The organism is Pseudomonas sp. ATCC 13867 (genome assembly GCF_000349845.1).
In the GTDB taxonomy this organism is placed as follows: Bacteria; Pseudomonadota; Gammaproteobacteria; order Pseudomonadales; family Pseudomonadaceae; genus Pseudomonas.
This window is the reverse complement of the sequence record NC_020829.1, coordinates 1,143,813-1,200,501: the sequence shown is the minus strand read 5'-3', so window position 1 is coordinate 1,200,501 and position 56,689 is coordinate 1,143,813. Positions and strand designations below refer to the sequence as shown.

The window sequence follows — 56,689 nt, the reverse complement described above, 5'->3', positions numbered from 1 at the left end:
CGGATGATGTGGATGCTCTCCGCTTCCAGCTGTTTCAGATGCGTCAATTTGTCGACCATGGCTACTCACGGAATTGCTTATGGACGGCCTTCGGGCCGTAGACGAGGGCGCACTCTAACACAGCGCAAGACTCTAACCGGCGATGCTTTTATACCGAAAAAATATACATATATAGCCGTCCGCGCTCACTCGTCGAGCCCCCGGACAACCGGCCGAGGCCGCATTCCTACGGAGGTATGACAGGCAACCGATGGCACCGATGCCGCATCGCGCCGAACCTCGGGTGAAAGAGTCGCCTCGCCCACGAGAGCAACCCGGCACGCCCCCTGCCGATCATCTGGAAAACGCGTTCTGCAACAGAATGAGCGCCAGTACTTCGCCTCTTGCGCTTGCCTGGGAAGCATGCTGCGCTAGCATAGCCAGCACGTTTCCTGCCCCAGAAGATTTCCCATGCGCCGCATCGCCCTCGCTCTGCCTTTGCTTGTCCTGATTTCAGCGTGCAGCAGCAAACCGACTCCCGCTCCGCAGCAGGCCCAGAAGCCGAAGGCACCGACCCTGATCACGCCCAGCGCGCACCCGGCGTTCGGTTCGGTGCAGCCCATCACCCCGTTGCGCGGCGATTACGCGAACAATGCCAACGCCAATCGTTTCATCGACAGGATGGTGAGCCAGCACGGCTTCAGGCGGCAGGACCTGCATGAGCTGTTTGCCCAGACACAAGAACTGGACTGGGTGATCCGCCTGATGGACCGCCAGGCGCCGAGCTACACGCCACCCAGCGGGCCGAACGGCGCCTGGCTGCGCTACCGGAAGAAGTTCATCACCCCGGACAACGTGCAGAACGGCGTGCAGTTCTGGAACCAGTACGAAGGCGACCTGATGCGCGCCTACCGTACCTATGGCGTCCCGCCGGAGATCATCGTCGGCATCATCGGTGTGGAGACCCGCTGGGGTCGCGTCATGGGCAAGACGCGGATCATCGACGCTCTGGCCACCCTGTCCTTCTCCTACCCGCGCCGTGCGGAGTTCTTCAGCGGCGAGCTGGAGCAGTTCCTGCTGCAGGCGCGCAAGGAAGGCGACGATCCGCTGGCCCTGCGTGGTTCCTATGCCGGTGCGATGGGCTATGGGCAGTTCATGCCCTCCTCCTTCACCCAGTACGCGGTGGACTTCAACGGCGACGGCCACATCGACCTATGGAACCCGCACGACGCCATCGGCAGCGTGGCCAACTACTTCAAGCAGCACGGCTGGATCAGCGGCGACATGGTGGCGGTGCCCGCCATCGGCCAGGCCCGCTCCCTGGAAGACGGCTTCAAGACCCTGTACCCGGTCGCCACCCTGTCCGCCGTCGGCCTGCGCCCGCAGAGCTCGCTGAACGGCCATCAGCAAGCCAGCCTGCTGCGCCTGGACATGGGCCGCAACTACCAGTACTGGTACGGCCTGCCGAACTTCTACGTGATCACCCGCTACAACCACAGCACGCATTACGCGATGGCGGTGTGGGAGCTGGGCAAGGCAGTGGGGCAGGCGCGCCAGCGCTACGCCACGACCCCCTAAGCCCTCCCGGTGGGGCCGGTCACTGCCGGCCTCAGGCGGGATTCGGGCAATCGATGAACAAATGTTCGATGGCGAAGCGCTTGGCCAGGTAGTCGCCCAGCGCCTGCACACCGTAGCGCTCGGTGGCGTGGTGGCCGGCAGCGATGAAGCTGATGCCGTTTTCCCGCGCGCTATGCACGGTCTGCTCGGAGACTTCCCCGGTCAGGTACGCGTCCACGCCGGCAGCGACCGCCTGATCGATATAGCCCTGGGCGCCACCGGTGCACCAGGCGATGCGCCGGATCGGCTGCTCGCCTTCCACCAGTAGCGGCTCGCGGCCCAGCACATCGCGCACATGGATCGCCAGATCGCTCGGCAGCATGGGTTCGGGCAGCGAGCCGACCAGCACGATGGAGCGCGGATTACCCGGCTCCAGCGGTCCTTCGATCTCGAAGCCGAGCTGGCGGCCGAGCTGCACGTTGTTGCCGACCTCGGGGTGCAGGTCCAGTGGCAAGTGATAGGCCAGCAGGCTGATGTCGCGGTTCAGCAGGGTCTTCAGGCGCCGCTGCTTCATACCGACCACGCAGGGATTCTCGCCCTTCCAGAAATAGCCGTGGTGGACCAGTACCACATCGGCGTCCGCCTCCACCGCGGCGTCCAGCAGCGCCTGGCTGGCGGTCACGCCGGAAACGATGCGGCGCACCTGCGGGCGGCCCTCGACCTGCAGGCCGTTTGGGCAGTAATCCTGGACCTTCGCGGCGTCCAGGTAGCGGTCGGCTTCCTCGACCAGAGTGCTCAGTGCGATAGCCATAGAAATTCCTCCAAACACGGCTCCGGGCGTCTATTTTCTTGGCGCGCCGCCCGTATAATGGCCGCCACCCTATCGGCCATCCCCCGGCCAAGCAACCCCAAGGATTTTCTTCGATGCTGAAGGCCCTGCGTTTCCTCGGCTGGCCCGTGCTGGTTGGCGTCCTGTTGGCGCTGTTGATCATCCAGCATAACCCCCAGTGGGTCGGTCTACCGCAACAGGAAGTGCATCTGCAGCAGGCCCCGTTGCTCAGCCGCATCCAGCAGGGCCCGGTCAGCTACGCCGACGCCGTGAGCAGCGCCGCTCCGGCCGTGGCCAACCTGTACACCACCAAGATGGTCAGCAAGCCGAACAACTCGATGCTCGACGACCCGCTGTTCCGTCGTTTCTTCGGCGATAACCTGCCACAGCAGAAGCGCATGGAGTCCAGCCTGGGTTCGGCGGTGATCATGAGCCCGGAAGGCTACCTGCTGACCAACAACCACGTGACCGCCGGCGCCGACCAGATCATCGTGGCGCTGCGCGACGGCCGCGAAACCATCGCCCGCCTGGTGGGCAGCGACCCCGAGACCGACCTCGCGGTGCTGAAGATCGACCTCAAGGACCTTCCCTCGATCCTGCTCGGCCGTTCCGACGGCATCCACACCGGCGACGTCTGCCTGGCCATCGGCAACCCCTTCGGCGTCGGCCAGACCGTCACCATGGGCATCATCAGCGCCACCGGCCGCAACCAGCTGGGCCTGAACACTTACGAAGACTTCATCCAGACCGACGCGGCGATCAACCCCGGCAACTCCGGCGGCGCACTGGTGGACGCCAACGGCAACCTGATCGGCATCAACACCGCGATCTTCTCCAAGTCCGGCGGCTCCCAGGGCATCGGCTTCGCCATCCCGACCAAGCTGGCCCTGGAGGTCATGCAGTCGATCATCGAGCACGGCCAGGTGATCCGTGGCTGGCTCGGCGTCGAAGTGCAGCCGCTGACCCCGGAACTGGCGGAGTCCTTCGACCTCAAGGGCAAGGCCGGCATCGTCGTCGCCGGCGTCTACCGCGATGGTCCCGCCGCCAAGTCCGGCCTGCTGCCGGGCGACATCATCCTGAGCATCGACGGCCAGGTCGCCGGCGACGGCCGCCGCTCGATGAACCAGGTGGCGCGCACCAAGCCGGGCGAGAAGATCAGCATCGAAGTACTGCGCAACGGCCAGCCGGTGACGCTCAATGCCGAGGTCGGCCTGCGTCCGCCGCCGGCGCCCAACGGCGGCTGAGCCCAGAGCCCAGCCCTGAAATGAATACGGCGCCCGAGGGCGCCGTTTTCATTTACCGCGACAGACTCACAGTTTCAGGCGCAGCGCATCCAGCAACGCCTGGTTCTGTTCCTCGGTGCCGATGGTGATGCGCAGGAACTGATCGATGCGCGCCTGCTTGAAGTGGCGCACGATCACCCCCTCTTCACGCAGGGCAGCGGCCAGCCCGGCGCCATCGCGCTGCGGATGACGGGCGAAGATGAAGTTCGCCGCCGAGGGCAGCACGTCGAAGCCCAGGGTCTTCAATTCGGCCACCAGCTTCTCGCGGCTGTGGATAACCGCATTGCGGGTCTGCTCGAAGTAGGCCTGGTCCTCGAAGGACGCCACCGCGCCGGCCAGGGCCAGGCGATCCAGCGGGTAGGAGTTGAAGCTGTTCTTCACTCGCTCCAGCGCCTCGATCAGGTCTTCGTGGCCGACCGCCAGGCCCACGCGCAAGCCGGCCAGGGAGCGCGACTTGGACAGCGTCTGCGCCACCAGCAGGTTCGGGTAGCGGTTCACCAGGGCGATCGCCGTCTCTCCACCGAAGTCGACGTAGGCCTCGTCCACCAGCACCACGGTGTCCGGATTGGCCGTGAGCAGGCGTTCGATGGCCTCCAGCGGCAACAGGCAACCGGTGGGCGCATTGGGGTTGGGGAAGATGATGCCGCCGTTGGCGCGCGCGTAGTCTTCCACACGAATCTGGAACTGCTCGTCCAGCGGCACCGCCTCGAAGTCGATGCCGTAGAGGCCGCAGTAGACCGGGTAGAAGCTGTAGCTGACATCGGGAAACAGCAGCGGCTTGCCGTGCTGGAACAGCCCGTGGAAGGCGTGCGCCAGGACTTCGTCCGAGCCGTTGCCGACGAACACCTGCGAGGACTTAACCCCGTAGTACTCGGCGATGCTCTGCTTCAGGCGGTCGGCGTTGGGGTCCGGATACAGGCGCAGACTGTCGTTCAGCTCGGCCTGGATCGCGGCGACCACCTTCGGCGACGGGCCATAGGGGTTCTCGTTGGTATTCAACTTGACCAGCTTGGCCAGCTTCGGCTGCTCGCCCGGTACGTAGGGCACCAGTTCCTTGACGAAGGGACTCCAGAACTTGCTCATTCTTTATTCACCCTTCTCCAGGATTCGGAACTCGGCGCTGCGCGCGTGAGCGGTGAGGGACTCGCCGCGGGCCAGGATAGACGCGGTCTTGCCCAGCTCGGAAGCGCCCGGCGCGGAGCAGAAGATGATCGAGGATCGCTTCTGGAAGTCATACACGCCCAGCGGCGATGAGAAGCGCGCGGTGCCGGAAGTCGGCAGCACGTGGTTCGGCCCGGCGCAGTAGTCGCCCAGGGCTTCGGCGGTGTAGCGGCCCATGAAGATGGCCCCGGCGTGGCGGATCTTCGGCAGCCAGCTTTCCGGGTCGGCCACCGACAGCTCCAGGTGTTCCGGGGCGATACGGTTGGCGACCTGGCAGGCCTGCTCCTGGTCGGCGACGTGGATCAGCGCGCCGCGGTTGCTCAGCGAGGTGAGGATGATCTCGGCGCGCTCCATCGTCGGCAGCAGTTTCTCGATGCTGGCGGCGACTTTATCCAGGAACGCCGCATCCGGGCTGACCAGGATCGACTGGGCGTCTTCGTCGTGCTCGGCCTGGGAGAACAGGTCCATGGCGATCCAGTCCGGATCGGTGCCGCCATCGCAGACCACCAGGATCTCCGAGGGACCGGCGATCATGTCGATGCCGACCTGGCCGAACACGTGGCGCTTGGCGGTGGCGACGTAGATGTTGCCCGGACCGACGATCTTGTCCACCTGCGGCACGCTCTCGGTGCCGTAGGCCAGCGCGGCCACGGCCTGGGCGCCACCGATGGTGAAGACGCGGTCGACACCGGCGATGCAGGCGGCGGCGAGGACGATTTCATTGATCTCGCCACGCGGAGTCGGCACCACCATCACCACTTCGGCGACGCCGGCAACCTTGGCCGGGATGGCATTCATCAGCACGGATGACGGGTAGGACGCCTTGCCGCCCGGCACGTACAGGCCGGCGCGGTCCAGCGGGGTGACCTGCTGGCCGAGCACGGTGCCGTCGGCTTCGCTGTAGCGCCAGGAGTCCTGCTTCTGCTTCTCGTGGTAGCTGCGCACACGATTGGCGGCCGTCTCCAGCGCCTCGCGCTGGGCCGGGGTGATGCGGGTCAGGGCCAGCTCCAGGCGCTCGCGCGGCAGGATCAGGTCGGACATGGCTTTCGCCTCGACGCCGTCGAAGCGCTGGGTGAACTCCACGACCGCCGCGTCACCACGACTGCGCACATCGGCGATGATATCCAGCACGCGCTGGTTCACGGCATCGTCGGACACGCTTTCCCAGGAGAGCAGATGGTCCAGATGACGCGCGAAGTCCGGATCGGCGGCGTTGAGTCGACGGATAGCGAAGGGTGCGGTCATAGCTGGCCTCTTTAATTGGCAGGTTCTCGGGCGCCGCAAGACTATCAAGCCTACCGTGCGGGCACCCGAGAAAATTTGGCTATGACACGGATAGGCGGCCGCGACCGAAGTCGCGGTATGAATTACGCCCGGTGTCGAGACTCCACCGCGTCGCGCAGGGTGTCGATCAGCGCCTGGATGCGAGCATGCTGCATCTTCATCGAGGCCTTGTTCACCACCAGGCGCGAGCTGATGTGCGCGATCAGTTCCTGGGGCTCCAGGCCGTTCGCACGCAGGGTATTGCCGGTGTCGACCACATCGATGATCTTGTCGGCGAGGCCGACCAGCGGTGCCAGCTCCATCGAGCCGTACAGCTTGATCACGTCGACCTGGCGGCCCTGTTCGGCGTAGTAGCGCTTGGCGACGTTGACGAACTTGGTGGCCACGCGCAGGCGGCCCTTGGGCTCCGGCGCGCCGACCGCACCGGCGGTCATCAGCTTGCAGTTGGCGATCTTCAGGTCCAGCGGCTCGTACAGGCCCTGGCCACCGTACTCCATGAGCACGTCCTTGCCCGCCACGCCGAGGTCGGCGGCGCCGTGCTCGACGTAGGTCGGCACGTCAGTGGCGCGCACGATCAGCAGGCGCACGTCATCGAGGGTGGTGGGGATGATCAGCTTGCGGCTCTTGTCCGGATTCTCGGTCGGCACGATGCCCGCCGCCGCGAGCAGCGGCAGGGTATCGTCGAGGATGCGGCCCTTGGACAGGGCAATCGTCAGCATGGTCTGGCTCAGCCCTAGCCCGGCACGCGGCGAATCTTCGCCCCGAGCAGTTGCAGTTTCTCTTCGATGCACTCGTAGCCACGGTCGATGTGGTAGATGCGGTCGATCAGGGTGTCGCCTTCGGCTACCAGGCCGGCGATGACCAGGCTGGCGGAGGCACGCAGGTCGGTCGCCATGACCGGTGCGCCCTTGAGCTGCGGAACGCCGGTGACGATGGCGGTGTTGCCTTCGACCAGGATCTGCGCGCCCATGCGGTTCATTTCGTAGACGTGCATGAAGCGGTTCTCGAACACGGTCTCGATGACCGCGCCGGTGCCTTCGGCCACTGCGTTCAGGGAGATGAACTGGGCCTGCATGTCGGTCGGGAATGCCGGGTACGGCGCGGTACGGATGTTCACCGCCTTCGGCCGGTTGCCCTTCATGTCCAGCTCGATCCAGTTGTTGCCGGTGTTGATGTGCGCGCCGGCTTCATCCAGCTTGGCCAGCACGGCCTCGAGGATGGTCGGATCGGTGTCTTTCAGCTTGACGCGGCCACCGGTGGCGGCTGCGGCGACCAGGTAGGTGCCGGTCTCGATGCGGTCGGGCATGACGCTGTACTTGGCGCCGCCCAGGCGCTTCACGCCGTTGATGACGATGGTGTCGGTGCCGGCGCCCTGGACGTCACCGCCCATCGCGTTGATGCAGTTGGCCAGGTCGACGACCTCGGGCTCGCGCGCGGCGTTTTCCAGCACGGAGCGACCATTGGCCAGTGCGGCGGCCATCATGATGTTCTCGGTGCCGGTCACGCTGACGGTATCGAAGAAGAAGTGCGCGCCACGCAGGCCGCCGGCCGGGGCCCTGGCCTTGATGTAGCCGCCTTCGACGGTGATCTGCGCGCCCATCGCCTCGAGGCCGCGGATGTGCAGGTCCACCGGACGCGAACCGATGGCGCAGCCGCCGGGCAGCGCGACTTCGGCTTCGCCGAAGCGGGCGACCATCGGGCCGAGCACCAGGATCGACGCGCGCATGGTCTTCACCAGCTCGTAGGGCGCCACCAGGGTCTTGATGGTGCTGGCGTCGACTTCGACGTTGAGCTTCTCGTCGATGATAGGCTGCACGCCCATGCGACCGAACAGCTCGATCATGGTGGTGATGTCGTGCAGGTGCGGCAGATTGCAGACGGTCACCGGGGTGTCCGCCAGCAGGGTCGCGGCAAGGATCGGCAGCGCGGAGTTCTTGGCGCCGGAGATGCGGATCTCGCCATCGAGACGAGTGCCGCCGGTAATGATCAGTTTGTCCATTGCAATGTTTCCCCGTGGGCTCAGGAACGCTCGGCCCAGGCGGCGCGGCTGAAGAATTTCATGGTTACGGCATGGATGGCGCCCGAGGCGATCCACTCGTTCAGGTGGGCATAGATCTGCTGCTGACGCTTTACCGGGCTCAGGCCGGCCAGCTCGTCACTGATCAGGTTCAACTGGAAGTTGCAGCCTTCACCTTCCACTTCAACCTGGGTACCTGGCAGTTTCGATTCCAGGAAGTTTTTGACTTCTACGGCCTGCATGCTCAACCTCGTTCGGCGCCCTACGCGCGCGGGTCGGCCATGATACAAAAAAGCCCTCCGCCTGCGAACCCCGCCAGGGGAAGTCGCGGACAGAGGGCCTTCTTCGCGATTCAGTGCTGCAGCGGCAGGATCTCCAGGAGACCGCCAACCTTGGCGATTTCCTGCATGTCCCGGGGCATTCCGACGATCTGCAGCGTCTTGCCAGACTTGTGTGCGTCACGGGTGAAGGACAACAGCAGCGACAAACCGACGCTGCTGGAGCGCTCCACCGCCGAGCAATCCAGGCGCAGGGCGCCGGCCTTGCTCGCGGCGATCAGCCGACCACCCTGCTCACGCAGCCCAGGCCCGGTGCTGTAGTCCAGCACGCCGGCCAGTGCCAGCTCGCCGGCAGCGCGCTCGGTGACGCTGCCCTGACTCATTGGGCGCCGCCTTCCGACGGCTGGCCCTTGGCTGCATCCTTGGCCTTGGCGACAACCTGCCCCCAACCGGCAATGGTTGCTTCCAGATCGTTGCGGTTCTTCTGCATGGAGTCGGCGAACTGGTCGCGGAACAGCTTGCCGATATTGATGCCGTTGATGATCACGTTACGCAGGCGCCAGGCGCCGCCCTGGTTGACCATGGTGTACTGCACCGGATACACGGCACCATTGGAGCCGACCACTTCCATGTTGACCGAGGTACGCTCCGGATCCTGCTTGCCGGCGGACGGCAGCACGCGGATGGTCTGGTTGTCGTACTCGAGCAGCGCATTGCCGTAGAACTGGAACAGGCTGTTCTTGAAGGTTTCCTCGAAGCGCTTGATCTGCTCCGGAGTGGCCTGGCGGGAGTACTTGACGGTCATCACGCCCCTGGCGATGCCCTCGGAATCCACTACCGGGCCGAGAATGCGGTTCAGGGTGTCGTAGAACGCCTGGGGATTGGTCTTGTAAGACGCCTTGTTGGTTTGCAGATCGCTCAACAGGCTGTCGACGGTCTGTTGCACCACCTGCTGAGCGGTCTGCTCGGCCTGGGCGAACAGCGGCAGCACGGCGAGCACGACCAGAAGGCCACGACGCAAGGTTTTCAGCATGGGATGAATCCTCATTTCTTCGAATCGTCTTTGTTGACCGAATTCAGCAGGAATTTGCCGATCAGGTCTTCGAGCACCAAGGCGGACTGGGTGTCCTTGATGGTATCGCCATCCTTGAGCAACTCCTCGTCGCCGCCAACGCTGATACCGATGTACTTCTCGCCCAGCAGGCCGGCGGTGAGGATGGAGGCGGTGGAGTCGTCCGGCAGGTTGTTCACCTGGCGATTGATCTCCATCGTCACGCGCCCGCGGTAGGTGTCGTGATCCAGATCGATCGCGGTGACCTTGCCGATGGTCACACCGGCCATCGTCACCTTGCCGCGCACGGTGACACCGGAAATATTGTCGAAATAGGCGTATAGCCTATACGTATCGCCCGAATCGCCAATGGTCAGACCGCTGACCCGCAGGGCCAGCAACAACAGGGCCAGCAGACCGGCCAGAATGAACAGGCCTACACCGATTTCCAGGGTGCGGGTTTGCATCAGAAGTCTCCAAACATCAAAGCGGTCAGGATGAAGTCCAACCCCAGCACGGCCAGGGAGGCATAGACTACGGTGCGCGTCGTTGCGCGGCTGATACCTTCCGAGGTGGGCTCGCAGTCATAGCCCTGGAAGACGGCGATCCATGTCACCACGAAGGCGAACACCACGCTCTTGATCACACCATTGAGGATGTCCTTGGTGAACTGCACGCTGTTCTGCATGTTCGACCAGTAGGAACCGTCGTACACACCCAGCCAGTCCACCGCGACCATCGCCCCGCCCCAGATGCCGACGACGCTGAAGATCGCCGCCAGCAGAGGCATGGAGATGAAACCGGCCCACAGGCGCGGCGCGATGATGTACTTGAGCGGATCGACGCCAATCATCTCCAGGCTCGACAGTTGTTCAGTGGACTTCATGTTGCCGATTTCGGCGGTCAGCGCCGAACCGGCGCGTCCTGCGAACAACAGACCCGTTACCACCGGTCCCAGTTCACGCAACAGGGTCAGCGCCACCATCTGCCCAACCGCCTGTTCCGAACCATAGCTCACCAGGATGTTGTAGCCCTGCAGGGCCAGCACCATGCCGATGAACAGCCCGGACACCACGATGATCGCCAGCGACAGCACGCCCACGGCGTACAGCTGCTTGATCAGCAACTGGAAGGCCCCGCTGTGAACCCCACGACCGAAGATCGCATGGACCAGGAACAGGGTCGAACGGCCGAGCGCCTCGAGGACATCGAGGCCCGCGCGCCCGAGCAGTCGGACTCGCTCGAGCTGTGAAGTCTTGCGCATCAGCGTTCTCCCAGCAGATCGGCGCGATAATCGCGGGCAGGATAATGGAATGGCACGGGACCGTCGGGGATGCCCTTCATGAATTGGCGCACGCGCGCATCGTCGAGCTGCTGCAGTTGGTCCGGCGTACCGTGCCCGAGCACGCGGCCGTCGCCGACGATATAGATGTAGTCAGCGATGCTGGCCGTCTCCGCCAGGTCGTGCGACACCACGATGCTGGTAATGCCCAGCGCATCGTTGAGCAGGCGGATCAGGCGCACCAGAACGCCCATGGCGATCGGGTCCTGACCCACGAAGGGCTCGTCGTACATGAGTATCTGCGGGTCCAGCGCGATCGCCCGCGCCAGCGCCACGCGGCGCTTCATGCCGCCGGACAGCTCATCCGGCATCAATTCCACCGCCCCGCGCAGGCCCACGGCCTGCAACTTCATCAGGACAATGTCACGAATCATTTCTTCAGGAAGCTGGGTATGCACCCGCAGCGGGAAGGCGACGTTCTCGAAGACATCCAGGTCGGTGAACAGCGCGCCGCTCTGGAACAGCACGCCGAACTGCTTGCGCATGTCGAACAGATCGCCACGACCGAGGGTGGGAAGGTTCTGCCCATTGACCCACACCTCGCCCTTGGCAGGGCGCAACTGGGCGGCGATCAGCCGCAGCAGGGTGGTCTTGCCGCAACCCGAAGGGCCCATGATCCCGGTGACCTTGCCGCGCGGAATGCGGATGTCCACGTTATCGAAAATCGCACGCTGGCCGCGCTTGAAGGTCAGCCCCTTCAATTCGACAGCGTATTGGTCGTTCGTGCTCATAGAACTCCTTGCATCACGGCACTGTCCCTGTAGCCCGCCCCCACAACGAGAGTACGGCGCGGCGCGACAGGCCGAACGGCCGCGAACTATAGCACTCCGGCAAGCGACGCCCCAAGGCCCGCACCGGGGTCGTTAAGGAAGGGTTCAGCAAAATACGCTCACATTGACAACGTGTTTGATGAGCCTTTGACGCTTTCCCGTTATAATCTCGCCCTTCATTTCGCCCCACGCCCTTCGAACATGAGCCAGAATCACGATTTCATCCACTCCGCGCAACGCACCATTAGTCTTGAGCGCGACGCCGTGGACTCACTGCTGGCGCGCATCGGCGCGAATTTCACCCAGGCCTGCAAACTGCTGCTGGCCTGTACCGGTCGCGTAGTGGTGGTTGGCATGGGCAAGTCCGGGCATGTCGGCAACAAGATTGCCGCCACCCTGGCCAGTACCGGTACGCCCGCGTTCTTCGTGCACCCGGCCGAAGCCAGCCACGGCGACATGGGCATGATCACCCGTGACGACGTAGTCATCGCCCTGTCCAACTCCGGTTCGACCGCTGAAATCGTCACGCTGCTGCCCCTGATCAAGCGCCTGGGCATCACTCTGATCAGCATGACCGGCAATCCCGAGTCGCCGCTGGCCAAGGCCGCGATCGTCAACCTGGACGCCAGCGTCGAACAGGAAGCCTGCCCGCTGAACCTCGCCCCCACCTCCTCGACCACCGTCTCGCTTGTGCTCGGCGACGCCCTGGCCATCGCCCTGCTGGAAGCCCGCGGCTTCACCGCCGAGGACTTCGCCTTCTCGCATCCGGGTGGCGCGCTGGGCCGCCGCCTGCTGCTCAAGGTCGAGAACGTGATGCACGTCGGCGAGGAACTGCCCCAGGTACTGCTGGGCACCTCGCTCAGCGGCGCACTGCTGGAAATGACCCGCAAGGGCCTGGGCATGACCATCGTCCTGAACGAGGACGGCGCACTGGCCGGTCTCTTCACCGACGGCGACCTGCGCCGCACCCTGGATAAAGGCCTGGACGTGCGCCAGGTGACCATCGACCAGGTGATGACCGTGCACGGCAAGACCGCCCGCCCGGACATGCTCGCCGCCGAAGCCCTGAAAATCATGGACGACCACAAGATCAGCGTCCTCGTCGTCGTCGATGACACGGACCATCCGGTGGGTGTCCTGCATATCCACGACCTGACCCGCGCGGGAGTGATCTGAATGAGCGCCGACCTGCTGCAGCGCGCCAAGGCCATTCGCCTGGCGGTCTTCGACGTCGATGGCGTGCTGACCGACGGCAAGCTCTACTTCCTGCCCGACGGCAGCGAGTTCAAGACCTTCAACACCCTGGACGGCCACGGCATCAAGATGCTCATCGCCTCGGGCGTGCGCACCGCGATCATCACCGGCCGGCAAAGCCCGGTGGTCGAACGTCGCGCACAGAACCTGGGGATCCATCACCTGTACCAGGGCCGCGAAGACAAGCTGGTCGCCCTCGATCATCTGCTGGCCGAACTCGGTCTAGGCTATGAGGAGGTCGCCTACCTGGGCGATGATCTGCCTGACCTGCCGGCCATTCGCCGCGCCGGCCTGGGCATGGCGGTGGCCAGCGCCGACCCGTTCGTTCGCCAGCATGCCGACGGCGTCACCCAGGCGCGCGGCGGCGAAGGTGCGGCACGCGAGTTCTGCGAGCTGATCCTGCGCGCCCAGGGCAATCTCGAAGCCGCGCAAAGCGCGTACCTCTAGAGCCGAATATGCCCAAGACACTCCGCCAGAAGCTGCTGCTCGTCCTGATCGCCGTCTTGCTGATTGCGCTCGGCTACTACTGGAACGTCCGCCTGGACTTCAACGAGCGCCAGTTCAAGTCGCAGACCAATGACGCCATCGATTTCTACGCGGTCAACGCCCACAGCGTGCAGTACCGCGTCGACGGTACGCTCGCCTACGAGATGACCGCAGACAAACTGGAGCACCTGAAAGCGACCGACGTGACCCTGGTCACCACGCCCGACCTGTATTTCTACCGCGAACAGGAACCCGAGCCGTGGCATGTCCAGAGCGTTCGCGCCGAGGTGGGCCCCGAGGGCAAGCAGGTCGAACTGATCGACGACGTGCGCGTGGCGCGCACCGATGCGCAACAGCGCACTTTGCTGCTCAACACGACCCGCATGACGGTGTTCCCGGACAAGGACTATGCGCAGACTGACCAGCCGGTGAAGATCACCGAACCCAACGGTGTCACCACGGCCAATGGAATGAAAGCGTATCTGAAAGACAGCCGGATGATCCTGCTGTCCAACGTAAGAGGTCAGCATGAGGCTCGTTAACACCCTCCCCCTTCTCCTCAGCCTCGCCGCCGCCATCGGCAGCTCCGCCGCCTGGGCCCTTCCCACCGACCGGGAACAGCCTATCCGCGTCCAGGCCGACAGCGCCGAACTGGATGACAAGCAAGGCGTTGCCGTCTATCGCGGCGACGTGGTGGTGACCCAGGGCAGCATGAAGCTGACCGGCAACACCGTCACGCTCAAGCAGAACAAGAACGGCGATATCGAGGTCGTCACCTCGGTGGGCAAGCCCGCCTACTTCGAACAGAAGCCCGCGCCGGACAAGGAAATCACCAAGGCCTACGGCCTGACGATCCAGTACTTCGTCACCCAGAACCGTGTCGTGCTGATCGACCAGGCCAAGGTGATCCAGGAAGGCAACACCTTCGAAGGCGAAAAGATCGTCTATGACACCCAGCGCCAGATCGTCAACGCAGGCCGCGCCACCGGCACCCAGGTGACCACGCCGCGCCCGCGTATCGACATGGTCATCCAGCCCAAGAAAAAGCAGGATCAAGCGCAGTAATGGCCACGCTCACCGCCCAGCACCTCGCCAAGAGCTACAAAAGCCGGCAAGTGGTCCGCGACGTCAGCATGAGTATCGACAGCGGACAGATCGTCGGCCTGCTCGGCCCCAACGGAGCGGGCAAGACCACCTGCTTCTACATGATCGTCGGCCTGGTCCGCGCCGACCAGGGCGTGGTACGCATCGACGACCAGGACGTCACCCACCTGCCCATGCATGGCCGCGCCCGTGCCGGCATCGGCTACCTGCCGCAGGAAGCCTCGATCTTCCGCAAGCTGTCGGTGGCCAACAACATCAGCGCGATCCTCGAAACACGCAGCGACCTGGATCGCACCGGTCGCCAGGAAGCACTGGAAAGCCTGCTCGAGGAGTTCCACATCCACCACATCCGCGACAACCTCGGCATGAGCCTGTCCGGCGGCGAGCGGCGCCGCGTGGAAATCGCCCGCGCCCTGGCCAGCGCACCGAAGTTCATCCTGCTGGACGAACCCTTCGCCGGCGTCGACCCGATCTCCGTGGGCGACATCAAGCAGATCATCCATCACCTCAAGGCCAAGGGCATCGGTGTGCTGATCACCGATCACAACGTCCGCGAGACGCTGGATATCTGCGAAACCGCCTACATCGTCAACGACGGCCAACTGATCGCCGAGGGCAGCTCCGAGACCATCCTCGCCAACGACCTGGTGAAGGAAGTCTATCTGGGCCACGAGTTCCGTCTCTGACCCGGAAGCCGCCCTTCCGGCGGCGCCTCGCCCCGTTCCACGACGGCCCGGACCTGTGTCCGGCGCCGTGCATTCTGCCGTCTCGCACCTGCCCGATACTCAGGTTGTAACGAAAGGTCGACAGACCCTAGGCAAAGCGTCCAGACTCAGGCATATAATTTGCTTCCTCGCGGCGCCCAGGCGTCCGTAGTCGTGGATATGGCGCTTGCTGCGCCAGCGAACAAGGTGCCTAGTTCCAGCCATGAAACCATCGCTCGTCCTCAAGATGGGCCAGCAGCTGACGATGACTCCGCAGCTGCAACAGGCCATCCGACTGCTCCAGCTCTCCACGCTGGACCTGCAACAGGAAATCCAGGAAGCCCTGGAGTCCAACCCGATGCTGGAACGTCAGGAAGACGGCGACGACTACGACAACAGCGACCCAATGGCCGACGGCGACGACTCCGCCGCCCAGGGCGCCAGCAGCAACTCGCAGGACAGCTTCCAGGAAAGCACTACCCCCAGCGTCGACAGCCTCGACGAGGACCAGTGGGCCGAGCGCATCCCTAACGAGCTGCCGGTCGATACCGCCTGGGAAGACATCTACCAGACCAGCGCCAGCAGCCTGCCCAGCAGCGACGATGACGAGTGGGACTTCACCGCCCGCACCTCCGCTGGCGAAAGCCTGCAGAGCCACCTGCTCTGGCAGGTCAACCTGGCGCCGATGTCCGACACCGACCGCCTGATCGCCCTGAGTATCATCGACGGCATCAACGACGACGGTTATCTCGAAGAGTCCCTCGACGACATCCTCGCCTCCCTCGACCCGGAACTGGGCGTGGAGATGGACGAGGTGGAAGTCGTCCTGCGCCGCGTGCAGCAACTCGAACCCGCCGGCGTCGGCGCACGCAACCTGCGCGAATGCCTGTTGCTGCAACTGCGCCAGTTGCCGGCCAAGACCTACCTGCTGACCGAGGCCCTGAAGCTGGTCTCCGATCATCTCGACCTGCTCGGCAGCCGCGACTACAGCCAACTGATGCGGCGCATGAAGCTCAAGGAAGACGAGCTGCGCGAGACCATCGAGCTGATCCAGTCGCTGCACCCGCGTCCCGGCTCGCAGATCGAGTCCGGCGAAGCCGAATACGTGGTGCCGGATGTCATCGTCCGGAAACACAACGACCGCTGGCTGGTAGAACTGAACCAGGAAGCCGTGCCGCGCCTGCGCGTCAACTCGCAGTACGCCGGCCTGGTGCGCCGGGCGGACTCCAGCGCCGACAACACCTTCATACGCAACCAGTTGCAGGAAGCCCGCTGGTTCATCAAGAGCCTGCAGAGCCGCAACGAGACGCTGATGAAGGTGGCGACCCAGATCGTCGAACACCAGCGCGGTTTCCTCGAATACGGCGAGGAGGCGATGAAGCCCCTGGTCCTGCACGACATCGCCGAAGCCGTGGGCATGCACGAGTCGACCATCTCGCGCGTCACCACGCAGAAATTCATGCATACCCCGCGTGGCATCTTCGAGCTGAAGTACTTCTTCTCCAGCCACGTCAGCACCGCCGAGGGCGGCGAATGCTCGTCCACCGCGATCCGCGCCATCATCAAGAAACTGGTCGCGGCGGAAAGTCCGAAAAAGCCATTGAGTGACAGCAAGATCGCTGGTTTACTGGAAGCACAGGGCATTCAAGTGGCACGTCGCACCGTCGCCAAGTACCGGGAGTCCTTGGGGATTGCTCCCTCCAGCGAACGCAAGCGACTGGTATGACGTTGATCCACGCCAAAGTGTTCCGGCGGCAGGCCACCTAACCTGCCACTTATACACGGGCAATAAGGAGAAAGCGGTATGCAAGTCAACATCAGTGGACATCAACTGGATGTGACCGACGCCCTGCGCGACTATGTCGTCGAAAAACTCGGACGACTGGAGCGCCACTTCGACAAGATCACCAATGTTCAGGTCATCATGGAGGTCGAGAAACTGAAGCAGAAAATCGAAGCCACCCTGCATATCGCAGGGGGTGAGGTGGTGGCCTGTGCCGAACATGAAGACATGTACGCAGCCATCGACCTGCTCACCGACAAGCTCGACCGCCAACTGATCAAGCACAAGGAAAAATACCTCGAACGCCAGCAGGGTGTTGGCGTCCGTTAACCCTTCCCTATGATTCGACTCGAGCAAATCCTGACCCCCGGCCGTTCCCTGGTGAACGTGCCGGGCGGCAGTAAAAAACGCGTCCTTGAACAAATCGCAAACCTGGTAGCTCGCGAGCTGCCAGGTTTCGATGCGCAAGACATCTTCGAAAACCTGGTGGCTCGGGAACGCCTGGGGTCCACCGGATTCGGCAATGGCATCGCCATTCCGCACTGCCGCCTCCCCGGCTGCCAGTCTCCCATCAGCGCGATCCTGCACCTGGACGCCCCGGTCGACTTCGACGCCCTCGACGGCGCGCCGGTCGATCTGCTGTTCGTCCTGCTGGTGCCGGAAGCCGCCACCGAAGAGCATCTGGAGCTGCTTCGGCAGATTGCTTCCATGCTCGACCGTTCCGACGTCCGTGACCGCCTGCGCCACGCCGCCAACGGCGAAGAGCTGTACCGGATCGTCGTGGACTTCCAGAACGGCCACTGATCATGCGCCTGATCATCATCAGCGGACGGTCCGGCTCGGGCAAGAGCACCGCACTCAACGTGCTCGAGGACAACGGTTTCTACTGCATCGACAACCTGCCCGCCAGCCTCCTCCCGGACCTGGCGCAACGTGCGTTGCTGCACACCGAACTGCTGCACCCGCAGGTCGCCGTCTCCATCGACGCGCGCAACCTGCCCAGCCAGCTGCAGCGCTTCCCCGAGTTGCTGCAGGAAGCCCGCGACAAGCACATCCAGTGCGACGTGCTGTACCTCGATGCCGATGACGAGACGCTGCTCAAGCGCTTCTCCGAGACGCGCCGGCGCCACCCGCTGACCAGCGACAGTCGCTCGCTGGCCGAAGCCATCGCCGACGAGGCGTACCTGCTGGCGCCGATCGCCGACCTGGCCGATCTCAAGCTCAACACCACGAACCTGAACCTCTATCAGCTGCGCGACGTGCTCAAGCTGCGCCTCTTGAACAAACCCGAACTGGGTACCGCCTTCCTGGTCGAGTCCTTCGGCTTCAAGCGCGGCATGCCGGTGGACGCCGACCTGGTGTTCGACGTGCGCTGCCTGCCCAATCCGTACTGGAAGCCCGAGCTGCGCGAACACACCGGGCTCGACGCGGATGTCCAGGAGTACCTGGCCGCGCAACCCGACGTCGAGGAGATGTACCAGGATATCCTCGGCTACCTGAACAAGTGGCTGCCGCGCTTCGCCGCGAGCAACCGGGCCTATGTCACCATCGCCATCGGCTGTACCGGTGGCCAGCATCGCTCGACCTACCTGGCCGAACGCATCGGCAAGGCCCTCAAGGAAAGCCTCACCAACGTGCAGATTCGCCACCGCGACCTGAGCTAGTAGCAACACACAACAAAGGACAGCCCCTCGCGATGCCCGCCCTCGAAATCACCATCATCAACAAGCTTGGTCTGCACGCCCGTGCGGCAGCCAAATTCGTCGGCGTGGCGGGACGCTACCCCTGCCAGATTCGCGTAGGACGCAACCCGGAAAGCACCGTCGACGGCAAGAGCATCATGGCCGTGATGATGCTGGCTGCCGGCAAAGGCACCAACCTGCATATCGCCGCCGAAGGCGACCAGGAAAACGAGGCGCTGAACGCACTGACCGAGCTGATCAACAACTACTTCGACGAAGGCGAATGAGCGTCCGAAGTGGCCTTGCCCGAATGAAAAGCCCGCCAGATGGCGGGCTTTTTCATGGCTGGCGAATCAGTTGCCGGCGACGGTCATACGCTCCACCAGCACGGAGCCGGTGTGCAGATTGCCGCGGAACTCCATGTCATTGCCAATGGCCACGATGTTGCGGAACAGATCGCGCAGGTTGGCGGCGATGGTGACTTCCTGCACCGGGAACTGGATTTCACCGTTCTCCACCCAGTAGCCGCCGGCGCCACGGGAATAGTCGCCAGTCACCAGGTTCACCCCCTGCCCCATCAGCTCGGTCACCAGCAGCCCCCGGCCCATACGACGGATCAATGCGGCCTGGTCCTCGTCACCGTGGCTGACGAACAGGTTATGCACACCGCCCGCATTCGCGGTGCTCGGCATGCCCAGCTTGCGGCCGGAATAGGTGCCGAGGATGTACGACACCAGATCGCCGCCTTCGACGAAAGGTTTGGCATAGGTAGCCAGGCCATCGCTGTCGAACGAGGCGCTGCCCAGCGCACCGGCCAGCAAGGGACGTTCGTCGAGGGTCAGCCACTCGGGGAACAGGCGCTGCCCCAGCGTCCCTTCGAGGAACGACGACTTGCGGTACAGGCTGCCGCCGGAAATCGCCGACAGGAAGTGACCGAACAGCCCCACCGCCATCTCCGGCGCGAACAGTACCGGCACCTCCGCGGTCGCTACCGGTCGCGCACCCAGGCGGCTGGCGGCGCGCTCGGCGGCACGGCGACCGATGGATTCGGGAGTGGCCAGCAGTTCACCGCGACGGTTCACGTCGTACCAGTAGTCGCGCTGCATCTGCCCTTCGCCTTCGGCGATCATCACGCAGCTCAGGCTGTGCCGGGTGCTCGCGTAGCCGCCAACGAAACCGTGGCTGTTGCCGTAGACGCGGCACCCCTGATGGGTATTCACCGTGGTGCCGTCAGCCTTGGTCACTCGCGCATCCGCGGCGAAGGCCGCCGCTTCGCAGGCCAGAGCGCGTTCCACCGCCTGGTCCGGTGTGATCGACCAGGCGTGGTAGAGGTCCAGGTCCGGCAGATCCCGGGCCATCAACGCCGGATCGGCAAGACCGGCGCAATCGTCCTCGGAGGCGTGCTTGGCGATGGCCAACGCCGCCGCCACGGTTTCACGGATGGCATCGGCGCCGGTGGCCGAAGTGCTCGCCGAACCCTTGCGCTGGCCGACATACAGGGTGATGCCAAAACCCTGGTCACGGTTGAACTCAACGGTTTCCACCTCGCCCTGGCGCACCGACGTGGACAATCCCTGCTCCACCGAAACCGCCACCTCGCAGGCGCTGGCGCCCTGCCGGGAAGCCTCGGCAATGATCCGCTCGACCTGCTCGCGCAGCTCGGGAAGGACGTCCGGGCTGACCGCCGGGTTGTGTTCGCTCATTACGTGCCTCTCCTGTTCATGTACCGGCGACATCGCGCTCGGGCGACGGCGACCGGCCGGGCCGGACAAGCGGCCCTCGACTCGTTATCATGGCGGCGTTTTCTACGAGACTCCCGCCATGGCTGAAATTCACGATGACGACTCGCTCTTCGAAGAGAAGAGCAAGTCGCAAGTCAAACGCGAACTGCACGCCCTGCAGGACCTCGGCGAGCGCCTGACGACGCTCAAGCCGGACCTGCTGGAGCGCATGCCGCTCACCGATCCGCTGCGCCGCGCACTGGACGAAGCACCCAAGCACAAGGCCAACGCCGCCAAGAAGCGCCACCGGCAGTTCATCGGCAAGCTGATGCGCGACCAGGACATCGACGCCATCGTCGCGCTGCTGGATCAGGTAGACACCTCGACCCGCCAGTACAACGAACGCTTTCACGCCCTGGAGCGCTGGCGCGACCACCTGATCAGCGGCGGTGACGCGGCACTGTCCGCTTTCTTCGGCGAATACCCCGAAAGCGACCGCCAGCATCTGCTCCAACTGATCCGCCACGCCCAGCACGAGGCTGCTCACAACAAGCCTCCGGCGGCGGCGCGGAAGATCTTCAAGTACATCCGCGAGCTGGACGAGGTCAAACGCGGCCTGCGTTGAGCAGCCGCGCCCTTCCCTTCCTGCCTCACCGGCAACGACCTCAGGCGCCCGTGCCGCCGACAGTGATCGCGTCGATCTTCAGGGTCGGCTGACCGACACCGACCGGCACGGACTGGCCGTCCTTGCCGCAGGTGCCCACGCCGCTGTCCAGCGCCAGGTCGTTGCCGACCATGGACACCCGGCTCATCACTTCCGGACCGTTGCCGATCAGGGTCGCGCCCTTCACCGGGCGGGTGATCTTGCCGTTCTCGATCAGGTAGGCCTCGCTGGTGGCGAAGACGAATTTGCCGCTGGTGATGTCCACCTGGCCGCCGCCGAGGTTGGCGCAGTAGATACCGCGCTCGACGCTGGCGATGATCTCTTCCGGTTCGCTCTGCCCGGCCAGCATGTAGGTGTTGGTCATGCGCGGCATCGGCAGGTGCGCATAGGACTCGCGGCGACCGTTGCCGGTGCGTGCCACGCCCATCAGGCGGGCGTTGAGCTTGTCCTGCATGTAGCCCTTGAGGATGCCGTTCTCGATCAGCACGTTGCAGTTGGTCGGCGTGCCTTCGTCGTCCACCGACAGCGAACCGCGGCGGCCGGCCAGGGTGCCGTCGTCGACGATGGTGCACAGGCCGGAAGCGACCTTCTCGCCCATCCGGCCGCTGTAGGCCGAGCTGCCCTTGCGGTTGAAATCACCTTCCAGGCCGTGACCCACTGCTTCGTGCAGCAGCACCCCGGACCAGCCGGCGCCCATCACCACCGGCAGGCTGCCGGCCGGCGCGGGAACGGCTTCGAGGTTGACCAGTGCCTGGCGCAACGCCTCGCGGGCGTAGCTCATGGCACGGTCTTCCTGGAGGAAATACTTGTAGTCGGTACGTCCGCCGCCGCCGTGGCCGCCACGCTCGCGACGGCCGTTCTGTTCGACGATGACGCTGACGTTGAAACGCACCAGCGGACGGATGTCCGCCGCCAGCGAACCATCCGTCGCAGCAACCAGTACCTGGTCCCAGACGCCGGCGAGACTCACGGTGACCTGCTGGATGCGCGGGTCGAGGGCGCGGGTGGCGGCGTCGATCTTCTGCAGCAGTTCCACCTTTTCCGCGCGACTGAGCACATCCAGCGGATTCTCGCCGGCGTACAGACGCTGCGGCGCCACGGCGCTGAAGGCCTGCACCTTGCCACTCTGACCGGCCCGGGAAATCGAGCGCGCCGCGTGGGCGGCCTGGACCAGCGCTTCGTGGGTGATCGCGTTGCTGTAGGCGAAGCCGGTCTTCTCGCCGGACTGAGCACGCACGCCGACGCCCTGGTCCATGTGGAAGCTGCCTTCCTTGACGATGCCGTCCTCGAGCATCCAGGACTCGGAGACCTGGCTCTGGAAGTACAGGTCGGCAGCATCGATGCCCGGGCCGCTGAGTTCGTGCAGCACCGGCGACAACCGCTCGATATCCAGACCACCGGGGGCCAGCAGGTGCTGGCTGACGGATGACAACAGTTCGCTCATATCTACTCCGTACGCGCCGGTCGCGGTTCGACCGGCGGGAAAAATCGTCTGTGCCGGGCAATCGGCATGCGCTGCCGGACCGCCGCCTGTTCCTCGCTGTCGCGCTCGGCCAGCAGTACGGCCTCGCCCTTGGCCTGTTCGGCCAGGATACGCCCCCAGGGATCGACAATGGCCGACTGCCCCCAGGTCTCCCGGCCTTTGGGATGGGTACCGCCCTGCCCGGCCGCCAGCAGGTAGCACTGGGTCTCGATGGCGCGGGCCCGGATGAGGACTTCCCAGTGTGCCGCACCGGTCACCGCGGTGAAGGCCGCCGGGGCCGTGATCAGCTCCGCGCCGGCCTCGCGCAGCGCGGTGTAGAGCTCGGGGAAGCGCAGGTCGTAGCAGACCGTCAGCCCCAGGCGCCCGACCGGGGTATCGGCCACCACCACGCGCCGGCCGAAGGCGTAGTCGTCCGACTCGCGATAGCGGCCACGGGCGTCGGCGACGTCCACGTCGAACAGGTGCAACTTGTCGTAGCGCGCCGCCACCTCGCCCTGGTCATCGACCAGCAGCGAGCAGGCATTGGCCTTGGCGTCCGGCTGGCCAGCCGGCGGCAACGGCAGGGTACCGGCTACTATCCACAACCTGAGGTCGCGGGCAGTGCTTTTCAACCAGGGCAGGATCGGTCCCTGCCCTTGCGCCTCTGCGCGGCCGAGATCGGCAAGATCGCGGCGCCCCATCGCGGCGAAGTTTTCCGGCAGGACGGCAAGGCGCGCGCCACTCTCCGCCGCCTGCTCCAGCAGGCGACGAGCGGCGCTGAGATTGGCCAGGACATCGTCCTGGCTGACCATCTGAATGACGGCAATGGACATGCTGGGCTCCGGCTGTCTCATGGGTTTCATGCTAACCGATGCCCGACGACTCTGCTCAATGGGGTTTTTCGAAGGGCTTCTCGAAGGTGATGGCCGGGCTCTGCCAGGGGCCTTTCACGCTGTACTGCACGCTGGCGAAGCGCGCCACCTTGTCGCCCAGCAGCTTGTCCACCACGAACAAGGCGCCACCGATGGCCGGCGCGCCGACGATCAGCGCCGCCAGCGGCAGGTTGTTGGTCACCGGCAGGGTCACCAGCAGCTTGGCATCGATCTGGTCGTGGGCCAGGTCCAGCGTCCCGTTCAACTCCAGGTTGCTCGACGGCCCGCTCAGGTGCAGCGGCTCGCGCGTGAAGTAGACGCCATCGCTGGCCGTGAGCACGCCCTTCACCCGGTCGTAGCTCAGCCCCTTGCCCAGCAGGTCGGAGAAGTCCAGGCGCAGGCGGCGGTTGATGGCGTTGAAGTTGAGCAGACCGAACACGCGCAAGGCGTTGGCTCCGCCTTCCACCTCGACGAACTGCCCCTTGCGCATGTTGGCATCCACCGTGCCGCCGAAACGCCGCAGATTCAGCGCAGCCGGCGATCCCGGCCAGCTCCCGTTGATGTCGACATGAAAACGTTCGCTGGTGACACTGGGCGCGAAGTCCCAGGCGGTGAGTACATCGGCGAGGTTCTTGCCGTCCAGTCGCCCCTCGAAGTTGCTGCGCGACGCGCCGGCCGCACCATCCCAGCGCAACGTCCCCTTGACCGCCAATCCACGCAGGTCGAGCGCCACATTGTTGAAGCTCGCGCCGGTCGGCGTCGGCCGCAGATTGAAGCTCCAGGCACCAACCGGTTTGCCGGCCTTGATGACCTGACGAATCGACACGTCCATCGCCGGCAGCGAACGCGGATCGATGTTGGCCATCGGATCGGGCGCCTCCACGGCGCCGGGTGAATCGATGGCCTCACCCTTCGGCAGGTCGATGCGTTCGAGCTGGACCAGGATCGGCCGGCTGCCGCCGTCGGGCACCGTGATCTTGCCGGATACCAGCGAGCTGACCAGCCCCAGCTGCCAACTGCTGTCGACGCGGGCGAGATCGACGCTGAGATTGTCCAGGGACTGGCCGAAGCCCTTGAAATGATCGATCTGCAGATCGGCGCCGCGCAACAGGCCGGCAGCGCCCTGGACACCGGTACCGGCGTATTTCTTCAGCACGGCCTGCCAGGCATCGCCGTCCACGGTGTCGACGCGACCGCGCACCTGCAGGCCATTCCAGTTCGGCAGTACCGCCGGATCGTCGCCCAGGCGCAATACCCCCCGTCCGGCGAGAGGCTTGTCCGCCGGGGCGGCATAGGCCAGGCTGGCGCGGTCGCCATAGGTTGCCCAGTAACGCCGTTCGGCGCCATCGAGGGTCATGCGCCACTCGCTGTCCCGAGTCTCGGCGGCGGTCTTGCCGAAGGGCGCGGGCAAATCGATGGTGACGCCCTGCAGGTTGGAGGCAACCTGCAACTGGCTGTCCTTGCCGTCCAGCAACAGGTTCATCTGGAACGGAATGCGACCGTCCACCGGCAACTGCTGCTGCACCTTGCCCCAGTCCAGCAGGGTCTTCATCGGCATCTGCCCGCCCACCAGCACCCGCGTGCGCGGCGTGCCACTGCGCCCTTCGGCACGGATGCTGCCGGTGATCCGGGTCCCCAGCGCCTGGGCCGAGACATTCTGCGCGCTCAGGCCACTGTCGGTGTCGTAACGAAACTTGCCCTTGAGCTGTTCGAGACCAAGCTCAGGCTTGGCGATCTTCAACCGCGCGGACTCGGTGGCGAAATCGACGATCACCCGCGCCTGCCGGGCCTGTTCCTTGGCCAGCGGGATGTCCAGCTTGAGATGCCCCGCAAGGCTGCCTTCGCCGGTCCAGCCCTCGAAGGTGTGCTGGGCGCCGATGGGCGAGTCCTGGAGGATCTTCAGGCCATCGTCGAGGCTGCTGTCGATGTCGCCGTCGACGTGCAGGTGGGAAACCTCGCCGCTCGGCACATGGGGGATCTCCACCGATACATTGCGCACCTGGCTCTGCAGGATCTGGCCGGAGCGCGCGGTGACGCTCACGCCGCTGTCCTCCACCCGCACCTCGCCTTCGGCCTTGCTCAACCCCGGCCAGCCCGGCTGGTAGTCGAGCACGCCGTCGTGGACCTTGAAGTACAGGCTCATGGCGTGCGCCTCGGGCGCCGAACCCTTCTGCAGCGAGCCCTGCCAGAGGAAGTAACCCTGCTCGATGCGCCCGCCCTTGATCGAGCCCTTGAGCCAGGCGGCAAGGTCCTTGCTCATCTGTGGAATGACGGTGGGCAGGTACTTGCTGGTGAAGCGCGCGTCGCCATTGCTCATGCCGACCCGCAGGTCCATGTAGTCTTCCCGGGCCGGGTCGCGCATCAGGCGGACCAGCATGTCGCCGGCGAGGTTGCCCTCCTCGCCCTCGACCTTCATCAGGCGGCTGCCGAGGGTGAAGGCCTCGTCGTTCAGCTGGAAGAACAGGCGCGCATGGGCGCTGCGGTAATGCCAAGGCTCGGGGAACAGGGTCGCCAGGTGCAGCATGAAGTCCTGCGCCGAGGCATCCAGCTGGCCGCCACCGAGGTTGCCGCTGAAGGTGCCGTCGACGTTGGCCACTGCGGGAACCTCATGGAACGCGCTGACGCCCACCTTCTCCAGGTTGGCGGCATAGGCCACGCGCTCCGCGCCTTCGCGCCCGGGCCAGTAGTCGAAGTTGACGTTATGCAGCACGCCCCTCGGCTTCAGGCCGTCGAGCCACTCGACGACCTTCTCCGGCAGCGGCGCCAGGGCGGTGATCATGGGGCCCAGCGGCGTCAGGTCGAGGCGATCGGCCTGCAGTTGCCAGTGTTCCTCGCCCTTCATCCGCCGCGCCAGGGACAACTCTACCTCGCCCCAGCGGGTATCCCCCAGGTTGGCCGCCAGGTCGGCGACACGCAGGTCGAAGTCCTCGCCGTTGCGCTGGTAATACAGGCTCACGCCGAAGTCGCCCAGGCTGACTGGCTTCTGCTCGCCCAGCCCGACCTTGATCGCGGGCGCATTGAGACGCGCAACACCCGACACCGCTACGCCCTTCTCGATCGTCGCCCAGAACTCGCCGCCCGCCTTGAGTTCGGAGAGTTTCCAGGCACCGGTCAGACGCTCGGGCAGCCACTTCGACCAGTCCGTCTGCGGCAGGCTCAGGTAGGCCTGCGCCGAGCTCTGCCGCCAGTCGTCGCGATTCAGGCGGGTTTCCAGCCGGGCCGCGACGGGCTCGCCGCCCGGCAGCGTCAGGCGCGCATCGAGGTGCTGGCGGCTGCCGCTGTGCAGCGTCATGCCGACGTAGCTCAGCGACAGCGGCTCCGCGCCTTGCGGCAGCACGGTCAGTTGGCTGTCCATCAGGGACAGGCGGCGCGGCGCCAGCAGAAGGTCGATCAGCTTGCGCGGATCGGTGTCGCCGCCACGGCTGGGCAGGCCATCGACCTGCCACTGCCCCTGCCCGTCTTCCCGCAGGGTGAGTTGCAGGCCCTCCAGTGCCAGGCTGTCGATACGTGGCTGGCGGGCCATCAGGCTGCCGAGGATGTCGGGCGTCAGGCGCACGCGCTCCAGGCGCAGCGCGTCGTTGCCATCGCCCAGCTGGATATCGCGCACCACGATGATCGGGCCGAAATCCTGCCAGTGGCCTTCGAGCCCGCCAATGGTCACCGGCAGACCGAGCTGGGCACTGGCCTGCTGCGCCAGATCGTCGCGGTACTCGGCCACCAACGGTACCAGTTGCCGGCCAAGGCTGACGTACAGCGCGAGCAGAACCAGTCCCAGGGCCAGCAGCCCCAGGATCACCCGCAGTGACGTCGCGAACAGGCGCCCCATGTCAGGCCGGCGCTCTTGGCAGAAGGTAATCGGTCATGGTGCTGGCTCCCAGCCATGCAGTAGCGAACCCCGTCTGACAGTGTGCGTCATCGAAAGCTCCACAACCGCCCGTTCCAGAGCGGCCTCCTGCGTAAAACCAAGACATTGGGGCCTGCCTCTCAAAGCAGGACAACGTCGTACTGTTCCTGGGAATACATGGCCTCGACCTGGAACTTGATGGTGCGGCCGATGAAGACTTCCAGATCGGCGACGTTGCCCGACTCCTCGTCGAGCAGGCGATCCACCACCTTCTGGTTGGCCAGCACCAGGTAGGAATTGGCCTGGTAGGCGCGCGCCTCGCGAAGGATCTCGCGGAAGATCTCGTAGCAGATGGTTTCGGCGGTCTTCAGCATGCCGCGTCCCTGGCAGCTCGGGCAGGGCTCGCAGAGCACCTGCACCAGGCTTTCGCGGGTACGCTTGCGGGTCATCTGCACCAGGCCCAGCTCGGTGATGCCGATGATGTTGGTCTTGGCATGGTCACGTTCGAGCTGCTTCTCCAGGGTCCGCAGGACCTGGCGGCGGTGCTCCTCGTCTTCCATGTCGATGAAGTCGATGATGATGATCCCGCCCAGGTTGCGCAGGCGCAGTTGGCGGGCGATGGCGGTGGCGGCCTCGAGGTTGGTCTTGAAGATGGTCTCTTCGAGGTTGCGGTGGCCGACGAAGGCGCCGGTGTTCACGTCGATGGTGGTCATCGCCTCGGTCGGGTCGATGATCAGGTAGCCGCCGGACTTGAGCAGCACCTTGCGCTCCAGCGCCTTCTGCACCTCGTCCTCGACCCCATAGAGGTCGAAGATCGGCCGCTCGCCGGGGTAGTGCTCCAGGCGGTCGGCGATTTCCGGCATCAGTTCTTCGACGAACTGCGTGATCTTCTGGAAGTTCTCCCGGGAATCGACGCGGATCTTCTCGATGCGCGGATTGACCAGGTCACGCAGGGTGCGCAGGGCCAGGGACAGGTCCTCGTAGATCAGGGTCGGCGCGCCAACGGTCTGGATCTGTGCGGCGATCTGGTCCCACAGGCGGCGCAGATAACGGATATCGGCAAGGATTTCGTCCTCCCCGGCACCTTCAGCGGCGGTGCGCAGGATGAACCCACCCTGCTCGACGATGCCTTCGGTCTTCACGCAGTTGGCCACCACCTGCTTGAGGCGCTCGCGCTCGACTTCGTCTTCGATCTTCAGGGAAATGCCAACGTGGCTGGTGCGCGGCATGTAGACCAGGTAGCGCGACGGGATCGACAGATGAGTGGTCAGGCGCGCGCCCTTGGTGCCAATGGGGTCCTTGGTGACTTGCACCACCAGGCTCTGGCCCTCGTGCACCAGCGCGCTGATGCTCTCCACGGCGCTGCCTTCGCGGGTGGAAATCTCCGCCGCGTGAATGAACGCCGCACGTTCCAGGCCAATGTCGACGAAGGCCGCCTGCATGCCCGGCAGCACGCGCACGACCTTGCCCTTGTAAATGTTGCCGACGATCCCGCGGCGCAACGTGCGCTCGACGTGAACCTCCTGCAGGACGCCGTTCTCCACCACCGCCACGCGCGATTCCATCGGCGTGATATTGATCAGGATCTCTTCGCTCATGCGCCCTTCCTTATCGCGCCCGGAGTCGTGCAGCGCTACTTCGTGATCAAGACTGCCAGCAAGGGATGGAGAAGTCAGCCAGCAATGCAGCCGTTTCGCACAGGGGCAGACCGACCACGGCGCTGTAGCTGCCCTCCACGCGGCTGACGAAGACCGCCGCGAGCCCCTGGATAGCATAGCCACCGGCTTTGTCATGGGGCTCGCCAGTGTCCCAGTAGCGTTCGGCCTCTTCCGTCGAAACGCTACGGAAAGTTACCCGACTGCTCACCACCCGCGCTTCACAGCGGTCGCGATTGGCCACGGCCACCGCGGTGAGCACTTCGTGTTCACGGCCGGACAGCGCCTGGAGCATCGCCAGTGCCTCGGCGCGATCGGCCGGTTTGCCGAGGATGCGCCCGTCGAGCACGACAGCGGTATCGGCCCCCAGCACACAGACATCCGCCCGCTGGGCCAGGAAATGCAGTCCCGCCTGGGCCTTTTCACGCGCCAGCCGCTCGACATACGCGACAGCCGACTCGTCGGCGTGGGGCGCTTCGTCGACGGAAGCAGGCACGATATGGAACGGCAGACCGATCTGGGTCAGCAGCTCGCGGCGACGCGGCGAGCTGGAAGCGAGGTACAGCTGGGACATCAGAGACTCCCGAAGCCGGCCCGATGCAGTTGGCACCAGACCCGACGAAACGCCCCGCAGCGGGGCCTCAGTTGATGTTCAGGCGCAGACGCAGGGCCCGGAGCAGCGTATAGACCCACGGCCAGAGCAAGGCACTGACCAGCGCCGGCAGCAGGAACACCAGGGTCGGCGGGCGGTTGCCGGTCAACGCGCTGATCCATAGCTGGACCAGTTGCGCCAGGCCGAACACCACCAGCAACACCAGGCACTGTTGCCAGATGGGGAACATCCGCAAGCGCTGATGCAACGACAGCACCAGGAAAATGATCAGGCTGAGGATCAATGCGTTCTGCCCCAGCAGGGTGCCGTACAGCACGTCCTCGGCGAGCCCCAGCACCCAGGCGCTGAGCATGCCGACCTTGTGCGGCAGGTAGAGCACCCAGTAGGTCAGGAACATCGCCAGCCACAGCGGACGGCCGATCTCCATGAAGCCGGGCATCGGCGCCACCGAGAGCAGCAGCCCCAGGACCAGGCTGAGCCAGATCGCCCAGCCGTTTCGCGAGCCTTGGGCAGCCATCAGTGGCGACTCCTTGCTTCAGGATGCGCCGGAGCCGGTACGACAGGCGCGGCGCCAGTGCTGCCCGCCGGATGCTCGGGCTGGGCGGCCGGAGCGGTCGGATGCGTGGCGTCCTGCGCCGGAGCGGCGGGCGCGGCGTCGCCTGGTTGAGCCGGTGCGCCAGACTCGGCAGCCTTGCGATCGGCCTCCGCCTGGGCTTCGGCGGCATCGGTGGCGCGCTGCTCGGGCGTACGGCTGTCGGTGAACACCAGCAGCACGTAGCGGCTGCGGTTCATCTTCGCGGTAGGCACCGCACGAATGGTGGCGAATGGCGCCCCGGTATCGTGCAGCACTTCCTTGACGGTGGCCACCGGATAGCCGGCCGGGAAGCGCTGCCCCAGGCCGGAGCTGACCAGCAGGTCGCCTTCCTTGATGTCGGCGGTATCGGCGACGTAGCGCAGCTCCAGGCGTTCCGGGTTGCCGGTGCCCACGGCGATGGCGCGCAGGCCATTGCGGTTCACCTGTACCGGGATGCTGTGGGTGGTATCGGTCAGCAGCAGCACGCGGGCGGTGTAGGGCATCACCTCGACCACCTGGCCCATCAGGCCACTGGCATCGAGCACCGGCTGGCCCTGGAACACGCCGTCCTTCTCGCCCTTGTCGATCAGGATGCGCTGGGTGAAGGGGTTCGGGTCGACGCCGATCAGCTCGCCCACCAGCACCTTGTCGTCGACCAGGGCAGAGGAGTTGAGCAACTCGCGCAGGCGCACGTTCTGCTCGGTGAGGGTGGCCAGCTTCTGCAGGCGGCGCTGCATCAGCAGTTGCTCGGCCTTCAGGCGCTCGTTCTCGGCCAGCAACTCGCTGCGGCTGGTGAACTGGTCACGCACGCCTTCCCAGGCACGAACCGGGAAATCGGCGATGCCATAGAAGGGACTCAGCACGAGGCCCATCTGGCTGCGTACCGGTTTCAGATAATCGAAGCGGGCATCGACCACCATCAAGGCGACCGACAGGACAGCGAGCACCAACAGGCGCGCGCCCAGCGAGGGCCCTTTGGAGAATATCGGTTTGATGACCGGCTCCTAGCTGTTCGGGGTCGGTTGAAGTGTTGCCACGGGCTGGCAAACGTCAACCGACCTCTACAGGGCTCCCCACCTTATTCGGTGGAAAGCAGGTCCATCGAATGACGGTCCATCATCTCCAGCGCCTTGCCGCCGCCACGGGCGACACAGGTCAGCGGGTCTTCGGCGACGATCACCGGCAGGCCGGTTTCCTGGGCCAGCAGCTTGTCCAGGTCGCGCAGCAGCGCGCCACCACCGGTCAGCACCAGGCCGCGCTCGGCGATATCGGAAGCCAGTTCCGGCGGGGACTGCTCCAGGGCACTCTTGACCGCCTGGACGATGGTCGCCAGGGATTCCTGCAGCGCTTCGAGCACTTCGTTGGAGTTCAGGGTGAAGCTGCGCGGTACGCCTTCGGCCAGGTTGCGGCCACGGACGTCGACTTCGCGGACTTCGCCGCCCGGATAGGCGGTACCGATTTCCTGCTTGATGCGCTCGGCGGTGGATTCGCCGATCAGGCTGCCGTAGTTGCGGCGCACGTAGGTGACGATGGCTTCGTCGAAGCGGTCGCCGCCGACGCGGACGGATTCGGCGTAGACCACGCCGTTGAGGGAGATCAGGGCGATCTCGGTGGTGCCGCCGCCGATGTCGACGACCATGGAACCACGGGCCTCTTCCACCGGCAGGCCGGCGCCGATGGCTGCGGCCATCGGTTCCTCGATCAGGTACACCTCGCGTGCACCGGCGCCCAGGGCCGATTCACGGATGGCGCGGCGTTCCACCTGGGTGGACTTGCACGGTACGCAGATCAGCACACGCGGGCTGGGCTGCAGGAAGCTGTTCTCGTGCACCTTGTTGATGAAGTACTGCAGCATCTTCTCGCAGACGCTGAAGTCGGCGATCACACCGTCCTTCATCGGACGAATGGCGGCAATATTGCCCGGGGTACGGCCGAGCATGCGCTTGGCTTCGGTACCGACTGCTACCACGCTCTTCTGGCTGCCGTGGCTACGGATGGCGACCACGGACGGTTCGTTCAGGACGATGCCGCGCTCGCGCACATAAATAAGGGTATTGGCAGTGCCCAGGTCGATCGACAGATCACTGGAAAACATGCCACGCAGTTTTTTGAACATTGGAAAGAAACCCGTAGGTGGAGCGTGGGTGAAAAATGCGCGGGTAAAAAAGTGCGGCAAACTCTAACAATCACGGGGATTTTGGGCAAGGCGGCAATTTATGCTAGATTCCTCGTTTTTCCGGGCCTGCAGCGCCCGTCCCAGCGGCCTTCGACCGTCTGCCGCGGGTTCTGTTCCCTGCCCCCAAAATTCTGTCCGGCCAGGACCAGTTGGAGCCTGGCTGCTCTAGCTGGAGACCCCGATGGCGCTTGAACGCTCCGACGTGGAAAAGATCGCCCACCTCGCCCGCCTGGGCCTGGAGGAAGCCGACATTTCGCGCACCACCGACACCCTGAACAACATCCTCGGCCTGATCGACGCCATGCAGGCGGTCGACACCGACGGCGTGGAGCCCCTGGCCCACCCGCTGGAGGCCACGCAGCGCCTGCGCGCCGACGCAGTCACCGAGGAGAACCGCCGCGAAGCCTACCAGGCCATCGCGCCGGCCGTGGAAGACGGCCTTTACCTCGTCCCGAAAGTCATCGAGTAAGCGCTAAGGACACGGACATATGTTGCATCAATTGACCCTCGCCGAAGTCGCCCGCGGACTCGCCGACAAGCAATTTTCCGCCCAGGAACTGGCCACTGCCCTGCTCGCGCGCATCCAGCAGCTCGACCCGCAGTTGAACAGTTTCATCACCGTCACCGAAGAACTCGCCCTGGCCCAGGCCAAGGCCGCCGACGAACGGCGCGCAAAAGGCGAGACCGGCGCCCTGCTCGGCGCACCGATCGCCCACAAGGACCTGTTCTGCACCCAGGGCGTGCGCACCAGCTGCGGCTCGAAGATTCTCGACGCCTTCGTCTCGCCCTACGACGCCACCGTCGTCGAACGCCTGGCCGACGCCGGCACCGTGAGCCTGGGCAAGCTGAACATGGACGAGTTCGCCATGGGCTCGGCCAACGAATCCAGCCACTACGGCCCGGTGAAGAACCCCTGGGACACCTCCCGCGTACCGGGAGGCTCCTCCGGCGGCTCCGCCGCCGCCGTGGCCGCGCGCCTGATCCCGGCCGCCACCGGCACCGATACCGGCGGCTCGATCCGCCAGCCGGCCGCGCTGACCAACCTCACCGGCATCAAGCCGACCTACGGCCGCGTATCGCGCTGGGGCATGATCGCCTACGCCTCCAGCCTCGACCAGGGCGGCCCGCTGGCCCGCACCGCCGAGGACTGCGCGCTGATGCTCGGCGCCATGGCCGGCTTCGATCCGAAGGACTCCACCTGCGTCGACCAGCCGGTGGACGACTACCTGGCCGCCCTGGCCAAGCCGCTGAGCGGTTTGCGCATCGGTCTGCCGAAGGAATACTTCGGCGCCGGCCTGGACAGCCGCATCGCCGACGCGGTGATGAAGGTGGTCGAGCAGCTCAAGCAGCTCGGCGCGGTGGTCAAGGAGATCTCCCTGCCGAACATGCAGCACGCGATCCCTGCCTATTATGTGATCGCGCCCGCAGAGGCCAGCTCCAACCTGTCGCGCTTCGACGGTGTACGCTACGGCTACCGCTGCGAAGACCCGAAGGACCTGCAGGACCTGTACAAGCGCTCCCGCGCCGAAGGCTTCGGCGCTGAAGTGAAGAACCGCATCATGGTCGGCACCTACGCGCTTTCCGCGGGCTACTACGACGCGTATTACCTGAAGGCCCAGAAGATTCGCCGCCTGATCAAGAACGACTTCACCAACGCCTTCGCCGAAGTCGACGTGATCCTCGGCCCGACCACGCCGAACCCGGCCTGGAAACTGGGCGAGAAGAACAACGACCCGGTCGCCCAGTACCTGGAAGACATCTACACCATCACCGCCAACCTCGCCGGCATCCCGGGCCTGTCCATGCCCGCTGGCTTCGTCGATGGCCTGCCGGTGGGTGTCCAGTTGCTCGCGCCGTACTTCCAGGAGGGCCGCCTGCTCAACGTCGCGCACCAGTACCAACTGGTCAGCGACTGGCACAAACAAGCACCGGCTGGATTCTGAGGACGACACACATGCAATGGGAAACCGTGATCGGGCTGGAAATCCACGCACAGCTCTCCACCCAATCGAAGATCTTCTCCGGTAGCGCCACCACCTTCGGCGCCGCCCCGAACACCCAGGCCAGCCTGGTCGACCTGGCCATGCCCGGCACGCTGCCGGTGCTGAACCAGGAAGCCGTGCGCATGGCCTGCCAGTTCGGCCTGGCGATCAACGCCGAGATCGCCGAGCGCAACGTGTTCGCGCGCAAGAACTACTTCTACCCGGACCTGCCCAAGGGCTACCAGACCAGCCAGATGGACCACCCCATCGTTGGCAAGGGCCATCTGGACATCACCCTGGAAGACGGCACCGTCAAGCGCGTCGGCATCACCCGCGCGCACCTGGAAGAAGACGCCGGCAAGAGCCTGCACGAAGACTTCCACGGCATGAGCGGCATCGACCTGAACCGCGCCGGCACTCCGCTGCTGGAGATCGTCTCCGAGCCGGACATCCGCAGCGCCAAGGAAGCCGTCGCCTACGTCAAGGCGATCCACGCGCTGGTGCGCTACCTGGGCATCTGCGACGGCAACATGGCCGAAGGCTCGCTGCGCTGCGACTGCAACGTCTCGGTGCGCCCCAAGGGTCAGGCCGAGTTCGGCACCCGTGCCGAGATCAAGAACGTGAACTCCTTCCGCTTCATCGAGAAGGCGATCAACCACGAAGTGCAGCGCCAGATCGAGCTGATCGAGGACGGCGGCAAGGTGGTGCAGGAAACCCGCCTGTACGACCCGAACAAGGACGAAACGCGCTCCATGCGCAGCAAGGAAGAAGCCAACGACTACCGTTACTTCCCCTGCCCGGACCTCCTGCCGGTGGTGATCGAGCGCGCCTTCCTCGAAGAACTGCGCGGCCAGTTGCCGGAACTGCCGGACCAGAAGCGCGAGCGCTTCGAAAGCCAGTACGGCCTGTCCGCCTATGACGCCAGCGTGCTGTCCGCCAGCCGCGAAATGGCCGACTACTTCGAACAGGTCCAGGGCATCTGCGGCGACGCGAAGCTCGCGGCCAACTGGGTGATGGGCGAGCTGTCCAGCCTGCTCAACAAGGACGGCCTGGAAATCGAGCAGTCGCCGGTTTCCGCCGAGCACCTGGGCGGCATGATCCTGCGCATCAAGGACAACACCATCTCCGGCAAGATCGCCAAGATGGTCTTCGAGGCGATGGCCGCCGGCGAAGGCTCGGCCGATGCGATCATCGAAGCCAAGGGCCTGAAGCAGGTCACCGACACCGGCGCCATCGACAAGATGCTCGACGAAGTGCTGGCCGCCAACGCCGAGCAGGTCGAACAGTACCGCGCCAGCGATGAAGCCAAGCGCGGCAAGATGTTCGGCTTCTTCGTCGGGCAGGCCATGAAAGCCTCGAAAGGCAAGGCCAACCCTGGCCAAGTGAACGAATTGCTGAAGAAGAAACTCGAAAGCTGAGCCCACTCTTCATTGACGCCGGGCTTGCCCGGCGTTTTTTCGTTCGGAGGTTCGATGCTGCGCCCCTTGGCCCTTGCCGGCTGCCTGGCCCTGCTGGCCGGCTGTAGCACCCCGTCTTACGACCGTGACACGGAGGTCTCCGGCCGCGGCTACCGCGCCGAAGGCACCGCGTCCTATTACGGACGCGCCCACCACGGCAAGAAGACCGCCAGTGGCGAACGCTTCAACCAGCACGCCCTGACTGCCGCGCATCGCACCCTGCCCTTCGGCACCCGGGTGAAGGTCACCAACCTGAACAACGGCCGCAGCGTCGTGGTGCGAATCAACGACCGCGGCCCCTTCCACCGCGGCCGCATCATCGACGTATCGCGCGCCGCCGCCGAACAACTCAACATGTTGCGCTCCGGCACCGCGCCGGTGCGCCTGGAAAGCCTCGACTAGGAGAGGGGATGAGCACCGACAACCGCAAGGCCGGCGAGCAGGTTCGCCGCGAAGTGATGGGCGACGCCTTCGTCGACCGTGCCCTGGGCAACGCCACCGAGTTCACCCAGCCGCTGCAGGACTTCGTCAACGAGCACGCCTGGGGCGGTGTGTGGAACCGCGACGGCCTGCCGCGCAAGACCCGCAGCCTGATCACCCTGGCCGCGCTGACCGCGCTGAAGTGCCCGCAGGAGCTGAAAGGCCATGTGCGCGGCGCGCTGAACAACGGCTGCACCGTGGAGGAAATTCGCGAAGCGCTGCTGCACTGCGCGGTCTACGCCGGGGTTCCGGCCGCCATCGACGCCTTCCGCGCGGCGCAGGAAGTGATCGAGGCGTGGCAGGCGGACCAGAAGGCCTGAACCTGCACCCCATAGGCGAGAGTCGTAGTCATTGGTCCGGAGCTCGGAGTAGCTCTCGTAGGAGCGGAGCTTCTCCGCGATGTTTTTCGCTTTTGTTTGGGTGCTTCTGCGCCGCTTCGGCGTGCGCTGGGGCTTCTTGTTTCGCCCCCTCGGGCGACCTCCTTTGGCAAACACCCCAAAGGAGGCAAAGGTCTTGCCCCTGCATCCGGCCCCGACTCCGTCGGGGTTCCCTCGTTCCATCGGAGTTTCAGGGGCACGCCGCGAAGGGCCATCCCTGGCCCATCGCGGCTCTCGCGGCATCCATGCCGCTCAACCCCTGAAACTCCGACTCCACTCGGCCTCCTGAAGGGGCGCTCCGGAGTGCGCGGAGATTTCTCTGGAAGTCATCAAGATCAAGAGCAAGTAGGCAATACGCCTCCAAAAGCGGTGTTGCGCCCTTACGGATAACTGAACCGCTTCACCAGCGTCAGCTCACCCGGCTGGCGCATCGGGATCAGGAAGGACTCCTGCTTCTCGTTCACCGTTCCCTCCTCCGTGACGATAGTCACCTGCGCCGTGGTCAGCGGCTTGGCCGCGTTGACGTCGCCGGAGCTTTCATCCGAACTCCAGCCACCGCCGTAGTAGTTCACGTAGACCAGGTACTGGCCCTTGAGCGGGGTCGGGCTGGCGATGATTTCCGGGCCGTAGCCGGTGGTCACGTCGACATCCTGGGCGGCGCCATTGGGCAGCGAGCGGTTGCCATACCAGACATGCCCGCCGTCGGGCGTCACCAGGTGCAGGTCCAGGTCGGTGTTGTCGGAGTCCCAGGACAGCAATACTCGCAGCTTGGCCGGCACCTCCCCGCCGCCACCACCGTGGTAGAACTGCACGCGCTTGCGCTGCTGTCCCTCCGGCGAGATCACCTCGACACTGTTGGTGCCCGCCGGGAACGCGAAGGGCCGGTCGAAACCACCCTCCGCATCGATCTTCAGCGGCATGGCCACGCCATTCACCACCAGCCGCGCGGGGTCCTTGTTGTCCTTGGGCAGCGAGCGAATCTCTCCACGGATGCGTGCGGTTCCGGCCTGGTCCGCGCGGCTATTCACCGACGAAGCCGGGTAGTTCACCGTCTGCCGGAAGTCGGCCTTGTCGCCATCGCCCGCGCGCCAGCCCGCCACCGGCGTGTCGAAATGGATCGCGGATTCGGCGGCCTGCACGCCCCAGGGCAACAGGCTGGCGAGCAGGGACAGGCGAAAGGCGTGGGCGAGTTTCATGACGATCATTCCAGTATCAGACGGCGGGCCAGGCTTTCCACGTAGCCCTCGTCGTGTCCATTGGGGTGGGCTTGCAGCGCCAGGTGCAGGTATTCGTGGGTCAGGTCGAGGCGGTCCTGGAGCGAGTACAGGCCGCGAACGAAGATACGCTGGCGTTCACGGTCCACGTAAGGCCGGCCGGAGCCCAGACGGCACACGGCGAAGGACTGCACTTCCTCGTAGCCCGGCTCACCGTCCAGACGCGGCCGCCAACTGCGGCGCTGCGCTTGCAGCCAGCGCTCGGCCTCGGGCAAGGGCTGACAGGCAGCGCTCGGGTTGCCCCAGCGGCTGAGGCTGGTGCGCGGGAAGGCACGGGCGAGGATGGCGTCGTAGCGCAGGCCCCTGGCGGCCTGTTCCTGGGCGTCGCGCCAGGACAGCTTCGACGGCCCCGCCTCGTCCGAGTGGTAGGTGACGCTGCCGCCAGCCAGGACCAGATCGGCGGTCCAGGCCGCGATACCCCGCGCCGCCTCGCTGGCCGGACGCGGTGCCACGCGCTGGCGCTGACTGCTGTCATCGATGCTCAGGCAGTCGCCATGCGGCGCGCCGTTCTGCAACAGATAAGTGCGGATGGTCACCGCCAGCGCCTTGGCCGCTTCCGGCGGCGTGGCGGAAGCCTCGCGGTCGAGCACGCGGGCGACGTATTCCTCGCGGGACAGGCGAGCGGTCAAGTACGGCCCCTGCGTGCCGCGTTCAAGGAACAGATCACCGTTGCTGTTCACGTCAAGCCGAACGCCATTGGCGAACAACAGGTTCTGCCGGCCTTCCAGCACGCCTTCGGCGGCAGGCTGGTTGCGCGCGTCGTAGACCTCCTTCAGCGGATAGCGGCGGAACAGGCTGACCTCCACGCAACGGCCCGGATCGCTGGGCCACGGAGCCGGCAGCGCGGCACCGATGGCGTTGCCGTACCTGGCCAGCACCGTCTTGCTGGTACCCGGCCCACGCGCCCAGAGCGGCGCGCCGTCGACCAGCCAGCCGGCAAAACCTCCTTCACGCTGACCACCCTCCTCCCAACTCCAGGTCTTCACCCGCAGGCGTCCACCCAGCGCGGCCGGCGCGCGCCCCTCGTCGGCGGCGAGGCTGACGTCGAGCAGCACCTTGCGCGCCTGATCCTGTGCCGGCAGGTGCTGCAGTTGGTCGAGCAGTTCGGCGACCGGGACTTCGGTCTGCGGCGCCAGCTTGTCCAGTTCTGCGATCCAGGCCGGGGCGTGCCGCGCCTGCCAGTACTGCTGCCAGATCGCACCATCGATACCCAGGCGCTGCGGCTGGAAGTACAGGCCGCAGGACTTCACCAGCGCGGCGTCGCGCTCGATGCTCTGTCCCGCCGTGCAGCAATAGACTTCTTCCTTGTCCTCGCCCCGGCAGCGATAGGCCGGTTCCTGCTGGCCGGTATCGTTCAGCCAGGCATAGACGAACAGCTTCCACAGACTGCCCAGCGGCGCGCGCAGGTCAGCCGGCAATGGCTCACGCCCCTGCACCCGTTGCGGCCCGAGCCGCAACAATTGGTCACCCTGCGCCGTGCGCCAGGCCAGTTGCGCCTGCTCTTGCGAACCGGACACCGCGAGGGCACTCAGCGGCAACAGCAGGATCAGCCCGGCCAGACGCGCGCGCATCGATTACTGAACCTTGATCTTCGCCAGGGCCGGATTCTGCTCCAGCGCCTGCTCCTGCGGCGCATAGAGGCGCTGGTAGCGCGCCGGCGGCAGGACGAACTCGCCCTTCTGCGAGAAGCGGACCAGATGGCGGAAACGCAACTCGCCAGCCAGGGTATCCACCGGCACGCCGTAGAACAGGTCACCCGGCTCATTGCGCGCACGCTCCAGGCTGGTCGCCTCGACACCGCCCAGGCCGCTGATCTGCAGGCCCCAGGTGGTGCGCTCGACGTCCGCGCCCGGCGGCAGCGGCACTTCCAGCATGCCGTAGCGCAGGGCTTGCGCCTGCTCGCTGGTGAGGGTCACCTCGTCTAGGTACAGCTCGTCGCTGGACAGCGGCTTGTCACCCAGTTCCTCGGCATTGAACTTGAACGCCTCGTCACCCGGCACCAGGCGCAGCAGGCGGCGCTTGATGCTGACTGGCAACTGGCTGGCCGGCGCCTCGGCGCTGCGGAAGGTGACGGAGGCGTTGAGCGGACGCGACGGCGCGGCGCTCAGGTCCAGCTGCGCCGGCACACCTTTGCCCTGCCACTGCCAGAAGGCATCGCCGGAGGTGCTGTGGCTCTCCTTCCAGCTCGCCACCGGCCTGGGCAGCTCGGCGGCCGGTGCCGCGGCCACGGCGCGCTGCATCCAGGCCAGGGCCAGGGCGCGTTCGACGGTGGATTGCTGCGGCGCCAGGCTCAGCAGGAGCGCGCGGGCGCGGTTGGCATCCAGCGAACCGCTGTAGAGCTGCACCGCGCGGGCAAAGGGCTGCTCGCTGGTATTCAGCTTCACCCGCGCAGCGTCCAGTTGCCTGGCGAAGCCCGGCGGCAGCGCGACCTTGCTCTGCTCGGCGAGACCGGCGCTCAGCACGCGGGCCACTGCCAACCCCAGTTCGGAGTCCGGCTGGCCCATGACCAGGCTGCCGTCGGCATCATTCACGGACTTCGCCGCCTCGCCGTTGCCAGCCTTCTCCAGGTCGGTGAGCAGGCCGCTGACCAGGGTCTGCACCGGCAACTGCATGTCGCGGGCGAAGGCCAGGATCAGCGCGCGCTGCAACGGCGGCGTGGCGCTGGCGCGCGCGGAGTACAGCTCCAGCACACGCTGCCAGTGGTCCGCCGGCAGCTGGATTTCCAGCGCGCGGCTGGCGTACCAGTCGGCGTAGTAGGCGTAGGCGGTGAGGAAGGCGTCGTTGTCTTCGCCGCCCCACCAGGTGAAGTAGGCATCCGGGCCGGCCATCTGCACCAGGCGCAAGCGGCTGGTCTGCATGATCAGGCGCAGGCGATCGCGCACGCGCGGTTCGCCGCCCGCCAGCATCGGGTAGGCGACGCTCAGCGGCAGCAACTGGCTGGCGGTCTGCTCGACGCCACCCCAGGGATAGTCGAGCAACGCATCGAGGTTGCCGCGCAGCAGGGCCTGGGCGCTGTCGTCCAGGCGCAGGCTGACATCACGGGCGTCCGCCGGCAGCTGCAGCGGCGTGTTCTGCGCGTTGACCTGCAGCGGCCGGGACTGCAGGACCTGCCAGCTGTCGGCCACCAGACTGAAGTGCACGCCGAGGCTGTCGCGCACCTGGCCGTCCTGGCGCAGTTCGACGTTCCAGTCGCCATCACTGAGCGGCTGCTTCGGCAAGGCGATGTAGTTGACGCCGCGCTTGAGCTCCAGCGCCTGGGTCTTCTCCTCGCCGTTGGCGCGGATCAGCAGCTCGGCCTTGGCGTCCTGCTCGCCCTGGTTGAACACGAACAGGCCGAGGTCGGGCACATCGCCGGTGCGGAAGCGCTTCGGCCCGCTCCACTTCAGGTACAGCGGCTTCTCGGAGCGGATGAACTGCTTCTTCTGGCCGACCTGTCCCTGGTCGTCCATCGCGCGGGCGGTGATGCGCCAGCGGGTCAGGGAGTCGGGCATGCGGAACTTGAACTGCGCCTTGCCGTTGGCGTCGGTGACCAGTTCCGGCTCCCAGGCGGCGGTGTCGACTTCCTCGCGGCGCGGGCGCTCCAGCACCTTCACGCCACGTTCGCTGCGGTTGGCGCGGCCGGGTGCGCTGGGTGTGCCGGGCAGTGCCACGTCGTAGCTGATGAACGCCAGGCTGGCGCTGGTACGCACGTTGTTGCGGCGCGGGTGGTAGAAGAACTGGTCGATGCCCGGGGCGATCTCCGGCTGCAGCGCGTAGATCATCTCGTCCACCACGCTGACGGTGAGGTGGCTGGAGACGGGCTTGCCGGCGTAGGCGGTGTCGAGGTTGACGGTGACCGTCTCGCCCGGTTCGTAGCGCTCCTTGTCGGTGCTGACAGCGATGTCGACCTGCGGCACGGCGACCTTGATGCCGGCGTTCTGGAAGCTGTAGTCGCCACTGCGGGTGTAGAGCACGGAGAAGGTCAGGTTAGGCGAGAACTCGGCCTTCACCGGGATGCGCGCGCGGTACTGGGTCGGGTTGAGCTTCTCCAGCTTCAGCCAGTCGCCGCCCTTGGACAGCAGTGCGGTGGCCTCGACCTTGTCGCGCTCCAGCGACAGCAGCGCATCGTCCACCGGTTCCGGGAAGGTGATCAGCGCCAGGGCTTCTTCACCGGCCTGGTACTCGGCCTTGTCGAGGACGATTTCCACCGTGCCTGGCACGGCCTTCACGCCGTCGCCGCTGACCGAGTGGCCGGTGCCGCCGAGCAGTTGGCCGGCCTTGTCGCGCAGTTCGACGCTGTAGGTGCCGGGCTTGTCGAAGGTGATGGCGAATGTGCCGCCCTGCACCGCGCCGTCGCCGCTGCTGCGGTCCTCCAGGCGCAGCCAGCGGTAGATGGTCGGCTGGATCTGCGTCTGCTGCTCGGCGGCGTAGCTGAACTCGACCTTGTCACCGGCGGCGCTGAAGCGCTGCGGCGCGCTGACGCGATAGCGCGCGGCGCCGCGCTCGATGAGGATTTCCTTGCTGGTCTTCACGCGGTATGCGGCGCCATCGCTGGCGAACACGCTGAGCATGTAGCGGCTGGGCTTCTCCGCCGCCGGCAGCTCCAGCGCGGCGCGGCCCTGGTCGTCGGTGGTGATCTGCGCACTGGACAGCTCCACGGGGAACTGGCCGAGGTACTGCAGCTCGTTGTCCACCATGGACAGCTGCTGGGCGCGCAGGCTCAGTTCCAGGCGCGCATTGGCCACCGGCTTGCCGTCCGGGTAGAGCAGGATCAGGTTGCCCTTTACCGGCTCGCCGGTCTTGAAGTCCGGCTTGGCGAGGTCGAGGGAAATCTCGAAGTGCGGCTTGATGTACTCGGCGACGCGGAAGGCACTGCTGTAGGTCTGGCCGCGGTAGTCGAAGCGCAGCTCGTAGCCGCCGGCGACGGCGTTGGGCGGCAGCTGGAAGCGGCCGTTGGTGCCGCTCCTGGCGTCGTACTCGAGGTCAAGGGTCTGCAGCGTGGTTCCGGCGGCGTCGATCACCGACAGGCGCAGCGGCGCGCTCTGCGGCGCCTGCGACTCGCGGGAGTTCTTGAACTCGCGGCCGACGATCTTCAGCGACACCCAGTCGCCCGGACGGTAGAGCGGGCGGTCAGTGAAGGCATAGAGCTTGGTGTCGTAGATTTCGCTGTCGTAATAGAAGTTCTCGGAGACGAAGACGCCGCCCTCCTCGTCCTCGCCGATCACGAAGGAGCGCTCGGGGCTGACGTGCTGCAGGCGCAGCAAGCCGTCGGCGTCGCTGCTGCCGCTGCTCATCACGCCCAGGCCGTCGGTCCACAGCACCTTGGCGCCGCCCACCGGCGTGCCTTCATGCTTGCGCGCGGTCCACACCAGCAGCTCGTTGCCGGCGATCTTGCTCACCGCGACGCTGTTGGAGACGAACACCACGGTGGTCGCGCGGTACTTGCCGACCAGCGCTTCCACCAGGTACAGGCCGGGCTTCAGCTTGCCCAGCGGCACGTAGACGTTGCCGGGCGCGACATTGATGAACTCGCTGGACGAACCCATCAGGGTCACGTCCTTCGGCGGCTGGATCGGCTTGGCGTCCCACAGCGGGTAGCGGAACTGGCTGACCAGCGGCAGGCCGGGGATCGGCGCGTACTGCGGCGGCGCGTCATAGGGCGTCGGCGCAGCGATGGTGTCGCCCATCTTCAGCTCGGGCACCACTTCGGTGACCTGCTTGCGCGATTCGTAGGAAAACGCCCGCTGCATCACCCGGCGCGACTTGCGATACCAGTTATCCCACAGATAGGCCAGGGTGTTGGACAGGCCCTCGCCCTTGAACTGCCCTTCGGACACCACGCGATGCAGGTTCTTCTGGCGCTTGAGGAAGTCCAGCGGCTGGTCGATGCGGTAGACGCGGATATCGGCGCCACCGTAGGGCTCCATGCGGAAGCGGCGATAATCGCGGCCCGGCGCTTCCAGACGCACCTTGGCCACTTCGTCGGAGGCGAAGCTTGAGTCGGCGAGCAGGAAGAACGACTCCCCGGTCATCGGCGAGTAGTTGCTCGCCGGCAGGTTGTCGTCCGCCTGCACGGCGGCGGGCATGCCGGCGAACAGGCCGGCACAGGCCAGGGCAGCGGCAATCCCGCGCAGCGCGCTCATCGGGCGAGGAAGGACAAGCGATACACGCCGATAAAGTTGGGATTGGATTCGTCGGGTATCCATCGGGTGTCCTTCCATGTCATGAGTTGTTGCAGGCTGACCGAGCGCATGCCGTTGTCGGTCGCCGTACGAGTGCCGGTGTGATAAGCGATGTCGCGGCCCATCCAGATCATCAGATGCTGGTCATCGCCCTGGTCGAAGAAAATCAGATCGCCCGGCCGCGCCTGGTTGAGGTCGCGGCCGACGAGCTGGCTGTTGTACTGGATCAGTTTGATCGCATTGACATAGGGGCCGGTCTGGCCGCCGCCCTGCTGCCAGCTCTGCGCCAGACGCCGCTGGTCATCGCTCAGGCTCATTTCCGGCGGCAGGTAACGGTTGGACATGCCGTTGGCGCGCAGCCACTTGGCGTCGTGCACCTTGAGCGCCTCGTTGGCGGCGAAGCGCACCAGGCCGGCGCAGTCCTGCTGGTACCAGCGCGGGTTCGGGCCGCGGCGCAACTGTTCCTCGGCGATGCGCACGAACCAGGCGCGAAACACCTGCGATTGCCGGGTATCCAGCGCGGGCTCGGCGGCCTGGGCCAATGCAACGGCCAGCAACCCGGCGAGCAGGATCAGGGAGCGTCCGATCACAGCGCCTTCCACTGCAGCGGCTGCCACTGCCAGTCGCCGCTGGGCTCGCTGCCGGACGGCAGCGTCAGGGCATAGGCCCCTTGCGTGGCGAGGATCTTCAGGCGCGGCAGGAGCAAGGTATCGGCGGCGTTGCGGAACACCGGTTCGATGTCACGCGGCAGGCTGTCCATCGTCTCGCGCTGCAGCAGGTCGGATAGCGTATTGGGCGCCAGGTAGGCCGGCACCTGGACATCCCTGGGCAGCACGTCGGCCAGCGGCGGGAAGCGTTTGGCCAGGGTGTTGCGCGCCTTGTCCAGCAGCTTGTCATCGATGGAGAACAGCAGCGTATTGCCGTCGCGCAGCAGGCTGACGCGGAAGAAACCGTTGCCGCTCACCTGGTCGGGGTTCTCCGCCTCGCTCGCCGGATACTGGCCGAAGCGCGAGCTGACCTGGCGCTGCCACAGGCGACCGTCGCCCTCGGGACGGCTGTCCACCGGGAACGCGCCCTCCCCCACCCTGGCCTCGAAGGAACCCACCAGGCTACCGAACAGCTTGCCCAGCTCCTCGTCCAGTTCGGGGCTGGCCGGGGCGTCGAGCTTGACCACCAGCAGCGGCGAATGCAGGCGCGATTCGGAGTACCAGCACAGGCCGGCCGCGCCGCTCAGGTGCTCGGAGAAGGAGGTGGCCATCTTCTGTTCGGCGCCCAGGCGCACCAGCAGGCTGTCGTACAGGCCGGGCGTGACCGGCAGCGCCACGCAGGCGCTGGCGCCCATCGGCATGGCCTGCCATACCGGGGTGAAATCCAGTTCCGGCTGGCGGGCGACTTCATTGAGCGCCAGGTAGCTGTGCCAGCCATCCTTGCCCTGCTCGAAGCGCACGCCGGCGAAACTCGGGATGAAGCGCTGGTAACCCATCGCCAGGGCGCCAGCGCCCAGGGTAATGCGCTGTTTCAGCTCGGCGGAAGGCTCCAGGCCGAATTGCCTGGCGAACGCCTGCTGTCCCTCCAGCAGCGTCGCGAGATCCTTGGCGACCGCCACGTTCGGCTCGCCCAGGCCTTCGTCGCCGGCATCGCTGAAGAGCATCTTCGGGTTCGACAGCACCAGCATCTGGTCGCCACGGGAGGCGAACAGCACGCTCCTCTCGGCGCCATAGCGCAGACGGTAGACGGCGGTCGCGGCACCGCCGACCTGGATCTCGCCCACCTGCTTCAACTGGGTATCGTCCGCCGCGACCTTCGCCAGCGGCTCCAGCAGCTTGGCCAGGCCGCCACGGCGCAGCACCACCAGGAAATCGCGCAGGCGCCCGTCGGGGCCGCGCCACAGGGCGACCTGGGCCGGTTGGTCGAGCAGTTCCTCGATCAGGCTGTCCTTCAGGGTCAGGTCGTGCTCGTAGACGATGCGCCGCAGGGTGCCGGTCAGGCCCAGGCGGTCGCCATTGTTCTCGTAGTAGAAGACGAAGTCCTCGGTCAGCACGTCGCGCAGCAGCGGCACCTCCAGCACCGCCCTGGGCAACTGGCTGAGCGAGGCGCTCTCGATCAGGGCGTCGGGGCGCTTGAGGTCGAGCAGCGCCTCCGGAGTCTCCGGCGCCTCCAGGGTGCCTACCGGTACCGAGTGGAAGGCGGGAATCAGGCCGAAGGCCAGGGCGAGGCCGCCGGCGACCAGTATGGCGGCAACCACGCCGATGGCGATCAGCGGCCCACGGCGCGGGGCCTGTTCGGCGGGTGGCGTGGGCGTACTGTCTTGGCTGCTGGAGGGCGTGTTGTCGCTCATGGATCGCTTGTCCCGTGTCATCCCTGCGAGGGGCGGATTCAGTAGTTGAAAGTCTTCACCAGCACCAGATCGCCGATGGTGCGCATGGGCACCACGAAGGTCTCGCGCTTCTCGTTCACGCTGTTCTCGTTGAACACCAGGTTGATCTCGGCGGTGATCACGTCCTGCTCATTGCTGCCGGCCTGGAAGTTGTAACCCTGGCTGTTCAGGTTGCCCCAGTAGTTGACGTAGACCAGGTACGTGCCATGCAGAGGAGCCGTCATGGTGAACATCTCCGGCCCCGGTCCATCCACGCCATCGGGGTCGAGGGCGCCGCCATTGCTCAGCCGCGGGTGTGCCCAGAAGGCATGCTGACCGTCCGGGGTGACGATATGCAGATCGAGCTCGGCCTTGGGGTCGTTCCACCCCAGCGCCAGGCGGATTCTCGGCGGCAACCGGCTGCGGTTGGCTTCGTAGAACTGGATGCGCTTGAGGGATTGGCCCTCGGCGCTGCTCACCGCGACGCTATTACTGCCCGCGCCGAAGTTGTAGGGACGGACGAAGCGGCCTTCGGCGTCGGTGTAGAGCGGCAGTGGATTGCCGTTGACCACCAGGCGCTGGGCGCGGTCGACGCCGGACAGTTCGCGCAGGTGACCTTCGATCAGGCTGCGGCCGCGAACGCCGCCGCGGTCGATGGGCGGCGTGGGATAGGCCACGCGCGGGGCATTGAGGTCATCGGTCAGGCCGGAATAGCGCCAGCCGGCGCTCGGGCTGCTCAGTTCGGCACGCGGCTCGGCAGCGACTACCGCCGCCAGCAGGCAGGCTGGAAGACAGAAAGCGGCATACAGGGGCCGACGCGTGAGATGCATGAACAGTCCTTGATCGTGCAAACGGATGCCAAATGTAACGGTTCTTGTACAACGAAGAAATGAACTTCAAAACCTCCACCGGCACAACGCAATCTTTCAGCAATGTCTTACAACGTACTGCATATTTATCTGACTTCTACGATCTGAAAACCTGAAGCGACGACCGTCACATCCAGCCGCCCCACTGCAGCAGGAAGACACCGATATTGGTGGTCACCGCCGCCGCCAGGGTGGTGATCACGATGATCGAGGCGGCCAGCTCATGGTTGCCGTTCGCCGCGCGGGCCATCACGAAGCTGGCCGCCGCCGTCGGACTGGCGAAGTAGAGGAACAGCACGCCCAGCTCGGCGCCGCGAAAGCCATAAAGCCAGGCGCCGGAGGTGCAGAGCAGCGGCAGCCAGACCATCTTCATCAGGCTGGCGCTGAGCGCCAGGGCGCCGCTGTCCCGCAGCGAGGCCAGCGACAGGGTGCCGCCGATGCAGATCAGCGCCAGCGGCAAGGTCATCTGGGCGAAGTAGTCGGCAGAAGTAAGCAGCCAGCCCGGCAGCCCGATCTGCAGCCAGGAGAACGGCAGCGCCGCCAGCACGCCGATGATCAACGGGTTGCGCAGCACACTCTTGAGGATGCTCCAGGGGTCGGACTTCATGCTCGGGCTGTAGATCGCCAGCACCACCGACGAGAGCGTGTTGTAGCAGAGGATCACCAGAGCCGCGAGGACCGAGCCCAGTGCCAGGCCGTGGTCACCGTAGAGGCTGGTGGCCAGGGCCAGGCCGATGATGCCGTTGTTGCCGCGAAACGCGCCCTGGGTATAGACGCCGCGCTCCGCGCGGGGCACCCGCCAGATCGACCAGCCCCAGGCCAGCAGGAAGCCCACCAGGGTCGCCACGCAGAAATACAACAGCAGTTCCGGGCGCGCCGCGCTGTGCAGGTCGGCGTGGTAGATGCCGAGGAACAGCATCGCCGGCATGGTGGCGTTGAACACCAGCGCCGACGCCGTCTGGATGAACACCGGATCGATCCAGCCCACGCGCCGCAACAGCACTCCGAGGAACAGCATGGCGAACACGGGGGCGGTAATGCCAAAGGTCTGGAGCAGGAGTGCGAGCATGGGGCGCAGATATCAGGACGGCGGGACAGGCGATCATAGCAAGCCGCGGGCCGCTCGCCGCGTCCGAATCAGGCTTCGGCGGGCGCTGGCAGCTCCAGTGGTTTCGGCGCTTCGCCATCGGCCAGGCGGGTCAGCTTGCCGTCCACTGTGGCACCGTTCTCCATGCTCAGCTGGCGGTACTGGATGTTGCCGACGATGCGGGCGTTGGAGTGCAGCTCCAGCAGGTGCTCGACGTAGAGGTCGCCGATGATGGTGCCGTCGATCAACGCATCGTAGCTGCTCACGTTGCCCTCGATATGTCCTTCGGCACTGAGCGCCAGGAGGCTCGCCGCACCGGGCTTGTGGCAGATGTTGCCCTTCACCGCGCCGAGGATCTTCAGGCCGTCCTCGAACTGCATGTCGCCCACCAGGGAGACGTTGCCAGAGAGCAGGCTGGAGAACTTGTCCACGGACACCTGCGGCGCCTTTTTCTTGCTGTTGCTGAACATCTGTCCTCCTACGACGGACTACTTGCCGGGTTTCTGCTGGCGGAAGAAGGCCAGCTCGGTCTTCAGTTTCTTGATTTCGGCGGACATCGCGTCGATCCGGCGCATCAGTTGCTCGCGGTTGGCGCGGTCCTGGTCGCCTTGCAGGCGCCGCTCCTCCAGCGCCGCCGCCAGGCGGGCGTTTTCCGCCTGCAGCGTTTCGATGCGCTGGCGCACCTGTCCGTCATCCTCTGCGCGCAACAGACAAGCGCCTGCCAGCACCGCGGACAGGACCAGGCACAGCAGCAATACGGCCCACCCCGTGCGGGCATGACGGCCAGGGACATGGGGGCGGTGCTCGGCGCGTAGCAGATCGCGGGTGGAGGGTTTCCTAGTCCGAGGCCATGCCATCGCTGTCGATCTCCATGCCGCCCAGAGACAGGAAGTTCTGAGGGTCGACGAACTCGCCGTGGTAGAGCACCTCGAAGTGCAGGTGGGGTCCGGTGGAACGGCCCGTGGAGCCCACCTTGGCGATCTCCCGCCCCGGCAGCACCACGTCGCCCACCTTCACCAGCAGCTTCGATGCATGGGCGTAGCGCGTCACCAGGCCGTTGCCGTGGTCGATTTCAACGCGGTTGCCGTAGGACGGACTCCGGCCGGCGACGATCACCCGCCCGCCGGCCGCCGCATGAATCGGGCTGCCGGTGGGCGCCGAGAAGTCCTGGCCGGAATGGAAGGCCAGACGGCGGTTGAAGGGGTCGACACGATTGCCGAAGGGCGAGCCCAGGCGCGCAGCCTCCATCGGCCGACGGGCCGGAATGGCCATGAAATCGGCGCTGCGCCGCGCAACCTGGTCCATCAACTGGTCGAAGACGCGGCGCAGACAGCGGGCCGAGCGCTCGTTCTGGTCGATGTCGGCCGACGGCAGCGGATCGGCGCACGGACGCGGCGGCAGCAGAATGCCGCCCTCGCCATTGACGGACGACTTCCGGGCCGGCGAGGGCGTGGCCCTGGCCTGCGGGGCCAGTTCAGGATCGAGCCTGGACAGCTTGCGAGCGATCTCTTCGTGGCTGTCGACGGCTTTCAGCAGATAGGCGGCGTCCTTTTCCAGTACCTGGAGGCGTCCGGACAGCTCGCCGATGCGTTCGGCGGCGAAACGTTCCTGCGGTTCACGCGCACTGTCCTCGGTGTGCGCGACCGGCACGAAGACAGGCTCGACATGGGCACGTCCCACCCAGATGCCGCCGGCAAAGGCCGCGACGGCCAGCACCAGCGACACACAGGCCGTGCCCAGCATGAGTCGGCGCGGATCGACCAGACGCAGATCCGAGCGGGTCAGGGCCTGCCGTGACGGGGAAAGAGGCTTCATAACGGTACCGTTGAACTGCCTTGGAGCCGGGCGATGGCCGGTCGGGGTGCACAGGGTACCTGTTATTGAAAATTTCGCAGCGGTTAAACACTGGAAAATGTAAGAAATTAAGAAGATTTCATCCCATATGCGATGACTTTCAGACGTTCTCCACTAACCAGCTCACACTTTGACAGGGAATCAAACTGCCATCAGGCCGGCAATACCGTCTCCATTTCCCGGAGCCGGCGGTCTTCCAGACGCAACTGCCTCGGGTGATAACGCTTGAGGCTGGCACGGTGGCCGATGCTGACCAGGGTGACGCCCGGCAGTTGCTCCAGCAGTACCTGGTAGAGCGCCGCCTCGTCGGTTTCGTCCAGCGCCGAGGTAGCCTCGTCGAGGAACAGCCAGCGCGGCGCATAGAGCAAGGCTCGGGCGATCGCCAGGCGTTGCTGCTCGCCGGGCGACAGCACCCGCTGCCAGTGATCGGCCTCGTCCAGGCGCGAGATCAGCGCTTCCAGGCGGCACAGGCGCAAGACCTCCTGCAGACGCTCGACGCTGTGCTGGCCGGGCTGTTCCGGGTAGCTGAGCGCCTGCGCCAGGGTACCGATGGGCAGATAGGGCTTCTGCGGCAGGAACAGGCTGCGCGCCTCGGGCATCTGCACTACGCCGCTGCCATAGCGCCACAGGCCGCTCATGGCCCGTAGCAGCGTGCTCTTGCCGCCGCCGGAAGGGCCGCCGATCAGCACGTGTTCGCCGCAGCGGACGGTCAGGCTGGTGGGTTCGAGCAGTTCGCGATTGCCGCTCAACTGCAGGCTGAGGTTCTGCAGGTGCAGCAGGTCGCCGTCCTTGCGCACGTCGATGTTGGCGGACTCCCGGGCGGTTTCGGCCATCGCCGAGCGGAAGCTCAGCAGGCGGTCGCAGGTGGCGCGCCAACTGGCGAGGTCGGCATAGGCATCGATGAACCAGCTCATCGCCGACTGCACGTTGCCGAAGGCCGAGTTGATCTGCATGAGCTCGCCCAGCTGGATCTGTCCGGCGAAGTAGCGGGGCGCGGCGACGATGAAGGGGAAGACGGTGGCGATCTGTCCGTAGCCGGCGGAGAAGAAGGTCAGGCGCTTCTGCACCTTCATCAGCTCCCAGAAGTTGCTCCAGACATTGCGGAAGCGGGTCATCAGCCGCTCGTTCTCGTTGGCCTCGCCGTTGTACAGGGCGATGCTCTCGGCGTTCTCGCGCACCCGCACCAGGCCGAAGCGCAGGTCGGCCTCGTAACGCTGCTGGCGGTTGTTCAGACCGATCAGGCGGCGGGCGATCAGGTGGGTCAGCCAACTGCCGACCAGGGCATAGATGAGCGCGGCCCAGAACATGTAGCCGGGGATCGCGATGCCCAGGACTTCGATGCTGCCGGAAACGCCCCAGAGAATCACCGAGAAGGACACCAGGCTGACCACGTTGCTCAGCAGGCCCAGGCTCAGGCCGAGGGTCGTGGTGGTGAAGCTCTTCAGGTCGTCGGTCAGGCGCTGGTCAGGGTTGTCGGTATAGCCGCCCTGCTCCAGGTTGAAGTAGCTCTTGTGCTGGAGCCACGTGGCGAAGTGCTTTTCGGTCAGCCAGCGGCGCCAGCGGATCGTCAGCATCTGGGTGAGATACAGCCGGTATACGGCCGTCAGGATGAACACCGCGGCGATGCCGCAGAACACCAGCATCAGGTGGATGAAGCTTTTCAGATCCTTGTTCTGCAGGGCGTTGTAGAAGTCCCGGTACCAGCTGTTGAGCCAGACGTTCAGGGCCACGCCCACCAGCGACAGCGCGATCACCACGATCAGCAGCAGCCAGGCCATGCCTTTTTCTTCGCTGCGCCAGTAGGGCGCGGTGAGCTGCCAGACTCGGTGGAAGAAACGGCTGCGCACGGCGTCGTTCGCCGCGCGGTATTCGGCGCTGTCGGTCATGGGGTCTTGCTCGCACGGCTGAAAATAAAAGGAGCGCTCAGTTGGCGCTCCTTGTGTTATCGATCGCTTAACGCCTCACCGGGCGCTTCTGCAGCTTACGCTGCAAGGTTCGCCGGTGCATACCCAGGGCACGGGCGGTAGCGGAAATGTTGCCATCGTGCTCGGCCAGCACGCGCTGGATATGCTCCCACTGCAGGCGGTCCACCGACATGGGGTTTTCCGGCACCAGGGTTTCCAGGTTCGCATGCTGCGACAGCAGCGCGGTCAGCACGTCGTCGGCGTCGGCCGGCTTGCACAGGTAGTTGGTGGCGCCGCGCTTGATGGCTTCCACCGCGGTGGCGATGCTGGAATAGCCGGTGAGGATCACCACCCGCATCTCCGGGTCCAGCTCCAGCAGCTTGGGCAGCAGCACCAGGCCGGAGTCGCCATCCATCTTCAGGTCGAGCACGGCGTAGTCAGGCAGGTCCTCCCTGGCCATGACCAGGCCCTCCTCGGCGGAGCCGGCGATCGATACCCGCAGCCCACGGCGGGTCATGGCGCGGGCCATGACGCGGGTAAAGGTGGCGTCGTCGTCCACCAGCAACAGGTGGGGCTGCTCTTCGCCTTCGAACTGGATCTCTTCGCTCATGGGACTTCCTCGCAAACGTGGCCCTCAAGCCACGCCATAGCTTCTTGGCAGACGCAACTCCGTCAGAGTGCCGCCATCTTCATGGTTGTACAACTTCACCGTGCCACCTGCCCGCGTCACGCTGGCCTGGCTGAGGAACAGGCCGAGGCCGAAACCCTTGCCCTTGGTGGTGAAGAAAGGCTTGCCGAGCTGTTCGGCAATGGCCAGGGGAACGCCCGGCCCCTGGTCGCGGATGCTCAGGCAGACTTCCCCGGCATCCCAGTCCAGGCGGATATCCAGGTCATCCGGACAGGCATCGGTGGCGTTGTTCAGCAGGTTGAGCAAGGCCTGGCTCAGGTCGGTGGGCGGCACCATCCGCGGCGCCTTGCCCTTGCCGAGGGTCTGGTAACGATAACTGGCCTCCGGGCGCATCAGGTGCCAACGGTGCAGGACCGACTCGACCCACTCGTTGGCGCCCTGCTCCACCACCGTCTGGCGGCGGTCCGCCTCGGCGGCGCGCACCAGGTGCTGCAGGGTGTCCTTGCAGAGTTTCACCTGTTCCTGCAGCAGCGCCAGGTCTTCCTGCAGCAGTGGCTGGTCGGCGTTGGTCTGGCGCAGTTCCTTGAGCAGCACGCTCATGGTCGCCAGCGGCGTCCCCAGCTCGTGGGCGGCGCCGGCGGCCTGGGTGGCCACGGCGAGCAGTTGCTGGTCGCGCATGAGCTCCTCGCGGCGCTGGGCCTGCAGTTGCTCCTGCCGGCGCAGCGATTCGGACATGCGCGCGACGAAGAAGGTGATCAGCGCGGCGGCCAGGGCGAAGCTCAACCACATGCCATAGACCAGCAGGTTGTCCCGTTGCCCTGCCGCCATCTCCAGCGGGTGGAACCACACCAGCAGCACGGTGTAGCTGGCCAGCGCCAGGCCTGCCAGGACGATGGTGTAGAGCCAGGGCAAGGTGGCCGCGGCGATGGTCAGCGGCACCAGGTAATAGGAAACGAAGGGATTGCTGGAACCACCGGAGAAATACAGCAGCACGCTGTGGATGAGCAGGTCGCAGGCCAGTTGAACGGCGTATTCCAGTTCGGTCACCGGCCACGGACCGCGCAGGCGCAGCGCAGTACCCAGGCACAGCACGAGGGAAACGCCGAGGGTCACGCCCAGCGCCAGCCAAGGCAGCTGGATCAGTTGGGCCTTGTAGGCGAGCCCGACGGAACCTGTCTGGGCGGCAAGCACGAGAATGCGGATGAGCGTCAGATGCAGGAGGTTCTGACGACTGGCGGAAAGCTGGAAAACCGGTGTGCGCATGATGAATTCCGGAATTTGCGCGAGTATAGCCAAGAGCCCCCTCCAACTTATGCGGCATAGCGCCACAGCATACTCCAGCGCAGGCCGCGGCGGTCGGAAACAATTGGTGACATCCAGCGTTAACCCGTCCCGGAACGAATCTCCGTCAGAGAGTCCGACACTCCCCGCCACCGAGTCTACTACGCTGTGGCCGGGACCTTTTCTGGAGCAAGGAGTCATCCATGTCTGTACTGAAGAAACCCTTCACCGCCCTCGCCGCCGCCATCGCCCTGTGCGCCACCAGCCTCGGTGCGCTGGCAGACGAACCGCGCTACAACCAGGTTTCGCTGCGCGCCGAGGTCAGCCAGGAAGTCGCCCACGACCTGATGCACGTGACCCTCTACAGCGAAGGCCAGGCTGGCGATCCGGCCAAGCTGGCCGCCGAGACCACCACGGCGCTGAACGCGGCGGTGGAACAGGCGCGCAAGGTGAAAGGCGTGACCGTCAGCCTGGGCAGCCGCAACAGCTACCCGGTGTATGACGACAAGGGCCAGAAGATCACCGCCTGGCGCGAGCGCGCGGAGATCCGTCTGGAAAGCGCCGACTTCGCCAGCCTCTCCCAGCTCACCGCCGACCTGCTGGGCAAGCTGAAGATGGGCAGCATGAACTTCAGCATCGCCGACGCGACCCGCGTGAAGAACGAGGACGCGCTGATGCAGGACGCCGTGAGCGCTTTCAAAGCCCGCGCCCAGGTGCTGACCGACGCCCTTGGCGGCAAGGGCTACAAGCTGGTCAGCCTGAACCTGAACACCTCCGGCGCGCCGCGTCCGATGCCGATGATGCGCATGGCGGCGATGAAGGCCGACAGCTATGGCGGCGCCCCGGCCCAGGAAATCGAGGCCGGCACCAGCCAGGTCACCATCAGCGCCGACGGCACGATCGAAGTGCAGATGCCGTAACGCAGGCGACCTCCTCCCGCGCGGCGCCTCCGGCAATCGAGGCGCCGTCCGGGGCGGCACGGCTCTCATTGTCGAAATTGCGACATTCACGTGCACCGGCGTTACAACTTCTACACTCATCCCGGTCAGCCGCTTGCGCCCGGCATGCGCCGTGCATAGTTTCACGCAACGCAGCCCACAAGGCTGTTCCTCGATGACAACCAGAATAACCAGAGGTCCGTATGCGTAAGAACGCCGTCATCCGCTCCATGATTGCCGCTGGGTTGATCGCCAGCGCCCCGCTCGCCCACGCCGCCAACAACCTGGTCTACTGCTCCGAAGGCAGCCCCGCGGGCTTCGACCCCGGCCAGTACACCACCGGCACCGACTTCGACGCCTCGGCCGAGACGGTCTTCAACCGCCTCACCCAGTTCGAGCGCGGCGGCACCCAGGTTATTCCGGGGCTGGCGGAAAAGTGGGATGTATCCGATGACGGCAAGACCTACACCTTCCACCTGCGTTCCGGCGTGAAGTTCCACACCACCGACTACTTCAAGCCGACCCGCGAGTTCAACGCCGACGACGTGCTGTTCACCTTCAACCGCATGCTCGACAAGAACCATCCGTTCCGCAAAGCCTACCCGACCGAGTTCCCCTACTTCACCGACATGGGCATGGACACCAACATCGCCAAGGTGGAGAAGGTCGACGAGCACACCGTCAAGTTCTCCCTCAACGACGTCGACGCCGCGTTCATCCAGAACCTGGCGATGAGCTTCGCCTCGATCCAGTCCGCCGAATACGCCGACCAGTTGCTCAAGCAGGGCAAGGCCGCCGACATCAACCAGAAGCCCATCGGCACCGGCCCCTTCGTGTTCAGCCGTTACCAGAAGGACGCGATGATCCGCTTCAAGGCCAACCCGGACTACTGGAACAAGGGCGAGGTGAAGATCGACAACCTGATCTTCGCCATCAACACCGACGCCTCGGTGCGCATGCAGAAGCTCAAGGCCAACGAGTGCCAGATCACCCTCTTCCCGCGCCCGGCCGACCTGGAATCGCTGAAGAAGGATGCGAACCTGAACATGCCGTCGCAGCCGGGTTTCAACCTCGGCTACATCGCCTACAACGTCCTGCACAAGCCGTTCGACAAGCTCGAAGTGCGCGAGGCGCTGGACATGGCGGTGAACAAGAAGGCGATCATCGACGCCGTCTACCAGGGCGCCGGCCAACTGGCCGTGAACGGCATGCCGCCGACCCAGTGGTCCTACGACGACAGCATCAAGGATGCCGGCTACAACCCGGAAAAGGCCAAGGAACTGCTGAAGAAGGCCGGCGTGCCCGAAGGCACCGAGATCACCCTCTGGGCCATGCCGGTGCAGCGCCCCTACAACCCCAACGCCAAGCTGATGGCCGAAATGCTCCAGGCCGACTGGGCCAAGGTCGGCATCAAGGCGAAGATCGTCACCTACGAGTGGGGCGAGTACATCAAGCGCGCCAAGGGCGGCGAGCACGACGCCATGCTGATCGGCTGGAGCGGCGACAACGGCGACCCGGACAACTGGCTGGGCACCCTCTACGGCTGCGATGCCGTGGACGGCAACAACTTCTCCAAATGGTGCGACCCGGCCTACGACAAGCTGATCAAGGATGCCAAGCGCACGCCGGACCAGGCCAAGCGCACCGAGCTGTACAAGCAGGCCCAGCATATCCTCAAGGAGCAGGTGCCGATCACCCCGATCGCCCACTCCACCGTGTACCAGCCGATGCGCAAGACGGTGCAGGACTTCAAGATCAGCCCGTTCGCGCTGAACTCGTTCTACGGCGTCAGCGTCGACAAGTAAGGCCAGCGGCCGCCGGGCTTCCCGGCGGCCCTTTGTTGCGGCAGCCGCCGTGCGCAACGCGCTCATCCGCCTGACCCTCGTCAGCCTGCTT

Annotated in this window: 55 protein-coding genes (2 of these 55 only partly in view); 21 read left to right on the top strand and 34 right to left on the bottom strand. The window is 65.5% G+C overall.

Going from position 1 to position 56,689, the window contains the following annotated elements; genetic code table 11:
• Positions 1-59, bottom strand: the 5' portion of a protein-coding gene (gene cysD / locus H681_RS05510; RefSeq protein ID WP_015475847.1) for a sulfate adenylyltransferase subunit CysD. 859 nt of this gene lie to the left of the window's left edge; only the first 59 of its 918 coding nucleotides appear in the window; the start codon lies at positions 57-59; its stop codon lies off the left edge, out of view.
• Positions 60-450: 391 nt separating this feature from the next.
• Here cysD and mltB point away from each other — a divergent pair, with 391 nt between their 5' ends.
• The gene (mltB, locus tag H681_RS05505) at positions 451-1,557 is read left to right on the top strand and encodes a lytic murein transglycosylase B (protein WP_015475846.1); all 1,107 of its coding nucleotides are present in this window, start codon (positions 451-453) and stop codon (positions 1,555-1,557) included.
• A 31-nt stretch (positions 1,558-1,588) separates the two neighbouring features.
• Here the strand turns inward: mltB and H681_RS05500 are convergent, their stop codons facing one another.
• Positions 1,589-2,347 carry a Nif3-like dinuclear metal center hexameric protein gene (locus H681_RS05500; RefSeq protein ID WP_015475845.1) on the bottom strand — a complete coding sequence of 253 codons (759 nt, stop codon included), beginning with the start codon at positions 2,345-2,347 and terminating at the stop codon, positions 1,589-1,591.
• A 113-nt stretch (positions 2,348-2,460) separates the two neighbouring features.
• Between H681_RS05500 and algW the strand changes: the two genes are divergently transcribed.
• Positions 2,461-3,609: a Do family serine endopeptidase AlgW gene (gene algW / locus H681_RS05495; protein WP_015475844.1), complete on the top strand. Its 1,149-nt coding sequence runs from the start codon at positions 2,461-2,463 to the stop codon at positions 3,607-3,609.
• 66 nt (positions 3,610-3,675) lie between these two features.
• Here the strand turns inward: algW and hisC are convergent, their stop codons facing one another.
• The 10 genes from hisC to H681_RS05445 all read right to left on the bottom strand — a co-directional run bounded on the left by hisC (position 3,676) and on the right by H681_RS05445 (position 11,512).
• A complete protein-coding gene (hisC, locus tag H681_RS05490; RefSeq protein WP_015475843.1) occupies positions 3,676-4,731 on the bottom strand; it encodes a histidinol-phosphate transaminase in 1,056 nt (351 codons plus the stop codon).
• A 3-nt stretch (positions 4,732-4,734) separates the two neighbouring features.
• A complete protein-coding gene (hisD, locus tag H681_RS05485) occupies positions 4,735-6,054 on the bottom strand; it encodes a histidinol dehydrogenase (protein ID WP_015475842.1) in 1,320 nt (439 codons plus the stop codon).
• A gap of 122 nt (positions 6,055-6,176) precedes the next feature.
• Positions 6,177-6,812 carry an ATP phosphoribosyltransferase gene (hisG, locus tag H681_RS05480; protein WP_015475841.1) on the bottom strand — a complete coding sequence of 212 codons (636 nt, stop codon included), beginning with the start codon at positions 6,810-6,812 and terminating at the stop codon, positions 6,177-6,179.
• A gap of 14 nt (positions 6,813-6,826) precedes the next feature.
• Entirely contained in the window at positions 6,827-8,092 is a 1,266-nt protein-coding gene (gene murA, locus H681_RS05475) for a UDP-N-acetylglucosamine 1-carboxyvinyltransferase (RefSeq protein ID WP_015475840.1), read from the bottom strand.
• A gap of 20 nt (positions 8,093-8,112) precedes the next feature.
• Entirely contained in the window at positions 8,113-8,352 is a 240-nt protein-coding gene (locus tag H681_RS05470; protein WP_015475839.1) for a BolA family protein, read from the bottom strand.
• Positions 8,353-8,462: 110 nt separating this feature from the next.
• Complete coding sequence (locus tag H681_RS05465; protein WP_015475838.1) at positions 8,463-8,771, bottom strand: STAS domain-containing protein; 309 nt, start codon at positions 8,769-8,771, stop codon at positions 8,463-8,465.
• On the bottom strand, positions 8,768-9,421 hold the full coding sequence (locus H681_RS05460; protein ID WP_015475837.1) for a Tgt2/MlaC family protein: 654 nt from the start codon (positions 9,419-9,421) through the stop codon (positions 8,768-8,770). Before H681_RS05460 ends, H681_RS05465 begins: the two co-directional genes overlap by 4 nt.
• 11 nt (positions 9,422-9,432) lie before the next feature.
• Positions 9,433-9,906 carry an outer membrane lipid asymmetry maintenance protein MlaD gene (gene mlaD, locus H681_RS05455; RefSeq protein ID WP_015475836.1) on the bottom strand — a complete coding sequence of 158 codons (474 nt, stop codon included), beginning with the start codon at positions 9,904-9,906 and terminating at the stop codon, positions 9,433-9,435.
• A complete protein-coding gene (mlaE, locus tag H681_RS05450; protein WP_015475835.1) occupies positions 9,906-10,703 on the bottom strand; it encodes a lipid asymmetry maintenance ABC transporter permease subunit MlaE in 798 nt (265 codons plus the stop codon). Before mlaE ends, mlaD begins: the two co-directional genes overlap by 1 nt.
• Complete coding sequence (locus H681_RS05445) at positions 10,703-11,512, bottom strand: ATP-binding cassette domain-containing protein (protein ID WP_015475834.1); 810 nt, start codon at positions 11,510-11,512, stop codon at positions 10,703-10,705. The genes mlaE and H681_RS05445 overlap by 1 nt, the downstream gene beginning before the upstream one ends.
• A gap of 240 nt (positions 11,513-11,752) precedes the next feature.
• Between H681_RS05445 and H681_RS05440 the strand changes: the two genes are divergently transcribed.
• The 10 genes from H681_RS05440 to H681_RS05395 all read left to right on the top strand — a co-directional run bounded on the left by H681_RS05440 (position 11,753) and on the right by H681_RS05395 (position 18,851).
• Entirely contained in the window at positions 11,753-12,727 is a 975-nt protein-coding gene (locus H681_RS05440; RefSeq protein WP_015475833.1) for a KpsF/GutQ family sugar-phosphate isomerase, read from the top strand.
• On the top strand, positions 12,728-13,252 hold the full coding sequence (locus tag H681_RS05435) for a KdsC family phosphatase (RefSeq protein ID WP_015475832.1): 525 nt from the start codon (positions 12,728-12,730) through the stop codon (positions 13,250-13,252).
• A gap of 8 nt (positions 13,253-13,260) precedes the next feature.
• Positions 13,261-13,833 (top strand): LPS export ABC transporter periplasmic protein LptC, encoded by a 573-nt coding sequence (gene lptC / locus H681_RS05430; protein ID WP_015475831.1) that lies wholly within the window; start codon positions 13,261-13,263, stop codon positions 13,831-13,833.
• Positions 13,820-14,356: a lipopolysaccharide transport periplasmic protein LptA gene (lptA, locus tag H681_RS05425; protein WP_015475830.1), complete on the top strand. Its 537-nt coding sequence runs from the start codon at positions 13,820-13,822 to the stop codon at positions 14,354-14,356. The genes lptC and lptA overlap by 14 nt, the downstream gene beginning before the upstream one ends.
• The gene (gene lptB, locus H681_RS05420) at positions 14,356-15,081 is read left to right on the top strand and encodes an LPS export ABC transporter ATP-binding protein (protein ID WP_015475829.1); all 726 of its coding nucleotides are present in this window, start codon (positions 14,356-14,358) and stop codon (positions 15,079-15,081) included. Before lptA ends, lptB begins: the two co-directional genes overlap by 1 nt.
• A gap of 241 nt (positions 15,082-15,322) precedes the next feature.
• Positions 15,323-16,825, top strand: a complete 1,503-nt coding sequence (locus tag H681_RS05415) for an RNA polymerase factor sigma-54 (protein WP_015475828.1) — start codon at positions 15,323-15,325, stop codon at positions 16,823-16,825.
• A 78-nt stretch (positions 16,826-16,903) separates the two neighbouring features.
• Positions 16,904-17,212, top strand: coding sequence for a ribosome hibernation-promoting factor, HPF/YfiA family (gene hpf / locus H681_RS05410; protein ID WP_015475827.1), 309 nt, complete (start codon positions 16,904-16,906; stop codon positions 17,210-17,212).
• Positions 17,213-17,221: 9 nt separating this feature from the next.
• Positions 17,222-17,686, top strand: coding sequence for a PTS IIA-like nitrogen regulatory protein PtsN (ptsN, locus tag H681_RS05405; RefSeq protein ID WP_015475826.1), 465 nt, complete (start codon positions 17,222-17,224; stop codon positions 17,684-17,686).
• A 2-nt stretch (positions 17,687-17,688) separates the two neighbouring features.
• Entirely contained in the window at positions 17,689-18,546 is an 858-nt protein-coding gene (gene rapZ, locus H681_RS05400; RefSeq protein WP_015475825.1) for an RNase adapter RapZ, read from the top strand.
• A 32-nt stretch (positions 18,547-18,578) separates the two neighbouring features.
• Positions 18,579-18,851 carry an HPr family phosphocarrier protein gene (locus H681_RS05395; RefSeq protein WP_015475824.1) on the top strand — a complete coding sequence of 91 codons (273 nt, stop codon included), beginning with the start codon at positions 18,579-18,581 and terminating at the stop codon, positions 18,849-18,851.
• A gap of 66 nt (positions 18,852-18,917) precedes the next feature.
• Here H681_RS05395 and pmbA read toward each other — a convergent pair whose 3' ends face one another.
• Complete coding sequence (gene pmbA / locus H681_RS05390) at positions 18,918-20,267, bottom strand: metalloprotease PmbA (protein ID WP_015475823.1); 1,350 nt, start codon at positions 20,265-20,267, stop codon at positions 18,918-18,920.
• 118 nt (positions 20,268-20,385) lie between these two features.
• On the opposite strand from pmbA, the gene yjgA reads away from it, so the two are divergent.
• On the top strand, positions 20,386-20,910 hold the full coding sequence (gene yjgA / locus H681_RS05385; RefSeq protein WP_015475822.1) for a ribosome biogenesis factor YjgA: 525 nt from the start codon (positions 20,386-20,388) through the stop codon (positions 20,908-20,910).
• Between the two features lie 40 nt (positions 20,911-20,950).
• Here yjgA and tldD read toward each other — a convergent pair whose 3' ends face one another.
• The 8 genes from tldD to mreB form a co-directional block, all read right to left on the bottom strand.
• Positions 20,951-22,393 carry a metalloprotease TldD gene (tldD, locus tag H681_RS05380; protein WP_015475821.1) on the bottom strand — a complete coding sequence of 481 codons (1,443 nt, stop codon included), beginning with the start codon at positions 22,391-22,393 and terminating at the stop codon, positions 20,951-20,953.
• 2 nt (positions 22,394-22,395) lie between these two features.
• Entirely contained in the window at positions 22,396-23,244 is an 849-nt protein-coding gene (locus H681_RS05375; protein WP_015475820.1) for a carbon-nitrogen hydrolase family protein, read from the bottom strand.
• A gap of 55 nt (positions 23,245-23,299) precedes the next feature.
• Positions 23,300-27,109 carry a YhdP family protein gene (locus H681_RS05370; RefSeq protein WP_015475819.1) on the bottom strand — a complete coding sequence of 1,270 codons (3,810 nt, stop codon included), beginning with the start codon at positions 27,107-27,109 and terminating at the stop codon, positions 23,300-23,302.
• 158 nt (positions 27,110-27,267) lie between these two features.
• Complete coding sequence (gene rng, locus H681_RS05365; protein ID WP_015475818.1) at positions 27,268-28,725, bottom strand: ribonuclease G; 1,458 nt, start codon at positions 28,723-28,725, stop codon at positions 27,268-27,270.
• A 46-nt stretch (positions 28,726-28,771) separates the two neighbouring features.
• Positions 28,772-29,356, bottom strand: coding sequence for a Maf family protein (locus tag H681_RS05360; protein WP_015475817.1), 585 nt, complete (start codon positions 29,354-29,356; stop codon positions 28,772-28,774).
• A gap of 67 nt (positions 29,357-29,423) precedes the next feature.
• Entirely contained in the window at positions 29,424-29,912 is a 489-nt protein-coding gene (mreD, locus tag H681_RS05355; RefSeq protein ID WP_015475816.1) for a rod shape-determining protein MreD, read from the bottom strand.
• Entirely contained in the window at positions 29,912-30,916 is a 1,005-nt protein-coding gene (mreC, locus tag H681_RS05350) for a rod shape-determining protein MreC (protein WP_236620532.1), read from the bottom strand. The genes mreD and mreC overlap by 1 nt, the downstream gene beginning before the upstream one ends.
• 131 nt (positions 30,917-31,047) lie before the next feature.
• Positions 31,048-32,085, bottom strand: coding sequence for a rod shape-determining protein MreB (gene mreB / locus H681_RS05345; RefSeq protein ID WP_015475814.1), 1,038 nt, complete (start codon positions 32,083-32,085; stop codon positions 31,048-31,050).
• 241 nt (positions 32,086-32,326) lie between these two features.
• On the opposite strand from mreB, the gene gatC reads away from it, so the two are divergent.
• Genes gatC through H681_RS05320 form a run of 5 tightly spaced genes read left to right on the top strand, consistent with a single transcriptional unit; the run spans position 32,327 to position 36,384 of the window.
• On the top strand, positions 32,327-32,614 hold the full coding sequence (gene gatC / locus H681_RS05340) for an Asp-tRNA(Asn)/Glu-tRNA(Gln) amidotransferase subunit GatC (protein ID WP_015475813.1): 288 nt from the start codon (positions 32,327-32,329) through the stop codon (positions 32,612-32,614).
• 19 nt (positions 32,615-32,633) lie between these two features.
• Positions 32,634-34,088, top strand: a complete 1,455-nt coding sequence (gene gatA / locus H681_RS05335; protein ID WP_086009547.1) for an Asp-tRNA(Asn)/Glu-tRNA(Gln) amidotransferase subunit GatA — start codon at positions 32,634-32,636, stop codon at positions 34,086-34,088.
• A gap of 11 nt (positions 34,089-34,099) precedes the next feature.
• Positions 34,100-35,545, top strand: coding sequence for an Asp-tRNA(Asn)/Glu-tRNA(Gln) amidotransferase subunit GatB (gene gatB, locus H681_RS05330; protein WP_015475811.1), 1,446 nt, complete (start codon positions 34,100-34,102; stop codon positions 35,543-35,545).
• A 54-nt stretch (positions 35,546-35,599) separates the two neighbouring features.
• The gene (locus tag H681_RS05325) at positions 35,600-35,986 is read left to right on the top strand and encodes a septal ring lytic transglycosylase RlpA family protein (protein ID WP_015475810.1); all 387 of its coding nucleotides are present in this window, start codon (positions 35,600-35,602) and stop codon (positions 35,984-35,986) included.
• An 8-nt stretch (positions 35,987-35,994) separates the two neighbouring features.
• Entirely contained in the window at positions 35,995-36,384 is a 390-nt protein-coding gene (locus H681_RS05320; protein WP_015475809.1) for a carboxymuconolactone decarboxylase family protein, read from the top strand.
• A 437-nt stretch (positions 36,385-36,821) separates the two neighbouring features.
• Here H681_RS05320 and H681_RS05315 read toward each other — a convergent pair whose 3' ends face one another.
• From H681_RS05315 to H681_RS05255, 13 genes are all read right to left on the bottom strand, one after another.
• A complete protein-coding gene (locus tag H681_RS05315) occupies positions 36,822-37,637 on the bottom strand; it encodes a YfaP family protein (protein ID WP_015475808.1) in 816 nt (271 codons plus the stop codon).
• Positions 37,638-37,642: 5 nt separating this feature from the next.
• Complete coding sequence (locus H681_RS05310) at positions 37,643-39,286, bottom strand: DUF2300 domain-containing protein (protein WP_015475807.1); 1,644 nt, start codon at positions 39,284-39,286, stop codon at positions 37,643-37,645.
• Positions 39,287-39,289: 3 nt separating this feature from the next.
• Complete coding sequence (locus H681_RS05305; protein ID WP_015475806.1) at positions 39,290-43,837, bottom strand: alpha-2-macroglobulin family protein; 4,548 nt, start codon at positions 43,835-43,837, stop codon at positions 39,290-39,292.
• A complete protein-coding gene (locus tag H681_RS05300; protein ID WP_041711747.1) occupies positions 43,834-44,478 on the bottom strand; it encodes a DUF1175 family protein in 645 nt (214 codons plus the stop codon). Before H681_RS05300 ends, H681_RS05305 begins: the two co-directional genes overlap by 4 nt.
• Positions 44,463-46,214 carry a DUF2138 domain-containing protein gene (locus H681_RS05295; RefSeq protein ID WP_015475804.1) on the bottom strand — a complete coding sequence of 584 codons (1,752 nt, stop codon included), beginning with the start codon at positions 46,212-46,214 and terminating at the stop codon, positions 44,463-44,465. Before H681_RS05295 ends, H681_RS05300 begins: the two co-directional genes overlap by 16 nt.
• Before the next feature lie 38 nt (positions 46,215-46,252).
• Positions 46,253-47,062: a YfaP family protein gene (locus tag H681_RS05290; protein WP_015475803.1), complete on the bottom strand. Its 810-nt coding sequence runs from the start codon at positions 47,060-47,062 to the stop codon at positions 46,253-46,255.
• Positions 47,063-47,228: 166 nt separating this feature from the next.
• Positions 47,229-48,170: an AEC family transporter gene (locus H681_RS05285; protein ID WP_015475802.1), complete on the bottom strand. Its 942-nt coding sequence runs from the start codon at positions 48,168-48,170 to the stop codon at positions 47,229-47,231.
• A gap of 68 nt (positions 48,171-48,238) precedes the next feature.
• A complete protein-coding gene (locus tag H681_RS05280) occupies positions 48,239-48,658 on the bottom strand; it encodes a bactofilin family protein (RefSeq protein WP_015475801.1) in 420 nt (139 codons plus the stop codon).
• Between the two features lie 18 nt (positions 48,659-48,676).
• Positions 48,677-48,895: a hypothetical protein gene (locus H681_RS05275; RefSeq protein ID WP_236620508.1), complete on the bottom strand. Its 219-nt coding sequence runs from the start codon at positions 48,893-48,895 to the stop codon at positions 48,677-48,679.
• Between the two features lie 130 nt (positions 48,896-49,025).
• The gene (locus tag H681_RS05270) at positions 49,026-50,003 is read right to left on the bottom strand and encodes a M23 family metallopeptidase (protein WP_041711744.1); all 978 of its coding nucleotides are present in this window, start codon (positions 50,001-50,003) and stop codon (positions 49,026-49,028) included.
• 191 nt (positions 50,004-50,194) lie between these two features.
• A complete protein-coding gene (locus H681_RS05265) occupies positions 50,195-51,928 on the bottom strand; it encodes an ABC transporter ATP-binding protein/permease (RefSeq protein WP_015475798.1) in 1,734 nt (577 codons plus the stop codon).
• A gap of 67 nt (positions 51,929-51,995) precedes the next feature.
• A complete protein-coding gene (locus tag H681_RS05260; protein ID WP_015475797.1) occupies positions 51,996-52,556 on the bottom strand; it encodes a response regulator transcription factor in 561 nt (186 codons plus the stop codon).
• A gap of 24 nt (positions 52,557-52,580) precedes the next feature.
• Positions 52,581-53,837, bottom strand: coding sequence for an ATP-binding protein (locus H681_RS05255; RefSeq protein WP_015475796.1), 1,257 nt, complete (start codon positions 53,835-53,837; stop codon positions 52,581-52,583).
• A 221-nt stretch (positions 53,838-54,058) separates the two neighbouring features.
• Here H681_RS05255 and H681_RS05250 point away from each other — a divergent pair, with 221 nt between their 5' ends.
• From H681_RS05250 to H681_RS05240, 3 genes are all read left to right on the top strand, one after another.
• The gene (locus H681_RS05250; RefSeq protein WP_015475795.1) at positions 54,059-54,775 is read left to right on the top strand and encodes an SIMPL domain-containing protein; all 717 of its coding nucleotides are present in this window, start codon (positions 54,059-54,061) and stop codon (positions 54,773-54,775) included.
• 221 nt (positions 54,776-54,996) lie between these two features.
• The gene (locus H681_RS05245; protein WP_015475794.1) at positions 54,997-56,598 is read left to right on the top strand and encodes an ABC transporter substrate-binding protein; all 1,602 of its coding nucleotides are present in this window, start codon (positions 54,997-54,999) and stop codon (positions 56,596-56,598) included.
• Positions 56,599-56,647: 49 nt separating this feature from the next.
• Positions 56,648-56,689: the 5' end (the start) of an ABC transporter substrate-binding protein gene (locus tag H681_RS05240; RefSeq protein ID WP_015475793.1), read on the top strand. It continues 1,551 nt past the right edge of the window; 42 of the gene's 1,593 nt are visible here — the first part of the coding sequence; it begins with the start codon at positions 56,648-56,650; its stop codon lies beyond the right edge, outside the window.

Coding starts and splice junctions, on each gene's coding strand:
- H681_RS05250 (WP_015475795.1), top strand. CDS start 54,059: ATGTCTGTACTGAAGAAACCCTTCACCGCCCTCGCCGCCGCCATCGCC.
- H681_RS05285 (WP_015475802.1), bottom strand. CDS start 48,170: ATGCTCGCACTCCTGCTCCAGACCTTTGGCATTACCGCCCCCGTGTTC.
- tldD (WP_015475821.1), bottom strand. CDS start 22,393: ATGAGCGAACTGTTGTCATCCGTCAGCCAGCACCTGCTGGCCCCCGGT.
- mreD (WP_015475816.1), bottom strand. CDS start 29,912: ATGGCTGCCCAAGGCTCGCGAAACGGCTGGGCGATCTGGCTCAGCCTG.
- ptsN (WP_015475826.1), top strand. CDS start 17,222: ATGATTCGACTCGAGCAAATCCTGACCCCCGGCCGTTCCCTGGTGAAC.
- H681_RS05265 (WP_015475798.1), bottom strand. CDS start 51,928: ATGACCGACAGCGCCGAATACCGCGCGGCGAACGACGCCGTGCGCAGC.
- pmbA (WP_015475823.1), bottom strand. CDS start 20,267: ATGAGCGAACACAACCCGGCGGTCAGCCCGGACGTCCTTCCCGAGCTG.
- H681_RS05500 (WP_015475845.1), bottom strand. CDS start 2,347: ATGGCTATCGCACTGAGCACTCTGGTCGAGGAAGCCGACCGCTACCTG.
- algW (WP_015475844.1), top strand. CDS start 2,461: ATGCTGAAGGCCCTGCGTTTCCTCGGCTGGCCCGTGCTGGTTGGCGTC.
- H681_RS05280 (WP_015475801.1), bottom strand. CDS start 48,658: ATGTTCAGCAACAGCAAGAAAAAGGCGCCGCAGGTGTCCGTGGACAAG.
- H681_RS05305 (WP_015475806.1), bottom strand. CDS start 43,837: ATGAGCGCGCTGCGCGGGATTGCCGCTGCCCTGGCCTGTGCCGGCCTG.
- mlaD (WP_015475836.1), bottom strand. CDS start 9,906: ATGCAAACCCGCACCCTGGAAATCGGTGTAGGCCTGTTCATTCTGGCC.
- rng (WP_015475818.1), bottom strand. CDS start 28,725: ATGAGCGAAGAGATCCTGATCAATATCACGCCGATGGAATCGCGCGTG.
- H681_RS05310 (WP_015475807.1), bottom strand. CDS start 39,286: ATGCGCGCGCGTCTGGCCGGGCTGATCCTGCTGTTGCCGCTGAGTGCC.
- lptB (WP_015475829.1), top strand. CDS start 14,356: ATGGCCACGCTCACCGCCCAGCACCTCGCCAAGAGCTACAAAAGCCGG.
- H681_RS05435 (WP_015475832.1), top strand. CDS start 12,728: ATGAGCGCCGACCTGCTGCAGCGCGCCAAGGCCATTCGCCTGGCGGTC.
- mltB (WP_015475846.1), top strand. CDS start 451: ATGCGCCGCATCGCCCTCGCTCTGCCTTTGCTTGTCCTGATTTCAGCG.
- H681_RS05245 (WP_015475794.1), top strand. CDS start 54,997: ATGCGTAAGAACGCCGTCATCCGCTCCATGATTGCCGCTGGGTTGATC.
- H681_RS05270 (WP_041711744.1), bottom strand. CDS start 50,003: ATGAAGCCTCTTTCCCCGTCACGGCAGGCCCTGACCCGCTCGGATCTG.
- H681_RS05415 (WP_015475828.1), top strand. CDS start 15,323: ATGAAACCATCGCTCGTCCTCAAGATGGGCCAGCAGCTGACGATGACT.
- H681_RS05375 (WP_015475820.1), bottom strand. CDS start 23,244: ATGTCCATTGCCGTCATTCAGATGGTCAGCCAGGACGATGTCCTGGCC.
- hisG (WP_015475841.1), bottom strand. CDS start 6,812: ATGCTGACGATTGCCCTGTCCAAGGGCCGCATCCTCGACGATACCCTG.
- hisC (WP_015475843.1), bottom strand. CDS start 4,731: ATGAGCAAGTTCTGGAGTCCCTTCGTCAAGGAACTGGTGCCCTACGTA.
- murA (WP_015475840.1), bottom strand. CDS start 8,092: ATGGACAAACTGATCATTACCGGCGGCACTCGTCTCGATGGCGAGATC.
- hpf (WP_015475827.1), top strand. CDS start 16,904: ATGCAAGTCAACATCAGTGGACATCAACTGGATGTGACCGACGCCCTG.
- mreB (WP_015475814.1), bottom strand. CDS start 32,085: ATGTTCAAAAAACTGCGTGGCATGTTTTCCAGTGATCTGTCGATCGAC.
- lptC (WP_015475831.1), top strand. CDS start 13,261: ATGCCCAAGACACTCCGCCAGAAGCTGCTGCTCGTCCTGATCGCCGTC.
- H681_RS05290 (WP_015475803.1), bottom strand. CDS start 47,062: ATGCATCTCACGCGTCGGCCCCTGTATGCCGCTTTCTGTCTTCCAGCC.
- yjgA (WP_015475822.1), top strand. CDS start 20,386: ATGGCTGAAATTCACGATGACGACTCGCTCTTCGAAGAGAAGAGCAAG.
- H681_RS05465 (WP_015475838.1), bottom strand. CDS start 8,771: ATGAGTCAGGGCAGCGTCACCGAGCGCGCTGCCGGCGAGCTGGCACTG.
- H681_RS05320 (WP_015475809.1), top strand. CDS start 35,995: ATGAGCACCGACAACCGCAAGGCCGGCGAGCAGGTTCGCCGCGAAGTG.
- hisD (WP_015475842.1), bottom strand. CDS start 6,054: ATGACCGCACCCTTCGCTATCCGTCGACTCAACGCCGCCGATCCGGAC.
- H681_RS05395 (WP_015475824.1), top strand. CDS start 18,579: ATGCCCGCCCTCGAAATCACCATCATCAACAAGCTTGGTCTGCACGCC.
- H681_RS05325 (WP_015475810.1), top strand. CDS start 35,600: ATGCTGCGCCCCTTGGCCCTTGCCGGCTGCCTGGCCCTGCTGGCCGGC.
- H681_RS05460 (WP_015475837.1), bottom strand. CDS start 9,421: ATGCTGAAAACCTTGCGTCGTGGCCTTCTGGTCGTGCTCGCCGTGCTG.
- H681_RS05370 (WP_015475819.1), bottom strand. CDS start 27,109: ATGGGGCGCCTGTTCGCGACGTCACTGCGGGTGATCCTGGGGCTGCTG.
- H681_RS05260 (WP_015475797.1), bottom strand. CDS start 52,556: ATGAGCGAAGAGATCCAGTTCGAAGGCGAAGAGCAGCCCCACCTGTTG.
- rapZ (WP_015475825.1), top strand. CDS start 17,689: ATGCGCCTGATCATCATCAGCGGACGGTCCGGCTCGGGCAAGAGCACC.
- mlaE (WP_015475835.1), bottom strand. CDS start 10,703: ATGCGCAAGACTTCACAGCTCGAGCGAGTCCGACTGCTCGGGCGCGCG.
- H681_RS05470 (WP_015475839.1), bottom strand. CDS start 8,352: ATGCAGGCCGTAGAAGTCAAAAACTTCCTGGAATCGAAACTGCCAGGT.
- lptA (WP_015475830.1), top strand. CDS start 13,820: ATGAGGCTCGTTAACACCCTCCCCCTTCTCCTCAGCCTCGCCGCCGCC.
- H681_RS05440 (WP_015475833.1), top strand. CDS start 11,753: ATGAGCCAGAATCACGATTTCATCCACTCCGCGCAACGCACCATTAGT.
- H681_RS05255 (WP_015475796.1), bottom strand. CDS start 53,837: ATGCGCACACCGGTTTTCCAGCTTTCCGCCAGTCGTCAGAACCTCCTG.
- gatC (WP_015475813.1), top strand. CDS start 32,327: ATGGCGCTTGAACGCTCCGACGTGGAAAAGATCGCCCACCTCGCCCGC.
- H681_RS05445 (WP_015475834.1), bottom strand. CDS start 11,512: ATGAGCACGAACGACCAATACGCTGTCGAATTGAAGGGGCTGACCTTC.
- H681_RS05315 (WP_015475808.1), bottom strand. CDS start 37,637: ATGAAACTCGCCCACGCCTTTCGCCTGTCCCTGCTCGCCAGCCTGTTG.
- H681_RS05295 (WP_015475804.1), bottom strand. CDS start 46,214: ATGAGCGACAACACGCCCTCCAGCAGCCAAGACAGTACGCCCACGCCA.
- gatA (WP_086009547.1), top strand. CDS start 32,634: ATGTTGCATCAATTGACCCTCGCCGAAGTCGCCCGCGGACTCGCCGAC.
- gatB (WP_015475811.1), top strand. CDS start 34,100: ATGCAATGGGAAACCGTGATCGGGCTGGAAATCCACGCACAGCTCTCC.
- H681_RS05360 (WP_015475817.1), bottom strand. CDS start 29,356: ATGTCCCAGCTGTACCTCGCTTCCAGCTCGCCGCGTCGCCGCGAGCTG.